This window comes from Candidatus Njordibacter sp. Uisw_039 (assembly GCF_047730075.1).
Taxonomy (GTDB): Bacteria; Pseudomonadota; Gammaproteobacteria; order Pseudomonadales; family Balneatricaceae; genus Njordibacter.
In genome coordinates this window covers 2,917,420-2,975,090 of record NZ_CP159831.1, presented here as the reverse complement: position 1 = coordinate 2,975,090, position 57,671 = coordinate 2,917,420, and the positions used below count along the sequence as shown (strand labels likewise).

Below are 57,671 nucleotides of genomic sequence, written 5' to 3'. Positions count from 1 at the left end.
AACTCCTAGCCGTGGCTTTGCAGCAGAGTTAGGCGCCTCTGCAACGGTTGTACTTGCCTCCGGTATTGGTTTACCAATCTCCACTACCCATACCCTAGTAGGCGCGGTATTAGGTGTAGGTTTAGCCCGTGGTTTAGCTGCAATTAACTTACGTACCGTGGCAACCATCTTTACTTCATGGATTATTACTCTGCCTGCCGGGGCAATCTTATCTATCCTTTTCTTCTATATATTTAAGGCTGTTTTTTCTTAATTTTAAGCAATAGTAATACTAACAAAAAGCCCAAGTTCATCTCCACGTCTTGGGCTTTTTTGTTACTTTATTAAGTTAATTAGGTCATAAAAGTGAAATCAATGCCGCTAATTTAGTATTTTTCCAAAAATATATAAAATTTCACAAACATACTTATGCCCAAGTTACCCATACCTTAAGTAAATTTTTAGTGTTATTTATCCACCTAAGTTGAAATACACAGAAGCAGTCTGTTAAGTAGTTTAATACACCTATCCACAAATAGTGTCACAATCACTTCTACATTAATCTAGAAGAATAAAACTATAGTTAATTATCTACTTAAAAGCTGTGAATAAATTGGGATCCTACACATCACTAAACTGTGTATAAATTAATCTTGTGGATAACCACCTAAGTTATACACAATTCAGCAGCAGCTTTTGTGACCTTTAGTCACACTAGATTAACAGGCTTATCCTTGTGTTATTTTATTGTATTTAAATGGTTTATTTAACTTATACATAAAAAACCTATTCCTTAATAATAACAACAATAACAATATAAAATATATATACTTCTTAAACACATATTACTAACTAACACTTAAAATAAATCAAATTTCTGAACATTTATTAACCACGATAAAAAAGTTATACTAGCCTGCTAATGGTAAGTTTTTAATTGGTAAGGAATAGCAAGTGGATTTTCCCTCACGTTTTGATGTCATTGTTATTGGTGGTGGTCACGCTGGTACAGAAGCAGCGCTAGCCAGTGCTCGTTTGGGGGCGCAAACCTTACTTTTGACCCATAACATGGACACCTTGGGACAAATGTCATGCAACCCTGCGATCGGTGGTATTGGTAAAAGCCACTTAGTACGAGAGATTGACGCTTTTGATGGCGCTATGGCTAGGGCCACAGATCTTGCTGGCATCCAATTTCGCGTATTAAATTCACGCAAGGGCCCAGCCGTAAGGGCAACAAGAGCTCAAGCAGACCGGGGCCTGTATCGCAATGCTATTCGCCAAACCCTAGAACAACAACAAAATCTTTACATTTTTCAACAATCTGTAGATGACTTAATCATCGAACAAGATCAGGTGGTTGGAGCTAAAACCAACATGGGTTTAAGTTTTCATGCCCAACAAGTTGTTATGACTACAGGCACTTTCCTTGGCGGAATTATTCATATAGGTATGCAGCAAAGCCAAGGTGGCCGCGCGGGTGATCCACCAGCTAATGCATTAGCACAACGACTTAGGGAAAGACCCTTTCGTATTGAGCGCCTAAAAACTGGAACACCGCCACGTATTGATCGTCGAACTGTAGATTTTAGTGTAATGCAAGAACAACCAGGGGACACCCCTACACCGGTAATGTCTATGCTTGGAAAGGTGAGTGATCATCCACAACAAGTGCCCTGTCATATTACCCATACCAACATTAATACCCATAATATGATCCGAAATAGTTTGGATCGCTCACCCTTGTATGCAGGTGTTATTGAAGGGGTTGGACCACGTTACTGTCCATCGATTGAAGATAAGATAATGCGCTTTGCTGATAAAGACAGCCACCAAATATTCGTTGAGCCTGAAGGCTTAAATAGCATTGAACTCTACCCTAATGGTATTTCTACTAGCTTGCCTTTTGATGTTCAGCTGGATTTTGTAAGGTCTATTGTAGGTTTTGAAAACGCCCATATTGTGCGTCCTGGTTACGCAATTGAATACGATTATTTTAATCCACAGGATCTAAGACCTACTTTAGAAACCAAATTAATTAACGGATTATATTTTGCTGGCCAAATCAATGGCACCACTGGGTACGAAGAAGCTGGAGCCCAGGGTTTACTGGCCGGAACCAATGCAGGCTTAAGAGCTTTAGACAAGGAGCCTTGGACAGCACGTCGTGATCAAGCATATCTAGGGGTAATGGTCGATGACCTAGTAACCAACGGTACTCAAGAACCTTACAGAATGTTCACCAGCCGCGCAGAATATCGTCTTTTATTACGAGAAGACAACGCCGACCAGCGGTTAACAGAAATTGGCTACAAACTTGGATTGGTAGGGGAACAACGTTGGCGAACTTTTAACGAAAAATGCGAAGCCATTGAACAGCGTAAAAAATTAATGAGAGAGACTAAAATAACTCTTCATAACGAGTTAGGCAGAACGTTAGAACCTTTGTTAGCTCAGCCTTTGAGTAAAGATACCAATTTGTTAGACATACTCAAACGCCCTGAACTCAATTACCCGAAGCTCCATCAAGCTGCTGAATTATCAGATGTAGACCCAATAGTAGGTGAACAAATAGAAATAGATATTAAGTACGCGGGATATATAGATCGTCAAAAAGAAGATGTTGAGCGTCTGAAACGCCACGAGTCTACCGTAATTCCTGCCGATTTTAACTACCAAAGTGTGCACGGTCTATCTAACGAAGCGACTGCTAAGCTAGAAGAAATTCGGCCAGATAATTTGGGTATGGCTAGCCGAATACAAGGTGTAACGCCAGCCGCTCTTTCTTTGTTGTTAATTTACCTCAAGAAACATAAGCTGAAATACAAAGTCGATTTGGCCGTATAGCAATGATTCTGTCGACTCCGGCATTAGATCTAATTCAGACCCACATACAGTGGCGCAATTTAATTAATAAAGGCAGCAAATCACTTTTAATACCTTTGTCTGAAAACCAGCTTAATGTTCTTGTTAGTTATATTGAGCAACTGGTTAAGTGGAACAAAGCCTATAACCTAACGGCCATTCGTGACCCGCTGGAAATGATCAAGTTACATTTATTTGACAGCCTTGCTATCTTAGACTCTTTGTCCAAGCTAGATGGTCAACGTTTTATTGATATCGGCACTGGTGCAGGATTACCGGGTATGGTTTTAGCTATCATCTGGCCACATAAAACTGTCCACTTACTCGACACCAACGGTAAAAAGGCACGCTTCCTTACCCACTTTAAGCACCTCCATCAACTCGACAACATTGAAGTAGTGAATCAACGATGTGAGACTTATTCGCCAGATCTCAACTACGATATTGTGTTATCAAGGGCCTTCGCATCAATTAAAGATATGCTAGAAGGTTGCCAGCATTTAGTCACAGAAGAGGGTGTGTTCGTGGCTATGAAAGGCACTTATCCTCAACAAGAAGTGGATGCTATACCCGCAAACTATAGCCTGCTAAACTGTCAAACCTTGCAGGTACCAGGCGTAGATGCAGAGCGCCACCTGTTAACCATTAAAAAGCAATTAGTATAGGTCAATTGTGAGCAAAGTCATTGCTATAACTAATCAAAAAGGTGGTGTGGGTAAAACCACCACCTGTGTTAACTTAGCGGCATCACTAGTAGCCACTAAACGACGGATACTAGTCATTGATTTAGATCCTCAGGGCAATACCACCATGGGTAGTGGCATTGAAAAGAACACCTTGCGCTACTCTGTGCTCGATGTCCTCACACAGAGGGTAGACATAAACCAAGTATTGCAGATCAATACCCCAGCAGGCTATGACTTGTTGCCCTCAAACAGTGACCTAACAGCAGCCGAAGTTGAACTGATTCAGGTGGACAAAAAAGAGGCTCGATTAAAAATCGCCTTAAGCCAGTTACAACACCGCTATGATTTTGTCTTGATCGACTGTCCGCCTTCTTTAAACATGCTCACTGTTAATGCCTTGGCCTGTGCCAACAGCGTATTAGTCCCTATGCAGTGTGAGTATTACGCATTGGAAGGAATTAGCGCTTTGCTAAACACCGTAAAGCTTATCAAAAACAACCTTAATCCAAATTTAGTGATTGAAGGTATACTACGCACCATGTATGACCCACGTAGTAGCCTAACCAACGATGTGTCACACCAATTGGTCAATCACTTTGGTGATTTAGTCTACCGCACCATCATCCCTCGCAATGTGCGTTTAGCAGAGGCCCCCAGCCACGGATTGCCAGCACTGATGTATGATAAGCATTCTCGTGGCGCTGTAGCTTATTTGGCATTAGCTAGCGAATTTATTCGTCAACAAGAAAAAAAATAGAGCAGTATTATGGTTAAAAAACGTGGCCTCAATCGTGGTTTAGAAGCCTTACTTCAAGGAGCGGGTAGCCTTGATGTTGATTTAACACAAAATCAACCGAAGGAAAAAGATGGTTTACAACAACTACCTGTGGAGTGGATTCAGCGTGGTGTTTATCAGCCGCGAAGAGATATGGATCCAGAAGCCCTAGAGGAATTGGCGGCATCAATTCGCGTACATGGCATTATGCAACCTATTGTTGTCCGTACTGTGGGTATAGATCGGTATGAAATTATTGCTGGCGAGCGCCGCTGGCGCGCTGCCCAACTGGCAGAACTAGACAGCATCCCTGCCCTTATTAAAGAAGTGCCGGACGAAGATGCCATTGCCATGGCTTTAATTGAGAATATTCAACGTGAAGATCTTAATGCCATGGAAGAAGCCTTTGCATTACAACGTTTACAGAATGAGTTTGAACTCACGCAGCAGCAAGTAGCCGACGCAGTGGGTAAATCCCGCAGTGCCATCGCTAATTTATTGCGTTTATTACAGCTAAGTGAACCTGTACGACTGATGCTAGAGCGGGGCGACTTAGAAATGGGTCATGCGCGTTCTTTGTTGGCACTGGAAGAAGACCAACAATTACAATCAGCCCGTGAAGTTGTGGCTAAAGGTCTGTCGGTACGTCAAACCGAAGAGTTAGTACGTAAAGCGCAGCAAGAGCCAAAAGTTGTTACAAAACAAGCACCCGATGCAGATATACACAGTCTGCAAGATCGTTTATCCGATGCTATAGGTGCTGCCGTCAGCATCACACAATCGGCCAAAGGCAAAGGCAAGCTAACCATTAGCTATGCAACCTTAGACCAACTCGATGGCATCATAGCAAGGCTTGAGCCCTAGTAAGACGGGACTATTGTCTCACTTATGTATAATCGCAATACAACTTTAAAAAAGGAAAATTGTTGAGGTTTTAAAACAAACACCCTATAATTCCGTGCGCTGTGATTGTAGAAGCTCTCACAGCTAATATTTAGACTGGCAACCAACGGATTTTTTAAGCACTTATGGCGCTAAATAAAGCCCCCAATTGGTTGCAAAAAACATTAACCTATCAGGCCCTTGTAGTGGCACTGATTGGAGTGGGTTTATCTATAACAGACTGGGTTACGGGAATGTCCGTGATTCTTGGTGGTGCCATTTACAGCCTACCTGCTTATTGGGCCTTGAGGCGAGAGTTTGCGCGCGGTAACAAACGCAACTCAACTCCAAAAGCTACAGCAGACGCAAAGCTAACCTTGGTGCAAATGTACGGCAACGAAATGCTTAAACTAACCTTAACTGTAGTTTTGTTCGGTTTAGCATTCGGTTTAGTTAGCCCACTAAACCCTTTAGCCTTGCTATTAGCCTTTATTGGCTCCCATTTACTTGCAGCAATGTTGCCAGTGGTTATAGATAAACAAACTTCTACGAAATCAAAGTGAGATAAAGCATGGCTAGTGGCATGACGTCCTCTGAGTATATCGCTCATCACCTGACTAACTTAACCTATGGCAACCATCCGGATAACGGATGGAGTTTTGCACATTCTGCTCAAGAGGCCTCAGAAATGGGCTTTATGGCCATTAATGTGGATTCTATGGCTTGGTCAATTGGTCTTGGCACATTTTTCATCTGGTTATTTAGCCGCGTAGCTAGAACAGCCACTACAGGTGTACCTTCTGGTACCCAAAACTTCGTTGAGATGATTATCGAATTTGTGGATGAAAACGTGAAAAACGTATTCCACCACAAAAACGCCCTCATTGCCCCCATGGCTCTGACCATTTTTGTGTGGGTGTTCTTGATGAACTTGATGGACTTGATCCCAGTTGATTGGATTCCATCCATCGCTGGCATGATGGGCATTCACTTCATGAAGATTGTACCTTCTACAGACTTAAACGTGACCCTAGGCATGTCCTTGGCGGTGTTTATTTTGATCATATTTTACTCTATTCAGCAAAAAGGCATTGGCGGATTTTTAGCCGAGCTTAGCTTACAGCCTTTAGGCAAGTGGGCCCTACCTTTCAACTTGTTCCTAGAGTTGGTAGGTTTAATTGCTAAACCTATTTCATTAGCTTTGCGCTTGTTCGGTAACATGTACGCTGGAGAAATGATCTTTATTCTGATTGCACTACTACCCTTCTGGGCACAGTGGTTGTTATCGGTGCCGTGGGCCCTGTTCCACATCCTAATCATCACTTTGCAGGCATTCATCTTTATGGTGCTAACCATTGTGTATTTGGCGATGGCTCACGACCATCATTAATCAGTACCCTTTTACTTTTAACTACTAATCTCACTTAAACTGGAGAAACAAAATGGAAATGGCATTATTGTATATTGCTGGTGCATTGATCTTGGGCATGTCTGCCGTTGGCGCAGCTGTTGGTATCGGCGTTTTAGGAGGTAAGTTTTTGGAAGGCGCAGCGCGTCAACCAGAATTGATCCCTTTACTACGTACACAGTTTTTCATCATGATGGGTCTTACCGACGCGGTTCCTATGATCGGTGTAGGTATTAGCCTTTACATCATGTTTGCGGTTGCCTAAAGGTCATCTTTAACCAACCCATACGTATGGAGGTCTTGCCATGAATATGAACATGACAATTATCGGGCAGATCATTTCTTTTATTATCTTCGTGTACTTGTGCATGAAGTACGTTTGGCCACCGCTTACTGCGGCTTTGGCAGAACGTCAAAAGAAGATCGCTGAAGGTTTAGATGCAGCTGATAAGGCTGCACGCGAACTTGAAGAAGCTCAGCAGTCTGTGGAAGCAGTGCTGCAAGAAAGCAAAGCGCAAGCAGCTACTCTTATTGAGCAAGCTAACAAACGCGCTAGTCAGATCGTTGATGAAGCTAAAGAAACAGCTCAAGCCGAAGCCGACCGCATTAAAACGGCAGCTGCAGCCGACGTTGAACAGGAAGTAAACCGTGCCAAAGAAGTGCTTCGCGCTCAAGTCGCAACACTTGTTGTTGCTGGTGCAGAAAAAATCCTGGGCGCATCAATTGATGTAAACAACCACCAAGAGCTTGTCGATAAGTTGGCAGCCGAACTGTAAGAAAAGAGAGGTTAACGATGGCTGAATCCATTACTGTTGCCCGTCCTTACACCAAGGCCGCTTTCGAGACGGCATTGGCCCAAGGCGACTTGGGTAGCTGGTCGGAATTTTTGAACATGGCTGCAGCGGTAGTTGCGGATCCAAGTTTAGCCCAAGTTTTGGATAATCCAGAACTGACGGCAGCAGAAAAAGCCCAGCTAGTGACAGACGTAGTAAACGGCAGTCACCCTGTATCTCAACAAGCACAGAATTTTCTGAACTTGTTGGCCGAAAACAAGCGCTTGTCATTGCTACCCGAGGTTTCTAATTTATATGAAACCTTAAAGGCAAATCAGGAACAGTCGATAGACGTATCTATCGTCAGTGCCTTTGATTTAGGCAATGAGCAACAAGATAAATTGGCTCAAGCATTAAACGCCATGTTGTCTCGCGAAATTAACATAACTAGTACTACCGACGCGTCATTGCTCGGTGGTGTCATAGTCCACGCGGGCGACCTAGTGATTGATGGTTCCGTTAAAGGCAAACTAGGCAAATTGGCTGAGGCCATGAATGCCTGAGTGTGAGGAATAAAGCATGCAACAACTGAATCCTTCAGAGATCAGTGAAATCATCAAGAAGCGTATAGAGCAACTTGATGTTTCATCTGAAGCCCAAAATGAGGGCACAATCGTTAGCGTAGCCGATGGTATCGTATTGATCCACGGCTTAGCTGACGCAATGTACGGGGAAATGATTGAATTCCCTGGTGGTGTATACGGTATGGCCATGAACTTGGAGCGCGACTCTGTTGGCGCTGTAGTTCTAGGTGATTACGAAGATTTGGTCGAAGGCCAAACCGCTCGTTGTACTGGCCGTATCCTAGAAGTCCCTGTAGGCCCTGAATTACTGGGTCGTGTAGTAGACGGTCTAGGTATCGCTATTGATGGCAAAGGTCCGATTAACACTGATCTAACTGATGCTGTTGAGAAAGTAGCCCCAGGTGTAATCGAACGTAAATCTGTAGACCAGCCAGTACAGACAGGCCTTAAGGCGATTGACGCCATGGTTCCTGTAGGGCGTGGCCAGCGCGAATTAATTATTGGAGACCGCCAGACTGGTAAGTCTGCCATCGCTATCGATGCCATTATCAACCAAAAGGACACTGGTGTTAAGTGTGTCTACGTGGCCATTGGCCAGAAGCAATCTACCATTGCTAACGTAGTGCGTAAGCTAGAAGAACACGGCGCCATGGCTCATACCATCGTTGTAAACGCAGGTGCTGCTGACTCAGCGGCCATGCAGTTCTTATCGCCTTACGCTGGTTGTACTATGGGTGAATACTTCCGTGATCGCGGTGAAGACGCATTGATCGTATTTGATGACCTGACCAAGCAAGCTTGGGCTTACCGTCAAATCTCTTTGCTACTTCGTCGTCCTCCAGGACGTGAAGCATATCCTGGTGATGTATTCTATTTGCACTCTCGCTTACTTGAGCGTGCATCTCGTGTAAACGCAGAATACGTAGAAGCATTCACTAATGGTGAAGTAAAAGGTAAGACCGGTTCTTTAACTGCACTACCTATTATCGAAACCCAAGGTGGTGACGTATCGGCCTTCGTACCGACTAACGTAATCTCTATCACCGACGGCCAGATTTTCTTGGAAACTGACTTGTTTAACGCCGGTATCCGCCCAGCCATTAATGCTGGTTTGTCTGTATCCCGTGTAGGTGGTGCAGCACAAACTAAAGTCATCAAGAAATTGGGTGGCGGTATTCGTTTGGCTTTGGCTCAATACCGTGAATTGGCAGCCTTCTCTCAGTTTGCTTCTGACTTGGATGACGCGACTCGCGCCCAGTTAGAGCACGGTCAAAGTGTGACCGAGCTGATGAAGCAGCACCAGTACTCGCCAATGAGCGTTGCCGAAATGGCAGTCAGCCTATTTGCAGCTAACGAAGGTTTCCTTACAGACATAGCTCTTAACAAGGTTGGTGACTTCGAAGCCGCTCTAATTTCTTACATGAACAGCGAGCATAGCGCCGTAATGAGCCAGGTGAATGAATCTGGTAACTTTAACGACGACATCGCCGCTTCTTTTAAGTCTGCATTAGAGCAGTTTAAGGCAACTCAAACTTGGTAGTGGCTTACGGCTTCAAGTGACCTTGAAGCCGTGCTATTCACCAAGTTAGTTACTTAACAGAAAGGTAAGCATATGGCAGTCGGAAAAGAAATAAAGACCCAGATTGCGAGTATTAAGGGTACGCAAAAGATCACTAGCGCCATGGAAATGGTAGCGGCGTCTAAAATGCGTAAAGCACAGGAACGTATGAATCATAGCCGTCCTTACGCAAATAAAATGCGTGAAGTGATTGCTCACCTCGCACGCTCCAACCCTGAGTACAAGCATTTGTATCTGCAACAGCGCGAGCTTAAGCGGGTGGGTTACATTGTGGTTTCTTCCGATCGTGGTCTGTGTGGTGGTTTAAACATTAACGTGTTTAAGAAAACCGTACAGAGCATGGCTGAACATGATCAAAACGGCATCGAAATAGACATCTGTGCCCTTGGTTCTAAATCAGCAACCTTCTTTAATAACTACGGCGGCAACGTTGTATCAAGCAAGACTCAACTGGGTGACAAGGCAGAAGCTGCTGAACTCATCGGTGCAGTTAAGATCATGTTAGACAGTTATGATGAAGGACGGTTGGACGCTTTGTACGTGGTTTACAATAATTTTGTAAATACCATGACCCAACAACCCAGCGTAGTGCAACTTGTGCCCTTGCAGGCAGACCCGAATGAAGACGGTATGAGCCACCATTGGGACTACCTCTACGAGCCAGACGCCCGTGAATTACTCACAGGCCTTTTGAGCCGTTACGTAGAATCTTTAGTGTATCAAGCCGTGGTAGAAAATAACGCTTGTGAACAGGCCGCACGGATGATCGCTATGAAAAGCGCCACCGATAATGCGGGTGATCTGATCGATGACCTTCAGATGATTTACAACAAGGCCCGTCAATCTGCGATTACTCAGGAAATTTCTGAGATCGTGAGTGGCGCGGCAGCCGTTTAACCTGAGCTATAAGAACTAGTTTTCGATAGAGGATAAAATTATGAGTAGCGGACGTATCGTACAGATTATCGGTGCTGTAATCGACGTGGAATTCCCACGTGATTCTGTGCCAAAAGTATATGACGCACTAACTGTAGATGCTAAGGGCACAACCCTAGAAGTTCAACAGCAGTTGGGTGACGGCGTAGTACGCACTATCGCCATGGGCCAGACCGAAGGTCTAAGCCGTGGTCTAGACGTATCTAACACTGGTGGCGCCATCAAAGTGCCAGTTGGCACAGCCACCCTTGGCCGCATCATGGACGTATTGGGTAACCCAATCGACCAGTGTGGCCCTATTGGCGAAGAAGTTCGTATGCCAATTCACCGTAAGGCACCTACCTACGCAGAGCAGTCAGCTAGTAATGAATTGCTAGAGACTGGCATCAAAGTTATTGACTTGATGTGTCCTTTCGCTAAAGGCGGTAAGGTTGGGCTATTCGGCGGCGCCGGCGTAGGCAAAACCGTAAACATGATGGAGCTTATCCGTAACATCGCCATCGAGCACAGTGGTTACTCTGTGTTTGCAGGTGTAGGTGAGCGTACTCGTGAAGGTAACGATTTCTACTACGAGATGAAAGAGTCCAACGTATTGGACAAAGTATCTCTCGTATACGGCCAGATGAATGAGCCTCCAGGAAACCGTCTACGTGTGGCACTAACCGGCCTTACCATGGCTGAGCAGTTCCGTGACGAAGGTAATGACGTATTGTTGTTCGTTGATAACATCTACCGTTACACCTTGGCGGGAACCGAAGTATCAGCACTATTGGGCCGTATGCCTTCTGCAGTAGGTTACCAGCCAACACTAGCTTCAGAAATGGGTGTGTTGCAGGAGCGTATTACCTCCACTAAGACCGGCTCTATCACTTCTATACAAGCGGTATACGTACCTGCGGATGACTTGACTGACCCGTCTCCAGCAACGACCTTCTCTCACTTGGACGCTACTGTGGTATTGTCTCGTCAGATCGCAGAATTGGGTATCTACCCAGCTATCGATCCACTCGATTCAAGCTCACGTCAGCTAGATCCATTGGTGATTGGCCAAGAGCACTACGACATTGCTCGTGGCGTTCAGGGTATACTTCAGCGTTACAAAGAGCTGAAAGACATCATTGCCATCTTGGGTATGGACGAACTGTCTGATGAAGACAAGCAATCTGTAACGCGTGCTCGTAAGATTCAGCGTTTCTTGTCTCAGCCTTTCTTCGTAGCTGAAGTATTTACCGGATCATCAGGTAAGTACGTATCACTTAAGGACACTATTGCTGCCTTTAAGGGAATTTTGGCTGGCGAATACGACGATCTTCCAGAGCAAGCCTTCTACATGGTTGGCGGTATTGAAGAAGTAGTCGAGAAAGCCAAGAGCATGTAATTGCAAGGGCTTAGCTCTATTGGCTGCTGCCAATAGGTTAAGCCCTGCTTAAGAGGATAATCATATGGCTACCAGTGTAGATTGTGACATCGTTAGTGCAGAAGAATCCGTCTTTGCAGGTAAGGTAGAATTTATTTCACTTACAGGTACGTTGGGTGAACTGGGCATCACTCCAGGCCACACTCCACTACTTAGTGAAGTTAAACCTGGCCCTGTGCACATGCGCATGGAATCCGGTGAAGAAGACATACTTTACGTGTCAGGTGGTTTTTTAGAAGTTCAGCCTCACAAGATTACCTTGTTGGTTGATACGGCAATTCGTGCAGCAGACTTAGATGAAGCTGCTGCAGAAGAAGCTAGTCGCAAAGCTGAACAGGCTATGGCAGATAAAACTTCAGAGTTTGAATACTCACGTGCGGCTGGCCAATTGGCCGAAGCCGTCGCCCAGCTGCGTACTTTGCGTCAGATTCGTCAGAAGCTTGGCAAATAAGTAGTTCAAAGGGAACCACCAAAAAAGGCAGCCTCGGCTGCTTTTTTTGTGCCCTAAAAAACTGTTTTATAACCTAGTTTTCTATGACGTAACGCAAACGTGAAGCAACAGCGTTATAATGCCATGATGTCGTGGCCACATTGATACTTGAGAGAGTGCCTATGGCAAAATATAACATTGTGTTTTGGTGTAACTAAGGCTGACTATTGATCAAATATTTATTGACCACAATAAAACAAACTTTGATGAACTTTAGTAACATAAAGCGTCTAAACTAAAGACTAGAATTTAATACAGTTTCACAAGGATCGTTCATGTCGTTAGAAGTGATCATTCTCGCTGCAGGCAAAGGTTCACGCATGCGCTCAGATCTGCCTAAAGTGCTTCACGAACTGGCAGGCAAGCCAATGTTGGTGCATGCCATTGAGCAGGCCCAAAGGCTCCAGCCTACCCGTACACACATAATAGTAGGCCACGGTGCACACCTAGTAGAGTCAGTGGTCCGGCCACTGGGTGCTGAATGCGTGACGCAAGATCAACAATTGGGCACTGGCCATGCGGTGGCTCAAGCTATGCCTAAGGTTGATAATAATGCCATAGTGTTAGTATTATATGGTGATGTACCGTTAGTCCCTGCAGTACTAATGCAACAGCTAGCCGAGCAAGCAGCGCAGGGCGACTTGGCTATCCTTACTGTGACATTAGATGACTCAAGTGGATACGGTCGCATTGTGCGTGATGATGGGGGAAACATCCAGGCCATCGTCGAACACAAAGATGCTAATACAGACCAGTTACAAATCAAAGAAACTAACACTGGTATTTTGGCGGTTAAGGCAAGTTTATTGAATGGCTGGTTACCACGCATTAAAAGTAACAATGCTCAAGGTGAAATATACCTCACGGATATCGTCGCCATGGCTGTTGCCGATGGCGTTGGCATCAGGCACCTCCAGCCAGACTTCCCACAACAAACCCAAGGCGTAAACGATCGTGTGCAATTGGCCAGCCTTGAGCGCTGGCATCAACTCCAGCAAGCCAATCAACTATTGCGTGACGGTGTACAGTTGGCAGACCCTACACGTTTTGATTTACGTGGTGAACTCATCGCAGGTAAAGATATTTACATCGACATCAATGCCATCATCGAGGGTCACGTGCAGTTAGGGGATGGCGTTCACATTGGCCCCAACTGTCACATCAAAAATGCCCACATTGGAGCAGGCACACAGATTTTAGCAAATAGTGTAATTGACCAGGCCCAAGTTGCAGCAAACTGTAATATTGGACCCTTTGCGCGCCTGCGACCCGGCACTATACTTCATGATAATGCCAAAGTAGGCAATTTTGTCGAAACCAAAAAGACCACCTTGGGCAAAGGCTCTAAGGCCAATCACTTTACCTACCTAGGTGATACGGTGGTTGGTGAAAAAGTAAATATTGGTGCTGGAACCATTACCTGTAACTACGATGGTGTTAACAAGTACAAAACTGTGATTGCAGATGGTGCTTTTATCGGCTCAAACAGCTCCATTGTTGCTCCTGTCACCATTGGCGCAGATGCAACCATTGGTGCTGGTTCTACCATTACTAGAGACGTGGCCGATGGTAACCTAGCTATCGCTCGTGGCAAACAGCGCAACTTAGCCACTTGGGCTAAACCAGTAAAAATTTAACCAAGGAAGACAACACATGTGCGGAATAGTTGGCGCCATTGCTCAGCGTAATATCAGCGGCATATTAGTAGAAGGCCTAAAGCGTCTAGAGTACCGCGGTTACGATTCCTCTGGTGTAGCGATTTTAAGTGATCAAGGTTTACAGCGTACCCGCCGCGTAGGCAAAGTGGCTAGTTTAGATGCCGCCTTAACTGCTAAGCCATTACAAGGCAGCTTAGGTATTGCTCATACACGTTGGGCTACCCACGGAATTCCTAATGAAACTAATGCCCACCCTCACTGGTCTCACAGTAGTTTAGCGGTGGTTCACAATGGCATCATTGACAATTTTGAATCTATAAAAGAAGATCTTGTTGCTACAGGATACGGCTTTGAAAGCGACACAGACACAGAAGTAATTGCCCATTTAATTCACCGCAACCGTAAGCAGGGTATGTCTTTAACGGCAGCAGTGCGTGATGCAGCGGGTCGTTGTGAGGGTGCTTATGCGTTAGGTGTGGTGGATGAAACCCAGCCAGATTTGTTGTTAGCTGCACGTAAGGGCAGCCCATTAGTGATTGGCCTAGGCAGTGATGAAAATTACATCGCCTCCGACCAACTGGCGCTGTTGCAAGTCACCGACAACTTTATGTTTTTAGAAGACGGTGATATTGCAGCAATCAGCCGTACCCAAGTAACAGTTACTGACGCTAGTGGCGTAGTTGTTGAGCGCCCAAGCCACCGCTATGAACACAGCGAAGAAAGCAGTGATAAAGGGGCCTATAAGCACTACATGTTAAAAGAGATTAACGAACAGCCCAAGGTTGTGGCCAATCTCATTGAGCAGCAAATTATTGCTGGAAAGCTCCAAAACATTCTCGATGACAACGCTATTGAAGCCTTGTCCAAGGCTAAGAACGTACAGATTATTGCTTGTGGTACTAGCTACCTGGCAGGCATGGTAGCAAAGTATTGGATAGAAAGTTTGGCAGGCCTTGCTTGTCAAATAGAGGTGGCCAGTGAATACCGCTACCGCCAGGCTGTAGTACCCGAAGACACGCTGCTTATCACCTTGTCTCAGTCTGGCGAAACGGCGGACAGCTTGGCTGCGTTGCGCCACATTGATAAAAACAAATTAGCTGCCAGTCTAGCCATTTGCAATGTGGCATCAAGCAGCCTGGTACGTGAATCTGACATGGTACTATTAACACAGGCAGGACCTGAGATCAGTGTGGCGTCAACTAAGGCCTTCACCGCCCAGCTAATCACATTGCTTCACGTCACCTTATTACTGGCTAAACAACGTTCAGATATCGATGTTCAGCCCATTATTCATGCCATGCAGACGCTACCCGGTGTATTGCAGCAATGTTTGCAAATGGAGCCTAAGATTGAAGCAGTAGCTCAGCGGTTTGCTGACAAACATCACACCTTATTCCTTGGCCGAGGTAGCATGTACCCAATCGCCTCGGAAGGCGCTCTAAAGCTAAAAGAAATTTCCTATATTCATGCTGAGGCCTACCCTGCAGGAGAGCTCAAGCATGGCCCATTGGCCCTAGTTGATGCATATATGCCTGTCGTTGTGGTTGCACCTAAAGATGATATGCTTGATAAACTCAAAGCCAACATGCAGGAAGTACGCGCCCGTGGCGGTGAACTGTTTGTTTTTGCTGATGTCCACGCCAAAATGGCAGAAGATGATGCCACCCATGTCATTGTCGTACCAGAAGTGCATGAACTGTTAGCGCCAATAGCTTATGCTATACCTATGCAGCTATTGTCTTACCATGTGGCTATCATCAAAGGTACTGACGTGGATCAGCCTCGTAATTTAGCCAAGTCGGTGACCGTGGAATAAATTTAACAAGTTGAGACTAAAATGTGAATTAGGGGTAATTTCATGACTAGTAGAGTAGTTGCAAAAATAATAATAGCGCTATTGTTTATATATTGTGTCAGTGTCGTTGTTGGGTATTTCTACAATGTTTCTATTACGTTCCCTTTCTTTATGTCAGACGGTCATGATGTTCCAGAACATCGCCTGCATGCGATCCGGTTATCATTATTTACTGCGTTTATTTACTTTAGTATTCGTTATTTTTTTGTAGGTTCAGTGAAACTCTATCCCGTACAAGTCATGGGAGTCATATTATTCAACTTAAACATATTGGGCCTATTGGTTTTTTATGTTGAAGGAGCTGATCCAACTGAATACTTACTATTTCTATTTTTGCTGCCTGCGTCTCTTATTTTGTATTATGCAGGAAAATCTGAATTTAAATACTTTTAAAAAAATTGATAGATAAAACTATGATCAAGACATTTAAATACTTCAATAATCACAGAAATCTATATTGTGCTTTAGGATTAACTTTAGTATTTATCTTGTACATCTCACTAGTTTTAGTGCCTCTAAGTGGCTGTTTCAGGTTAGATATTGGGTCAAATTCACTAGGTCTTTCTATTTACAATATAGAGATAGTTCAAGAGTTTTTTCACGCAAGGGATCAGGCTCAGCTTCTTTGCTATAGCCAATTCCTTCAATTATGGGACATAATTTTTGCGGTTGTTTCTACTGTGATGAATGGCTCTTGGATTATATATCTCTTTAAAAACAAGCGTCTATTATTGTTAGCTCCTACTGTCTTGGGTATGATAGCCGATTGGTCTGAGAATTTCGTTGAATTATTGATGTTAGAAACCTATTTAAATTCAGGCGCAATATCTGAAACATTGGTTTCATTGGGCTCCGGACTCAACTTATTTAAATTGATAATGATAGGTCTGACTTATTTGATAATCCTTACTGGAATAATACTTATATTAAAAGCATTTATAACAAAACCTAAAAAGTATTAAAAAACCAATTTAGCCTAACAATGCCTTTATTACTTATTAGATCGCTACTGCGACCAGTAAAACAATAGCGCCAGCAGCAGAGGCAGACGCAAGGATTTTCACCGTGGAAAAAGGTAGTCATCTAGATTATTTAAGACGCCCTTCAACTCTGTTGAGTTTTTTGTTGTGGTCCTTTAGTGTGGCAGTGGTGCTATCCCTAGTTGGCGCTGTGGCTATCAACAGCCAACGAATAAGTTTTGATCACGACGCAAACGACGCGATCAATCAAATTCATGAACAGCTTGTAATCAATGATGCGGCTTTAGCTGGCTTTGGTAGTTTACTTACGAGTATTGGCACCAATAAGCTTCAACAAACACGCGACTTCACTAGGCGCATGCGTGATGCGTACCCACATATTTATATGTTTGAGGCACTGGTTAGCATTGACCCGGCTAACAAAGCTGAACACGAAGAGCGCATGCGTAATATGGGTTACCGAGATTATAAGGTCACACGCTATGTGCCTAAGAACAGCTCCACGGTCAAGCCCTTCGATACCATTGATGGGGTGCCCATGCACTTCCCTATTTTTTTTATAGACCCCTATCTTGAATCAGTTAAAGGCCTTATGGGATTTGACATGATGTCTGTAGCCAGTATGCGGGACCCTCTTCTGGCCTCCTTGGTCACGGGCGAACCTGTAGCCTCTCAACCTTACAAACTAAAAGAAGGTGGGCGTGGTTATGCACTAATCAAGGTGTTGGATACGCGAGATACAGCGACTGCGATGGAGCGGCGTTATTCGCAAGGTGGCCTTGGAGCATTACCAAATAATGCGCAAGGCGGCCTGGCGGTATTGCTGATAATAAAAACAGATACTATGCTGGCATCTGTGGTTAATACTGTACCTTTGGCAAGTGTCCGGCTACTTCACGGCAAAGAGCGTAAGTTAGCTGCAGAAGAAATTCTTCCTCAAACAGCCTCATTGCCAATCATTGAAATAGATACCTTGTTAGAGGAACGTGAACTAGATGACTTGGGTCAGCCCTTTACCCTGTCTATAGCGCAGCCTGCAGGACTCTATTCCCAACACCTTCAAATTATGGGGCTGCTACTCTTCGCCATGTATATTGCCTATGGTATCCATTACCATAACTCATTCGCCAAGTATAGACTCGAACTACAGCGGGATAATGTACTCACAGAGCTAAGTCAGCAGCATGCAAATTTAGAAGTGATGGTTACACATCGCACCAAAGAACTGCAGCGAAAGAATGACGAAAATACCCACTTGGCACAACAGCTAATAAGGGTGCAAGAGGACCAAATTCACCACATTGCTAGAGAGCTACATGATGAGTTTGGCCAAACCCTCACGGCCATAAAGATTAATGCCCACATACTTGAATCTGTAGAAACCATGCAAGAGGTAGCAACTTACGCTCAAGATATCACCTCTCAAGCAGATGCGCTGTATGAGACCATGCGTGATATGATTCAACGCTTAAGGCCTGAGGCACTAGACATGTTTGGTTTAAAGGTGGCCGTTGAGCAGTGTATTCTTGCTTTTCATTTAGATGAGCAAAATATTGACTTAGATCTTAATATTGATGACTCGGTGAATAATGTAGAAGAAATATATAGCATTGCAAGCTATCGTATAGTGCAAGAGCTGGTAAATAATGCGGTCAAATACGCTAAGCTAACTAAACTGAAGGTGGTTTTAGATGTTTCTGACCGACACATGAACATTTGTGTTGAAGATAACGGCATTGGTTTTGATCCACTAGACAGCAAGGTGGGTTTTGGTTTGTCTGGAGTGGATGAACGTGCGCGATCTCTAGGTGGAATTGTTGATATTAATACTGTGGTTGATGAAGGTGTAAAGGTTCGTGTCCGCATCCCGTTACAGGAATGCTAAACCACACTAACATAGGGAGGAAGTGCCTTGGACTTAGGTGCCAGATTAAAAACGATTCGTAAACGCCTAGGACTTTCACAACGAGAGTTGGCCAAACGTGCGGGGGTGACTAATAGCACCATCTCCATGATTGAAAAAAACACCGTAAGCCCTTCATTTAGCTCTCTGCTTAAAGTGCTGAAAGGGTTTCCTATGGGTGTGGAAGAGTTTTTTACCACCGATCTAGTAATGAGCAATCAAGTGGTTTTTAAGGCCAACGAACAGGCAGATATGAGTGCTCAGGGCGTAGCTATAAAACTCATTGGCCACAGTGTTGCAGACCGCAATATCTCGATGCTTAGCGAAACCTACCCCCCTGGAGCTGACACTGGTGAGGATATGATTAAGTACGATGGTGAAGAAGCTGGCATCGTTGTGCAAGGTGAAATTGAGTTAACTGTGGATCAGCAGGTTTACCAGTTGGTCACAGGAGACGGTTATTTTTTCCATACCCACCTGCCCCATCGTTTTCGTAACTTAGGTGATGTTACTGCCAAAGTCGTGAGTGCCAACAATGGCAATGTATCTCACTAATTCAACCCTGCCGTTACTACAACATATCCCGTAAACGATACCAAGCCATGGCCAACATAAGTGCTGGTGTTTTAAATAGGGTGCCGCCAGGAAAAGGTAAGTGGCTAATTTCATTGAATAGATCAAATCGTTCAGCTTGTCCTGCCACCGCTTCAGCGAGTAGCTTCCCAGCCAAACCTGTTGCAGCAATACCGTGGCCAGAAAAACCTTGAGCAAAATATAAGTCTTTGCCAACGCGACCAAAGTGAGGCCCACGGTTCATGGTGATGGCAACATTACCACCCCAAGAATAGTCCATATTAACGTCTGCCAATTGTGGGAACACGCCTAACATACGTTGGCGCATAGAATGTGTCAGGTTTGGGGGTGCTAAGGTGGAGTAGCTAACTCGGCCACCAAATAACATACGATAATCTGCAGACATGCGGAAATAATCCAATACAAAATTAATGTCAGCAACGGCCATGTTGTTATTGATCAGAGCCTCAGCTCGGGCTTTCCCTAGTGGTTCCGTAGCGCCAATGTAAGTGCCAACAGGCATTATTTTGTTACTAATTTCAGGTACCAGTTTACCCATATAGGCGTTGCCACAGAAAAGCACCTGTTGAGTGGTAATTTGCCCCTGTGTAGTATGACAAATATTGGCCTGAGATTTTCTGGTCACCTTAGTTACTGCAGAATCTGTGTAAATGGTGACGCCTGCGTCCAAAGCCGCTTTTGCTAAACCTAACGTGTAATTGAGAGGGTGAATATGGCCAGAGTTGGCATCATAAAGCCCACCTATATAACGCTCACTAGCCATTTTTGATTGCACTTGCTGCTGGCTCCAAAGGCTTAAGCTGGCATAACCATACTGTTTTTCTAACGAGGCCTGCCATTCTTCCAGTTCCCGCATCTGCCTCGGTTTTATCGCGGCATGAAGGTGACCTTGCTGCAAGTCACATTGAATTTGGTGTTTGTCTACACGCTGTCGCAGGATATCAATGGCCTCTAAAGACATGCCCCACATGGCTTTAGCTGCTAGTTTGCCAGCAGATTTTTCGATCACGGACATATCGCAGCCAAAACCAAAAATCATTTGCCCACCACTGCGCCCAGAGGCGCCCCAGCCCACTAAGTTAGCTTCAACAACTGTGACTTTATAACCTCGTTCTGCCAAATTTAAGGCGGCGCTAAGTCCAGTAATTCCAGCACCTACAACGCATACATCGGCACTGTGGCTGCCTTGTAATGTGGGGCACTGAATATGTTTGTTAGCACTCGCAGCGTAGTAAGAGTGGGTGTGTGCTTGGCTCATAAAAATCCTGCAATTTAAAGTGTGCGCCGGTACCAGTCTATTTCTAAGCTGCTTACATGGCGGTTAAACTCGGTATATTCTTGTTGCTGCACCTGGACATATACCCACAGAAAATCAGCTCCAAAGGCGTTTGCAGCAAATTTGCTTTTGGCTAAAATACCGTAGGCATCCACCCAATTCAATGGCAAACTCGAGGTTGTTTTTTCTGCACCATTGCCGGTGGTTTGAGGGCCCAAATCTAAATCATTATTAATGCCATGAAGCGCACCCGAAAGCAATGCGGCCATGGCCAAATAAGGGTTGGCATCAGCCCCTGCTACACGGTGTTCAATGCGTGTTGCAGCACCGGAGCCATTAGGAATGCGCAAGGCAACGGTACGGTTATCTACTCCCCATGTTGGGGCCATGGCAACAAAGAAGCCGGGTTGAAAGCGACGGTATGAATTAACCTTGGGGCAGAGCAGGGCCATGGTATCAGCCATAGTGGCCTGTAAGCCAGCTAAGGCTTTGCCTAACATAGCATTGGGTTGGTTCTTCTGATCACAAGCGAATACGTTAGTTGCAGAATCATCCAGCAAGCTCATATGGATGTGCATGCCACTGCCAGCTTGATCGGCATAGGGCTTAGCCATAAAGGTGGCGCCAAAACCATGTTTTCGGCTCACACTTTTGATGATGCGCTTTAGCAATATGGCTTGGTCGCAAGCCAATACAGGATCTGCAACATGCTGCAGGTTTATTTCAAACTGCCCAGGGGCATACTCTGCTACTGCTGTAGATGCCGGTATGTTTTGCCCCTGGGCAGCAAGCACGATGTCATCTAGAAGCGCACTATAGTCATCTAAATTGTCTACTGCATAAACCTGAGTGTCTGACTCGCGAAGGCCTGTTATTGGTGCTATTGGGGGCTGTAACAGGCCTGATTTAAGGCGCTTGGCATCGGTGAGGTAAAATTCCAACTCAACGGCTACCATCGGGGTTAGGCCTTGGCTCTGATATTGGTCGCAGATCTGATCTAAAACGTGGCGTGGGTTAGCAAAGTAAGCTTCGCCAGGGGTTTGTTCCATAGTGATTAAACATTGAGCCACAGGTTTGTTTTGCCATGGCACCATAGTTAAGGTGTGGGGTATTACTCTACAGGGCTGGTCACAGTCACCCGTATCAAACCCAATACCGGTGCTCTCTACGGTGTTGCCATTGATATCAAGGGCGAACACTGAACCAGGCAAATAAAGGCCCTGCTCATAAACTTTGAGCAACTCCTGCGCAGGAATGCGTTTGCCTCGTAAAACACCATGCTGATCGGGCAGTAATAAATCTACGCTCACAAGGTCTGGGTTAGCTGCGAGAAATGCTTCGGCTTCGCTGCTTGGAGCGATGGCATGGGGCATGGTTTAAAATCTCTTTTAATAGGGTTTTCTGAGATGGTATCAGAAAGGTGGCGATAGACAAGCTTCTAAAACGATATGTTTGAAATAATACAATTAATTTGTATAAAAAGAACATTAAATTTATTCATTAATGAACATAAATATTAAATTAACTGCTATAAAACAATAACTTGAATATAATTCATAAAAGCATTGTTGGCTTCATCAAAGTGTTCATAATAATATACATATAACTTGAAGATTAAAACCGGTTTATGCTATTGTCGAGGACTTGAGTCAATCGTTATTTAGCGCTACCTATATGTCTAAACCTCTCATCGGCCTTGTGTGTGAAGTAAACCAAGATGGCCTACATCCTTACCACCGCGTGAGCGAGAAATACGCCCGTGCCGTGGTTGATGCAATGGGAGCGGTGCCGGTCTTAATTCCAGCCTTAACTAATGCAGATAACCAATTAGATATGGACATAGACGCCTTATTAACCCACCTTCACGGTGTGCTTTTACCTGGTGGATACAGCAACGTTGAGCCACATCATTATGGCGCAGTCAGTCGTGCAGGAACCCAGCATGATAAGGCTAGAGATAGCCTAGCATTAGCGCTCATTCCAGCGGCTATAAAGCAGGGAGTGCCCTTACTGGCCATTTGTCGAGGTTTTCAAGAAATGAACGTGGCCTATGGTGGAAGTTTACATCAGCATGTGCAAGAACTGGATTGCTATAATGACCATCGGGAAAACAAAGCTGATGCAATAGAAATTCAATATGGCCACAGCCACAGTGTCACCTTAGCTAACGACGGTTTACTCCAGCAGTTGTTCGGTATGTCAGAGGTTCGGGTAAACTCGTTACATGGGCAGGGTGTCCATCAGGTGGGTAAAGGCCTAAGGGTTGAAGCGATGTCTGAGGATGGTTTAGTTGAAGCCATCACCGACCCCAATAGCCAAACCTTTAACCTAGCAGTGCAATGGCATCCAGAGTACCAAGCAACTAACGACGACCTCTATCAATCTATTTTTTCTGCCTTTGCTAGCGCCTGTAATGGTCGTTTGCAAAGCCAAGGCAGTCGGTGATCTATGACCAATTTTAATGGCCTAAAAGCATGGCTAAAAGAACATAAAATAACGGAAGTTGAATGCATTGTTAGCGACCTTACGGGTATTGCGCGGGGTAAAATTATGCCTGCATCTAAGTTTTGCGATGATGCGGGCATCCGCTTGCCAGAAGGTGTATTGGTAGCCACAGTTACGGGGGACTATTTAGACGATTACAGCATGATTGACCCCGCAGAAATTGATGTCTACCTAAAGCCAGACCCTAATGCAGCCCATCTATTGCCCTGGGCGAGTGAGCCTACGGCACAAATTATTCATGATTGTTATGATATCCATGGCGAATTGGTTGATCTGGCACCACGAACGATATTGCGAAAGGTACTTAAATTATATTCAGACTTGGGACTCACACCTATTGTGGCGCCAGAAGCTGAGTTTTACCTTACCCAAAAAAGTATGAACCCAGACTCTCCTCTGCAACCACCGATAGGGCGAACTGGCCGTGCTGAAACCGGCCGTCAGTCTTATAGTATAGATGCTGTGAATGAATTTGACCCATTATTTGAAGACGTTTACGACTACTGCGAAGCGCAGAATCTCGATCTAGAAACTCTGATCCATGAAGAAGGTTTAGGGCAGATGGAAATTAACTTCCGCCATGGTGAAGCCTTATCTCTTGCTGATCAGGTGTTCTTGTTTAAGCGTACCTTGCGAGAAGCCGCTTTCAAACACGATTTATCGGCTACCTTTATGGCTAAGCCATTACAAAACCAAGCTGGCAGCTCCATGCATATACATCAAAGTGTATTGGATGCGCAGGGCAACAATATCTTTGTAGGTGCAGATGGCGGCATCAGTGATGTCCTCAAACACTATATTGGTGGCTTACAAAAATACACCAAAGCGGCCACCGCTTTATTTGCTCCTAACGTAAACTCTTACCGACGCTTTTTGAAGGACGAATCGGCACCAGTGAACATGCACTGGGGCTTCGATAATCGTACTGTCGGTTTACGAGTGCCAGAAAAAACAGGCCCTAATATTCGTGTTGAGAACAGAGTAGGAGGCGCCGACGCAAACCCTTATTTGGCTATGGCAGCAACCTTAGCTTGTGGTTATTTAGGCATGCAAGAAAAGTTGGAGCCTAGCGCCCCTGTTGAAGGTAGCGCCTACGATAAAGGTACAAGAGAATTACCCCGCAGCCTAACTGAGGCCCTTATTCAGTTAGATCGATGTGAGCCATTACGAGAAATATTTGGTGATCGATTTGTGAAAGCGTATTTATCTGTGAAAGAAAAAGAAAATGATAATTTTATGCAGGTCATCAGTTCTTGGGAACGTGAATATCTGCTATTAAGTGTTTAAGAGGAAATTAATAAAATGAACGCAAAACAACACGACACTAAAGCACTACAAGAACTCGACAAGCAGCATTACATGCACCCGTTCACTGATTCGAAAGCCATGCACGAAAAAGGCACGCGCATCATCACTGGCGCAGACGGCTGTTATATATACGATTCTGAAGGCGGTAAAGTGCTAGATGGTATGGCAGGTCTTTGGTGTGTAAACATTGGATATGGGCGTCATGAGTTAGCCGATGTAGCTGCCAAGCAAATGCGCGAACTACCTTACTATAATAGCTTTTTTGGTACGGCACACCCACCAGTCATTAAATTAGCTGCACAGCTTAAAAAACTAGCGCCTGATCATATCAGTCACGTATTTTTCACTGGTTCTGGCTCTGAGTCTAACGACACTAACGTGCGCATGGTTCGTCACTATTGGCAGGCCAAAGGCCAACCAAATAAGCGTATTATCATATCTCGTGACAATGCATATCACGGCAGCACCATGGCCTCCATGAGCTTAGGGGGCATGAAAGGCATGCACGACCAGGGTGGTATCATTGATGGCATTGAGCACATCATGCAGCCTCATTGGTATCACGAAGCCTTGGCTGGTGAAACTGAAGAGCAGCTAGGGTTACGAGCGGCACAAGCCCTAGAAACCAAAATTATTGAGTGTGGTGCAGAAAACGTGGGCGCCTTTATTGGTGAACCAGTACAGGGTGCAGGTGCCGTTATTGTGCCACCAGCGAGCTACTGGCCAGAAATCCAGCGCATCTGTAAAAAATACGACATATTACTCATTGCTGACGAAGTGATTACTGGTTTTGGCCGCACAGGTAACTGGTTTGCATGTGAAACCCTTGGTATTGAGGCAGACCTTATGACTATTGCTAAGGGCCTATCTTCAGGTTATATGCCTATTGGTGGTGTATTGATTAGTGACCGAGTGGCTAAGGTAGTGATAGAAAGTGGTGAGTTTGCCCACGGTTATACCTATTCTGGCCACCCAGTTGCGGCAGCAGTAGCTTCGGCTAACGTCAGTATTATTGAAAATGAAGGTATGATAGCGCTGGTTCGAGATGAAACTGGACCATACCTGCAGCAACGGTTAGCCGAATTGCGGGATCATCCCCTAGTTGGCCAAATTCGTGGCATTGGTTTAATGGCGGCGATAGAGCTAGTAAAGGATAAAGAGAGCCATGCCAATTACCCTAAAGAGGTAGGTATTGGTGGTATTTGTCGTGATTATGCCTTGGCTAACGGCTTGGTTATGCGGGCTGTGGGGGACAGTATGATCATGTGTCCGCCTTTGATTATTAGTAAACTAGAAATTGATGAATTGATCGAGAAGACGAGGAAGTCTCTTGACCAGACCCTAACCCAAGTAGAGGGTTAGGCCTTTAAGTTGGTTAATGGCGTATCAACATTAATAAGTGTGAGAAATGATCGAAAATGAGGTTAATGCCAAAATTTTTATCTGTTAAAGAAGTGCCATCACTTTTTTGGAGTTCGCCGAAGGCATTGACCATAACCCCACCTATAGTCTCTGTTACTTTTCTTATCATAGGCCTTACGCTTTTTGGCTTAGGGGAAGCTTTACTCATTGCCGCAGGTGTTGGCGTGAGTCCTTGGACAGTTTTAGCCCAAGGTATTACCCATGTTACTGGGTGGAGTATTGGGTTTGCTACGTTTATCACTAGTTTTGTAGTTTTATTTTGTTGGATACCACTCAGACAGGTACCAGGTATTGGAACCATTCTAAATGCAGTGATTATCGCTTTGGTTCTTGAATTCCTACTGCCATTTTTACCAACCTTTGATAACTTTATGTTACAGCTTGGAGAAGCAGTGCTTGGTGTGTTAGTTACTGGATTTGGTGGAGGCTTATATCTAATTGCTAATTTGGGCCCCGGACCAAGAGATGGTCTAATGACTGGGTTGCAAAAAGTGACAGACCTGCCAATTGCTTGGGTCCGGAGTGGACTTGAACTAACAGTTATAGCTGCTGGGTGGGCCTTAGGCGGCAGTGTTGGACTTGGAACTGTACTATTCGCCTTAGGAATTGGTCCATCTGTTGCCGCTAGCATGTACTTCTTTAAAAGTGTTTTTAGTAAGTATACAGTCACTGATTAAGTGTTGGGAGTGTTACCAATACAGCATCAATAAACCTATTTCTTGGCCACCAAGTAGGCCGTAAGAGGCACAAACCCAATGAGCAGGGCCAGCAACCAAAAGGCTATGGACAAGCTCGTTATATCAGCAGTAAAACCGATCATAGCGGGCCCTATCAAAACGCCAGCATAGCCAGTTGTTGTTACAGATGCGATGGCTAGGCTAGCTGGCATTACTTTTTGCCTTCCTGCAGCACTGAAAAATATAGGCACCAAATTTGCGGCCCCCAAACCAATCAATACGAACCCAACCAGAGCAACTAACGGCAAGCTTGAAAGCAGAATCACAGAAATACCTAAGATCGTTACAATACCACCAGCAATCAGAATCCAGAACTCGCCAAAAACACTAATAATGCGATCTCCAGTTAAACGTGCAATCACCATCGCAGCTGAAAATAGAATATACCCTACACCAGCATTTTGTGGGGCTGCCAATTGGCGATCAATAACCAAAAGAGCACCCCAATCAAGGACAGCCCCTTCTACTAAAAACATAATTGCTGCCAGCAACGCTAGCAAAAGAACAATGCCACGGGGAAATACAAACAGGTGCTGTTCCACAGCACTGACAAATAAGAGACGCCGAATGGTTAACAACATCGCCATAAGCACTACGGTGGCTCCTATAAATGCAGCAATGATGAGCGACACACCCATTGATAAAAGCAGGGTCATCAATCCTGCTCCAAACAATCCGCCAATGCTAAATTGAGCGTGAAAGCTCGACATCAGTGAACGTTTTTCTTGGGATTCCACTTCAACTCCATGGACATTCATTGCTACGTCAATGGTGCCAAGAGAAGCACCAAAAAGAAATAGAGCGGTACCAAGTATAAAAGGTGTTTCAGCAATAGCTAAAGCAGGTAGAAAAACGATAAGTCCAAAGCCACCTAACATGACCATAGATCTAGGGCCACGTCGTGCAGCTACGAGCCCAGTCACAGGCATTGCGATAATAGAACCCAGTCCAAAACAAAGTAAAAGAACACCAAATTGGCGTTCATCGGCCCCAACATTTGCCTTTATAAATGGGAAAAGTGGAGCACAACAGGCCATTGAAAACCCAGCAGTAAAAAATGCCAGCCGAGTTGCAAGTCGGGCTGGCGCTGTGGAAGGAAACTTGGCCATTAAATATCCTTTTTTTAATCAAATTTAGGTAGGTAAGAATGTCGACCAACGGCACATTAACAAAGCAGGCCTCAGAACCAGACCTAAATGTTCTAAGTGTGAAATAAGCACTATATATTCCCATTACGCCTTATTAAGATCTTGTGGGCCAATTTTAGCACTGGTTCATCCACCATTTGACCACGAAATTGAAAACTACTATTACGCGTAACCGCTGCTTGTACCACCGCCGAAGCCCATTCTATTTGAGCATCACTGGGAGTGAATATATCCTCAATTATAGCAATCTGGTTTGGGTGTATGCACATCATACCGCCCATGCCGGCGGCATAAGAGTATTGGGCTGTACGGCGCAGTTGGTCATGATCGTTTATGGCAGTACAAACGCCATCTAAAGGGGCTGGCAGTCCCGCCATTAGGGACTGGCTTAGGAGCAAAAAACGGCCTTGATTGAGCATCGACTGACCGCCTTCATGGCTGGAGTCTAAGCCCAACTCCAAAGCCAAGTCTAGAGTTCCATAAAGTAGACGAGCGACTCCTGGCACCTGCACCGTAGCAGGAAGTTCGATGAGCCCTCGCACGCTTTCAATAATGGGCCACAAAGGGCAACTTAAGGTTGCCGCTGTGGATCTTGTGTTTTCTGCTTCTGCCTTAGGCAAAACTACACCCGCCAGTTTGGGGTGTTGGGTCAACGGCAGATCCAAGTTATAGTGATTGGTGTCAGCCGCATTAATTCTGAGAAGGACTTGAGCATCAGTCACTTCATCTAAAAACGCTACAACATGGTCACGAGCGGCAGCCTTGTCTGCGTCACCCACAGAATCTTCTAAATCTAGAATAACAGCCCCTGGGCCCGCGGCTATGGCCTTAGAAAAACGCTCTGGGCGATCACCTGGCACGAACAATAAGCTGCATATGTCGTCTAAACTGGGCATCAGATCACCTGTTTGTACTGCAGGGCCGCTACTTGCTCTTGGCTATAATCCAACTCTGTCAGAATGGCTATATTGTGTTCACCCAAAGCGGGCACTGGATCCATTCTCGGCTCTGGACCGACACCTCCTGGAGGAATAAGGGCAGGTATTAATCCAGTGCTGGTACTTACTTGTCGCCAGCGCTCGCGGTATTTTAACTGTGGGTGCTTCCAAACGCCGGCCATATCCCGCATCTGTGAATTGGCAATGCCGGCCCCTTCAAGGCGTTCGATCACTTGCTGGGCCGACAATTGGGAAAAGCCAGAGGTAATGCAATCTGTTAACTCTTTTTTGTTTTTCACGCGCAAGCTGTTGGTTATAAAACGGGAGTCTGTGACTAGATCGAGGTCTTGCAACACCAGTTTACAAAAGGCCTGCCACTCGCGCTCATTTTGGAGGCCAAACAGCACTGTGTTGCCATCCCCCGCAACAAATGGACCATATGGGAAGATTGTGGCGTGGCTTGCGCCTGCCCGGTCGGGTGGCACTGCCCCGCCATAGGCGTAGTAGAGCGGGAATCCCATCCACTCCGCCATTGCCTCGAGCATGGATACATCGATATTGCACCCCTGGCCACTTTGACCGCGCTGAATTAGGGCAGCGAGTATGTTGGTGTAGGCGTACATGCCCGCGGCAATGTCGGCGATAGAGATGCCCGCTTTGCTAGGAGTGTCGGTCGTACCTGTGGTGCTAATAAAGCCAGCTTCGGCTTGGATTAAAAGGTCGTAAGCCTTGCGGTCTTGATAAGGCCCCCCATCTCCGTAGCCAGATATATTACATACAATCAGCCTAGGGTTTGCTGCTTTAAGGTCGGCATAACTTAGGCCCATTCGAGAGGCTGCCCCTGGCGCCAGATTTTGTACTAGTACATCAGCTTTGGCCAATAGCTGATGCAGTATGCCAGCGCCTTCAGCCTGTTTAAGGTCTAAAGTGAGGCTCTCCTTAGAACGGTTGACCCATACAAAGTGCGACGCTAGACCGTTCACTCGCTGATCGTAGCTGCGAGCAAAATCGCCAACCTCAGGTCGTTCCACCTTAATAACTCGAGCCCCAAGGTCGGCCAATTGGCGCGTAGCAAAAGGAGCAGCAATTGCATGCTCTAAGCTAATAACAGTGATCCCTTCCAATGGTCGCATTAAAACGACCTCGGCAGGCCTAACATATGCTCGGCAACATACGATAAAATTAGATTAGTAGAGATTGGCGCTACTTGGTATAGACGTGTTTCGCGAAACTTGCGTTCTACATCATATTCGGTGGCAAAGCCAAAACCGCCGTGAAACTGCAAACAGGCATTGGCGGCTTCCCAGCTAGCTTTGGCAGCCAGATATTTGGCCATATTCGCTTCACCTCCACAGGCCTTGCCTGTGTCATGCAACTCGCAGGCTTGGAAGCGCATTAAATCCGCTGCTTCGATTTCAATTTTAGCTTCAGCGATGGGGAACTGGACGCCTTGGTTCTGACCAATAGGGCGGCCAAAGACCTGCCGCTCTTTGGTATAGTCAACGACCTTGTCTAAAAACCAGCGGCCGTCACCAATACATTCAGCAGCGATTAGTATGCGCTCCGCATTGAGCCCTTCGAGGATATAACGAAAGCCATAGCCCTCTTCGCCAATAAGATTTTGCGCGGGTATTTCTAGCTGGTCAAAGAACAGCTCATTAGTTTCATGATTGACCATGTTGCGAATGGGATTCACCGTCATTCCATTGGTCATAGCATCTGCAATGTCAACAATAAAAAGGGACAGGCCTAAAGACTTTTTTTGCACTTGGTCTAGGGGCGTTGTTCGGGCTAGCAGTATCATCAAGTCAGAATGTAACACACGGCTAATCCATACTTTTTGACCGTTGATCACATACTTGTCACCTTTGCGCACGGCGGTGGTTCGAAGTTTGGTGGTGTCGGTTCCAGTGGTGGGTTCAGTGACCGCCATAGATTGGAGCCGTAACTCCCCCTTGGCGATAGCTGGCAGGTAACGTTCTTTCTGCGCTTCAGAGCCGTGTTTCAATAGCGTGCTCATGTTGTACATCTGGCCGTGGCAGGCAGCAGCATTACCACCAGATCGATTAATTTCCTCCATGATCACACTCGCCTCAGCTAGACCTAGGCCGGAACCACCGTATTTTTCAGGTATCAGCGCAGCCAACCAACCAGCTTGGGTTAAGGCTTTGACAAAGTCTTGAGGATAACCACGCACTTCGTCTATTTGGCGGTGATACTCGGCTGGAAATGTGGCGCACAGGGCTTGTACTGCGTCACGAATATCTTGATATTTATTGGTCATGGTTTTCTCACTTTAGTGTCGCTTGTGCGTTAATTACAAGTGCTCCATCATCTCGGCGTACCCAAAGTTTGATGATTTTTCCGTCGTCATCAGGCTCACCATGTATGGAAAATGTGTTGGTTTCAAAAACGGGTGCAAGGACTCGGAATTCAAATTCACATACCACTGCTTGTGGTAGTTCACAGCGGACCAAGTCTAATAACATAGTCGCCATCAAGGGCCCATGCACTACTAATCCTTTATAGCCCTCCTCGTTGGTACAAAACGGCTGGTCATAATGAATTCTGTGGCCATTAAAAGTTAGTGCTGAATATCTAAATAACATCACTGGGTCAGGCTCGATATTCCTACTGAAGGTCGAGTCACGAGGAGCTTGCGCTGCTAGCGCTTCAGGGGCGTCTGAGTTAGGCTTTTCACGATAAACGATGTCATGCTCTTCTTCTAAGCATAGCGTATCTCCATCATGGATTTGATGGAGAACTGTCACAAATGCAAGCGCACCTGAGCGGCCAGATTTTTGTGTTACAGCCTTAATGGTAGATTTTTTGTTGAGCTGAGCGCCGATGTTCATCGGCGCTAGGAACTTCAGTCTACTTCCAGCCCACATTCGCCTGGGCAGTTCCAGCGGTGGCAGAAAACCACCCAACTTTGAGTGCCCGTCATACCCCTTGTCCTTCAAGTTGAACACTTGCAAAAAATAAAGCCAGTGCCACAACGGGGGTAATGGGTCACCGTCTTTATATAGGAGGCCCCTATGATTGAGCGTGGCAGCCATGGCGTTAGCCGGGAATGGCGCTATCCGCTCTTTGCTGCTCTCTGCCTTACCTACCCATTGGTCTACATGCATATTGTTAACTTTATAGATGCTTTAAGAGCATAATATTGCCATTCATTTTGAATTCTGTATATTTGTACGTTAAGAACGTCACGTAAACCGTGGATTAATGCAAATGAAAATAGATACCACTGACATTAAGCTGTTTATCAACATTGCCGCATGCAGTAATTTGACTCATGGTGCACGTGCTACCTACTTATCGCCTCCTGCTGCTAGCGCGCGTATTAAAGCCATGGAGTATGAAGCGGGTGCGCAACTTTTATATCGCAGTAACAAAGGTATAAGTCTTACTGCCGCTGGAAAAGTCATGCTGCATCGAGCTCAACTTATTCTGCGTCAAATGGATTATTTGGAAGAGGAGCTAACAGACACAGCGACAACGCATTTGAGAATTTTTGCAAACACCACCGCGGTGACCGAATTTCTGCCGGAAATTGTGGCGCAACTCCTGGCTATGCATCCTGGAGTGACGGTGGATCTTCAGGAGCGCCTCACAGACGATATTGTTAACTCTGTGGCAAATGATACTGCCGACATCGGCATTATTTCGGGTGAAATCCACAAACAGGGCCTACGAGCAATTCGGTTTTCCACTGATCGGCTGATGCTTGCTGTTTCCCCAGATCACCCACTAGCGCAACGACAAACCAGTATCACATTAAATCAAACTTTAGAGTTTGAGCATATCGCATTACATGAAGGAAGCACCATGTTGGAATTTTTGCGGCATCAATTCAGTCGTAGCGGCTATGACCGCACCATACGATTCCAAGTGCGTAGCTTTGAGGCGATGTGCAGGGTAATTGAAGCTGGAGTGGGTATAGGCGTAGTGCCTGAGTCGGCTGCAAAAAGGCACTCAAAAACCATGAACCTAAAGCTTCTGGAGCTAGCCGACAGTTGGGCATTGAGGGATCGAAGTGTGCTGGTACGAGATGGTGAGGCCCTGTCCAGCTCTGTGCAGGCTTTAATTGACATGCTCATATCAGCAGGTGCAGGAGGCAAGCTCTTGCATTAGAAAAATCAATATTAAGCCTATAAGCGCTGCCTTTCCCCGTGAGTAGTTGTGACATGGCACCTGCTAAGTCAGGTGATGTACTGCTTCTTAAGCACATCCAGAAGGCAAAAAGTGACAATTAACTTTACATTTCTTTGCAATTAACTGATTTATTGTCATTGATGTCGTTTTTGTCTGTTATGGAAAAACTCTTTATAAGTCAGTTAACACGGGCTATGCAGCTGGTTTTTACTGCCTTTTATAAGAAAAAGTATGACGGATTTGTGTTTGACGAGTGCATGGCTTCATGGTTATTATCATTGATGCGAGCTATGAGTATATCTTTTGTATGAATATATCCACCGCTCTCATCGCATAGTTGATGCGCCACTACCTTAAATTAAAAAATAACAACAAAATGGAGGGAGACTAATGACTCCTGAAGAAATGCAAGCAGCAATAGAGGCGTTGCAGGGTTTAAGCAACACTAACCTCGAAATATTTTATTATTGGTGTACCGCCATAATGGTCTTAATTCACGCAGGCTTCCTCATGTATGAAATGGGCGCCTCGCGAGTTAAACATTCACTGGCCTCTGGTACCAAAAACGTTCTAGCGTTCGCGTTCATGATCCCCACCTTTTATATGTTCGGTTGGTTGATCTACTTGTCCTTTTGGCAGGGCTTTACCTACGACCCAGTTTGGGGCGAGTTTGGTTTGCCTATGTCAGCCATTATGGGACCTAACATGGCAGACCAAGCCACAGGTGTATTCTGGGGTGCCTTCACTCTGTTTGCCTGTACTACGGCTTCGATCTTGTCAGGTGCGGTTATCGAACGTATCCGTATGGCATCCTTCGTTGTGCTAGCGGTAATTTTAGGTTCTGTAGTGTGGAACTTAGCAGCGTCTTGGGGCTGGCATCCAGCAGGTTGGTTGGTAACTGAGTATGGTTATCACGATGCTGTGGCTTCTGGTGTGGTACATACTATCTCAGGCTTCTTTGCTTTAGGTGTATTGATCAACCTTGGCCCACGAATTGGCAAGTTCAATGCAGATGGCAGTGCTAACCAGATCCGTGGCCATAGTTTACCTATGACCATTACTGGTTTGATGTTGATCGTTGTAGGTTTCTTCGGTTTCATCGGCGCATGTGTTCTGTATAACTACGGTGTAGGTGGCGGTTGGACCAACATTTACGGCGGCCCAACCACTCTTTCTGCATACCTCTTTAACACCTTGATGGCTGTTGCTGGTGGTATCATCGGTTGTTACGCCTGTACCCGTGATCCGTTCTGGATGATGTCTGGTGCATTGTGTGGTGTTATCTCCGCTGCAGCCGGTCTTGACTTGTGGTACCCACCATTGGCATTTGCTATTGCCTTTGCTGGTGGTTACTTAGGTCCTTGGGCTGCTGGGCAACTTGAGAAGATGGGCATCGACGACGCTGTTGGCGCAGTCTCAGTGCATGGCATTTGTGGTGTTTGGGGCTTATTGGCTGTTGGTATCTTCCTAGGCGGTTACCCAGGCTTTAGCTCTTGGGACGGCTTTGAGATTCCACCTATCAACATGACAGGCCAAGTGATTGGTGCAATAGTGATGATGCTAACCGGCTTTATTCCTGGTTATGTCTTGTCTTGGATCTTCAATAAGTTAGGTGTCCTTCGCGCTGGTGACGGCGTACAACGTGACGGCATGGATCACGAGTTGGAAGGCATTGCCTACCCAGAAGAGATTCGCTCTCAGTAACTTGAGCTGCACAAGCTAAACCTAAACAGGTTTAGCTTGTATCCATTAAGAATAAGAGGATTTACCTATGTTTAATTCATCACCAATTACTAGCTGGGAAGGTGCAGAAGCCATCTTCAGCTATGCTGACAGCCCTATGGGTATGGCGGTATGCTTTTGGGTTATGGCAGTAATGCTTGTAGTGCCACTTGTCGTGTCCTATAACGCAGAAGAAAGGGCTGAGATTGCTCATCAGTAAATGATGCTCAACTCTGAGGTCTAAAGTTGAGACCTAAAAAAACCGCCTTTTGGCGGTTTTTTTGTTTTAGCTCAATGATAACGATTACACTAAATGAGCAATAGCGTCGCGCTCTTCTTCTAGCTCTTGGCGAGTCTTATCGATGTAAGCTTGGCTTGCTGCATCAATTGATAAGCCTTGAACAATGCAGTACTCGCCGTTTTGGCAAGTCACGGGGAAAGAGAACATTAAGTCCTTAGGGATACCGTAACTACCATCACTAGCAATACCCATGCTGGTCCAATCACCGTTTTCTGTGCCCGCAGCCCAGATACGCATGTGGTCGATTGCTGCGTTGGCCGCAGAGGCTGCAGAAGATGCGCCACGGGCTTTAATGATGGATGCACCTCGCTGGGCGATGACTGGGATAAAGTCCGTGTCGATCCAATTTTGGTCTACTAGGTCCGTTGCTGTCTTGCCCTTCACTGTGGCATTGGTCACGTCGGCGTACATAGTGGCTGAGTGGTTGCCCCAGATGCACAACATCTTCACGTCACTTACACCGGCATTGGTTTTATTTGCCAGCTGGGTAAGGGCACGGTTGTGGTCTAAACGAGTCATGGCCGTAAACTGCAGCGGGCTTAGATCTGGTGCACTCTTCATAGCGATATAAGCATTGGTGTTGGCAGGGTTGCCCACGACTAGCACTTTAACATTGCCATTGGCATTGTCGTTGATCGCCTTACCCTGAGCGGTAAAGATGTTTGCGTTAGCTTCTAGCAAGTCTTTACGTTCCATGCCTGGTCCACGTGGACGAGCACCAACAAGTAAACAATAGTGAGCATCATCAAAGGCCACTGCCGCGTTATCTGTAGGCGTGATAGAGTTCACTAACGGGAACGCACAGTCTTCAATTTCCATAACCACGCCATTGAGTGCTCCAAGGGCTGGGGTGATTTCCAATAACTTTAGGTTTATTGGCTGATCACTGCCTAACATTTCGCCTTTGGCGATACGAAAGATTAGGGAATAAGAAATCTGGCCGGCGGCACCGGTGATAACAACGTTAACTGGGCTCTTCATTAGATACTCCGAAGCGTGGACCTTTTGAATGACTGCTTAGTGACAGGTAAAAGGTATAGAAATAGACCAGAATGTCGCGTTGATGTGGCATTGGGTCTTAAATGAAGCGTTATTATACCTAACATTGGTTAACTTCGGTATGCGACCAAGGCCTATTAAGCTAATACAGAATATTCAGGAGCAATTAACATGCATTATGTCACCATGAAGAACGGGCGTTTAGGTGCCGTTATAGAGAACTACTTAATTGATCTTGATGTGGCGAGTGTCGCTTTAGGCTTAGCCGTTCCATGTACTGATATGTGGTCTTTGTTAGATGGCCCCCAAAGTGTACAGGATAACCTTGAGGCCCTCGTCAAGATGGCTCATGAAAACAATATCGCATGTGTTAGCTACGGGCCAGAATTGGTGGGTCCACCGCTACCCCAGTTGCGCCGCAACGTGTTTTGCATTGGTAAAAACTACGCCGATCATGCAGCAGAAATTGCGGATAAAATGGGCATCAGCGCCGATCTCCCAAAATATCCTATCGTATTCAGTAAGGCGACTAATACCCTTATTGGCCCACTAGACTCCATTCCCCTACACGCTGGGGTAACCCGTAAGATAGATTACGAGGGAGAACTGGCTCTGGTGATAGGCAAGTCAGGGGTAAATATTTCGAAACAAGACGCATGGAGTCACGTCTTTGGTTTTGCTTGCTATAACGATGTGTCTGCTAGAGATTTACAAAAACGCCATAACCAATGGCACCTTGGTAAATGTTTAGATGGTTTTGGTCCCATGGGTCCGGCCATTACACCCACTTACGGCAAGCCATTAAGTGATGACCTGCGCCTCACCTGTAAAGTCAACGGCGAACTAAGACAAGATGCCACCTTGGCACAAATGATTTTTGATATTCCCACCCTAATAGCAACATTATCGGCGGGTATTACCCTAGAAGTGGGTGACGTGATTGCCACTGGAACGCCTGCAGGGGTTGGCATGGGATTTAACCCCATGCGTTTTTTAGTACCAGGCGATGAGGTGGAAGTGGCCATTGAAGGCACCCTTCCCCTCACCAACAGACTGGCTTTAGCCTAGCTCTAACCCTTACCTTCACCCTTGCCTAAATAGCATTCTAGGGAGTCGTCGAGTGCATCCTGCCATGGAGTGTGGTGGGCTGGCGCTATTTTACCGGTCAATGCAGACTTATAACCGTGGTCACGGAAGGCCATGATGTCTAGTTTTTTGTGCTTCTTCCACTGATAGAAGGCTTGGTTACAGTCTTCTAAGTCGATAGCGGGATAGTCGGTTTTTGCCATTAACTCCATGGTGTAACGGCCTTGAAAAGCAATGGCCTCATAGTCATCGGCACCAGCGTCTTCTTGGGCCCGCCAGTCATCAATGTCTTGCTGCATTTCTGGTTGTGTTGGCAAAGCCACACGACCCATAACGACATCCCTTGCATACCAAGCTTGAGCATCGAACATGTTAAAGGTGTACCACTGGTCCTGCATGCCAAGATAAAGCAGTTTAGGGTTATGCTGCCATACCACGCCGTTGTACAAATCTACGGGATAAAGTCGATTATTGGTCTTAAGCTTGAGAGACTCTTCCATAAACGGGAAGTGGTGAATGTAACCCGTGCACAGGATGATGGCATCAATTTGTTTTTGTGTACCATCAATAAAGTAAGCTGTATTTTCGTCTACCCGCTCCAATGCGGGAACTTCTTGCCAGTTGTCTGGCCAGTTATAACCCATTGGTGCGGTGCGGTGGGCCACGGTAATGGTTTTGGCGCCATACTTCCAACATTGAGAGCCGATGTCTTCTGCCGAATAAGAGGTGCCCAAAATTAACACGTCCTTGTCTTTGAATTCTAATGCGTCCCGGAAGTCGTGAGCGTGCATGATGCGGCCACCAAAATGATTGAAACCAGGATACTCAGGTACGTTGGGGGTAGAAAAGTGGCCACTGGATACAATAACGTAGTCAAATTCTTCTTGATACTGTTTGTTGTTCGGTAAGTCTTCCGCCGTAACGGTGAAGGTGTCTGAGCTGTCGTTGTAAGCAACGTTACGTATAACATTAGAAAAACGAATGTACTTGCGTACGTCAGCCTTTTTAACACGGCCTTCTATATAGTCGAACAATACCGCACGAGGAGGGTATGAGGCGATTTCACGGCCAAAGTGTTCGTCGAAAGAGTAGTCGGCAAACTCCAAGCCTTCCTTAGGGCCGTTAGACCAAAGGTAGCGGTACATACTGCCATGAACAGGTTCACCATATTGGTCTACACCCGTGCGCCAGGTGTAATTCCACAATCCGCCCCAGTTTTCCTGCTTTTCAAAACACACGATTTCTGGAATTTCTGCACCCTTGGCTTGGGCAGATTGGAATGCTCGTAATTGGGCCAAGCCGCTTGGCCCTGCGCCGATAATGGCAACACGTTTTTTACTCATGGAACACCTCGTTAATTGATCTATGGCAAGTTTTTATTTGAGTACTGACAGACTAGCTTAAACAGGGGCGATTAAATATTGTGGAAAACCCGTAGTCTTGCCCATCGCCAACAGCGAGCCACCTTTGCAGTTGTCACCAACGCTGAAAAGAGGCTTACAGGCCCCTACTTGGAGATCTTAAAGTAACTTTTAACAAGCTGTGCCAATGTTTTAACCCCGAGTTTAAGCATCACACTAGCACGATGTACCTCAACAGTTCTCTCACTAATACCAAGATCAGAGGCAATCACTTTGTTGGCGAGGCCGTCCACAACTAGAGCTACAACCTGTTGTTCTCTGCTAGTGAGACTATTAAACTGGGTTTGATGTTCAAGCGCTAGCTGGCGCCTCTGACTATTAGCTTGATCAGCGGCAAAAGCTTCGGCTACCTTATGTAATAACTGTCGCTCATTCACCGGCTTACGCAGGTAGTCTAGTGCGCCATTACGCATGGCTTCAACGGCCATAGGCACGGTGCCATGGCCAGTAATGAATATCAATGGTAGTTGGCAACCCATGTCATTGAGATGGGCCTGCAGTTCCAAGCCATCCATGCCTGGCATACGAATATCCGCAATAATGCAGCCGTTCAAGTCGGTGGTGAATTGTTGTATAAACTGCACAGCGTCTGCAAAACAAAGGGTGTGATAGCTATGGCAGGACAGCCACAAGCTTATGGAGTCACGCACGGCAGGGTCATCATCTACAATGAACACCGATTGGCTCATGCTTGTACCTGTGGAGCGATGGCTAAGTTGAAGAAAAATTCTGCGCCAGCTGGCGTTAAATTGCGGTAATTCAATCGGCCACCATGCGCTTCAATGATGGCTTTGCCGATGGTTAGGCCCAAGCCCATGCCCACAGCTTTGCCCGTGTGCTTATTCGAAGCAAAGGCTAAAAATAATTTATCAGCCATGCTGTCTTCGATGCCGGTGCCTTGATCGGTTACCTTTATCCACAGCTGCTGTTGATCGATTACTGCTCGCAGTTCAATGGCGCTGCCAGACGAACATTGGTTGGTTTGCATAGCCTGCATGCCATTACGTAATAGATTAAGAATAACCTGTTGAATTTGAATCGGATCACAGGAAATTAGTGGCAAGTGCTGGGGGATTTTTAAGTCAATGGTGAAGTGCCTAACCTGTGCTTCAATTTCTGCCAAATCTTTAATTTCTTTTAATAAATCCGTTGGATTCACCTGATCCTGTTGATGGCTAGATTGGTAGCTCATGGCTTGCATGCGCTCAATCACTGCCCCAGCGCGGTGGGATTGTTGAGCCATTTTGTCCATTACGTCCAATAACTTTTCTTGCTGGCCTTGCTGGGCTAACAGCTTTGCTGACTTGCTGTATATGGCGATGGCTGTTAATGGTTGGTTGAGTTCATGGGCAATAGCAGCAGTCATTTCCCCAAGGGTGTTAAGGCGTTCTACGTGCGCCAGTTGCTCGCGTTGTTCATTGACCATGCGCTCTGCATGGCGCAGGCTGGTAATATCAGTGATAAAGCCTTCAATAATCGCCGTGCCATCATCGAGCCTGCCCACTACTCGCCCCCTTTCCCATACCCACTTATGGGGACCAGTGCGCGGCACTATGCGGTATTCCACCTCAAAAGGCTGGTCAAAATCAGCAGCTGCACGCACCTGTCTGTCAACTTCTGCTACATCATGGCGGTGGGTAAAGTCACCCCACAAAATAGATTGCATTTCTAATTCTTGGCTTCGATAACCACACAAGGCTTCACAACCTTCGCTGACAAAGCTCATGGGCCAATGGGGCAGGTTAAGACAGCGGTAGGCCATGCCGGGCAAGTTCTTAAATAACGTTTGTAAACCGTCATTGGCGTTATCGTGGGTATCTGTAAGTTGGGTCATGGTGGTGAATTAGCTATGGGCTGCTATGCTTTAGCTTTAACCTAATGGATTAGGAGCATGGATGCAATGGCGATTTCACAATGGCCCATGTCAGAAAGGCCAAGGGAGCGGCTGCTAGACCTAGGGCCCAAACACTTGACTGATGCAGAACTGGTGGCCATCTTTTTACGTACTGGCAGTGTGGGATTATCGGCAGTGGATGTGGCGCGCCAACTGCTGTCTCGCTTTGGAAGCTTACATCAGCTATTAGCTGCAAGTGCAGAAGATTTTTGTTTGCAAAAAGGTATTGGGCCCGCTAAATATGTGCAGTTACAAGCGGTATTGGAGTTGGGTTTAAGGCTTCAAAAAGCGCAGCTCAAAGAATGCATAGATCTAAACACAAGTAAAAAAGTGGGTACTTACTTACAATGTCAGATAGGGCAGTATGCAAGGGAAGTCTTTTGCTTGTTATTGCTCGACAAGCAACACCGATTGTTAGAGTTTGTAGAGTTGTTTCAAGGCACCATAGATAGCGCCAATGTGTACCCCCGTGAAGTGGTTAAACTGGCTTTAACCAAAAATGCAGCGGCAGTAATATTGGCTCACAATCACCCGTCTGGGGTGGCAGAGCCCAGTGCCAGTGATAGACTCATTACACAGGCCTTGGCGGATGCTCTCGCACTTGTTGATATCCGCATCTTGGATCATTTTGTAGTGGGACGCAGTGAGTGGGTGTCGTTTGCCGACAGGGGCTTAATGTGAGCCCTCATTCTCCTTGCCAATACCCATCTAATCTGCTAAAGTCCCGCCTCCATATTTCCACCTCCAGAATTCAGGTGGTTATACGGCTGGTACGGATAATGGCCCTCTGGAGGGCTGCTCCGCCTGAGAACTAAACACTATGTTAAGTTCAATACTAAATTTGAGGAAGCTAAAATGTCCAGAGTATGTATGATTACCGGAAAGCGCCCTGTCGCTGGTAATAATGTGTCTCACGCACACAACAGAACACGTCGTCGTTTTTTACCAAACTTGCATTGGCATCGTTTTTGGGTGGAAAGCGAGAACAAATTCGTTCGCCTTCGGGTATCTTCCAAGGGCATGCGTATTGTCGACAAGAAAGGCATTGATTCCGTTCTAGTTGATGTACGTGCCAATGGCACAAAGGTTTAAGGAGAAGACTCATGCGCGATAAGATTAAGCTGGTTTCCAGCGCCGGTACTGGTCACTTCTACACCACTACTAAGAACAAACGTACCATGCCTGACAAAATGGAATTAAAGAAGTACGATCCAAAAGTCCGCAAGCACGTAATGTACAAAGAAGCCAAGATCAAGTAATTGGTTCTGCTTTATAAAACCGGCCTCTAGCAATAGACGCCGGTTTTTTTATGTACAGGATGTACGGTATGCCGCGGTGACATGGATGTCATAGAGCGGCGATGTACAGGATGTACGGTATGCCGCGGTGACATGGATGTCATAGAGCGGCGATGTCCAGGATGTACGGTATGCCGCGGTGACATGGATGTCATAGGGCAGCGGTTAATGACTTGGGTTCACTAAAGCCGTGAGTATATGGTCTTCCCAAGTGCCTGCAATGTTCAAGTATGATTTAGCGTAGCCTTCCTTTTCAAACCCAAGTCGCTCTAGCAAAACCGCACTGCGTTGGTTGGACATCATATAGGTGGCCATAACGCGGTGGATGTTACATTGGTTGAACATATATCCTAGGCAAGGTGGCATGAATTCTTGCATCAAACCTTGGCCTTGGTATTGGGCATCAATGGAATAACCTACAAAACAGGCTTGCAAAGGGCCACGAACAATTTGTGAGAAATCGACACTGGCGATCATGCGCTGATCCTGCGGGCAAAAGACGCCTAACTTAACCTGTTTATCGGCGTGAAAAGCCCCTTCGGCTTCCAGGATGCGGTTAAGCATAGTTTCGTGCCTATAGAAATCTCTGCCACGAACAGGCTCCCATGGCGAGAAATGAGTGCGATTACGCAAATAGTAATCGGCTAGCTCGGCAACGTCTCCAGTATTGATGAGGCGGACGTGGCCGTTGGTGGTGATGATATCTGGCTTAGCAGGCATGAAATAGGCCCTTTTTTATTATTATTGCTATGCTATAGCGCAGGATTTTAAGAGCTATAATGCCTCTAAAGCTTCCTGCAGTGTTCTAACACCAATGACTTCCATACCATCTAGGCTGCTGCCACCTTTTGCTTTAGACAGATTAGCTTTTGGAACGTTGGCAATGGGCACTATGGCCCGCTTAAACCCGTGTTTAGCTGCTTCTCGAATACGTTCCTGGCCACTAGGAACAGGACGAATCTCACCAGAAAGCCCTACCTCACCAAACACAACTAAGTTTTGATCCAGCGCCTGATCTCTTAAACTGGAAACGATGGCTAATAACATGGCTAAATCAGCGCCAGTTTCAGACACCCTTACACCACCTACAACGTTAACAAAAACATCTTGATCACCGGTGTGTAAGCCACCATGACGATGTAATACGGCGAGCAACATGGTCAGGCGATTCTGATCTAAACCTACGGCTACACGGCGGGGGTTGTTCATGTGGCTGTCATCGACTAGGGCTTGTAATTCAACCAGCAGTGGCCGTGTCCCTTCCCATATCACCATCACCAAACTACCTGCGGCACTGGTGTCACTGCGGGAAAGGAAGATGGAGCTGGGGTTCTTAACTTCTTTAAGGCCATTTTCCATCATCGCAAACACACCCAGTTCATTTACTGCACCAAAACGGTTCTTATGGCTCCTTAGGGTGCGATAACGGCTGTCGTTGTCTCCCTCTAGTTGCAACGAGCAATCGATCATGTGCTCGAGCACCTTGGGGCCAGCAATGCTGCCATCCTTTGTAACGTGGCCTACCAATAGCAGGATTGCGTCAGATTGTTTTGCATAACGAGTTAGGGCCGCAGCGCACTCTCTTACTTGGGACACACTGCCGGGAGCGGAACTAATATCTGCTAATTGCATAACTTGTATGGAATCAACCACAATGACCCTGGGCTGTAATTGAGCACAGGTGGCTAAGATAGTCTCGACGTCGGTCTCAGTGAGCATTTTTAAATTGCTGGTGGGCAATTCCAAGCGCTGCGCCCTTAAGGCAACCTGCTGTAAGGATTCTTCGCCTGTTATGTATAAGGCTGGCATGTGTTGGGCCAATCTGCACATGAGCTGTAACAACAAGGTGCTTTTACCAGCACCAGGATACCCGCCAAAGAGGATGGCAGAACCTGTGACCAAACCACCACCTAGTACTCGGTCCAGTTCACCGATACCAGTACTGAGGCGAGGCATGCTAGCCACATCAACGTCACTTAGATCCTGCAGTTGAGAAGCAACACCCGCGTACCCCTTAGCAGCGCTTACCCGAGTGCTTGCGTTTACATGGCCCCCAGCAGGGGCTAAACGAATTTCCTGTAGACTGTTCCAAGCGCCACAATCAGTGCATTGGCCCTGCCATTTGCTGTAGTCAGAGCCACATTCATTACAAACATAGGCTGTCTTGGCTTTGGCCATGTTGCTGTCTCGAATTTATGAACGTGAATTAGATTGCAGCAGTATAGCCGCATCTTTGGCAAAGTAGGTGAGAATGCCATCCGCACCAGCACGCTTAAAGCCCAACAAGGATTCCATCATAACACTGTCCTTATCCAACCAGCCGTTTTGGAAGGCCGCCATATGCATGGCGTATTCACCGCTGACTTGATAGGCAAAAGTAGGCACTTGTAGCTCACGCTTAACGCGGCTGACGATATCTAAATAAGGCATGCCGGGTTTTACCATTACCATGTCAGCACCTTCAACAAGGTCCATAGCGACTTCGTGCAAAGCTTCGTCACTATTAGCAGGATCCATCTGGTAGCCAAATTTATTGCCCTTACCTAAGTTGCCAGCGGAGCCAACAGCATCACGGAACGGGCCATAATAAGCAGAGGCATACTTAGCTGCATAAGCCATAATACCGGTATTGTGGTAGTTTTCTGCCTCTAAAGCACTACGAATAGAGCCTATGCGACCGTCCATCATATCAGACGGTGCCACTACATCTGCACCGGCTTCGGCATGGGACAGGGCTTGCTGAATAAGGATGTCTACAGTAATGTCGTTAAGCACGTAGCCATCATCGTTAATGATGCCATCTTGACCGTGGGTGGTGAACGGGTCTAACGCGACATCGGTAATGACACCGAGTTCTGGGCAGGCGTCCTTTACCGCCCTTACTGCACGTTGAGCTAAGCCATCTGGGCTATAAGCCTGTTCTGCCATTAAAGATTTAACCGAGTCTGGGGTCACTGGAAACAGTGCAATGGCGGGAATACCCAAGGCCACCAGCTGCTTTGCCTCAGCTACTAACAAATCGATACTCAGGCGCTCAACACCAGGCATAGAGGCAATAGGTTGATGCTGGTTGTGGCCTTCAATGACGAACATGGGATAAATCAAGTCATCGGCAGTGAGTTGGTTTTCGCGCATTAAGCGGCGGGAAAAATCATTGTATCGCATACGTCGCATACGGCTATTGGGGAACTGACGTTGGCTTGGTTGAAAGCTCATAGTTGCGCCTTTAGTATTAAGTTGTCTAGATCTCATGTTTCGTCATTGCGTCACTTCGCTCGCAAAGAGTCAGTTTCTGTTATTACATTACCATGGACTCAAGTTGGTCGTTTTTTTCAAGCCAAAGCTCTTCGTTATATTCATGCTGTTCGCTGGCATGGGCTTGCTGGGCTAATAAGTCTTTTAGTTTGGCCTTATTTTCCGCATCGTACAAGCTAGGTTGAGCAAGCTCCGCTTCTAGCAGGTCTAGTTTGGCTTGCCACAAGTCAATGTCTTTTTCGTGCTTGGCAATGGCCTTCTTTAACGGGCTTAGTTGTTTACGTTTTTCTGCTTGCTGACGTTTTTGTTCTTTCCGCTCTGCAGGCGTTAAGGCCTCAGCTTCAGAGTGATTAGTTTTGCTTGGATCTGAGCGTATTATCTCTTGTCTTTCTTTCATTTTAGCCTGGGCTTGAGCTTGAGCCAATGCCTGAACCTGCATTTGATAATCTTGCAAGTCACCCTCAAATTCTTTAACTTTTCCATCGGCCACTATCCAATAGTTATCCACTACTTGGCGTAACAAGTGGCGGTCGTGAGAAATGACCACGATGGCACCTTGATAGGCTTGGAGTGCCATGGTTAGGGCATGACGTGCTTCTAGATCTAAGTGGTTAGTGGGTTCATCTAACAGCAGTAAGTTAGGTTTTTGAAGGGCAATCATAGCCAAGGCTAAACGTACTTTTTCACCACCAGAAAAGTGTTTTACTGGCTCAAATACGCGCTCACCTTGCCATCCAAAACTACCTAAAAAATTGCGCAGTTCTTGTTCACTCGCTTTAGGCTTTAAACGTTGTAGGTGCAATAGACCACTGGCCCCTATATCTAACGCCTCAAGCTGGTGTTGAGCAAAGTAACCAACTTTGAGGTGTTCACCGGGCACAATTTGGCCTGACAAAGGCGCAAGGTCGCCAACCAAGGTTTTGATCAAGCTCGATTTACCAGCACCGTTAGGGCCGAGTAAGGCGTAGCGTGAATCATGCAGTAAGGTAATATTGGCGCTGACAATGGGCTTGTCATAGCCAATGCTGACTCGATCAAGGTCAATTAAGGTAGAACTGGTCTTGTCAAATTCTGGAAAACGAAAGGTAAAGGGTGAATCAGCATAGGCGGGCGCAATTTTCTCCATACGCTCTAGGGCTTTTACGCGGCCTTGAGCTTGTTTGGCCTTACTAGCTTTAGCTTTAAAACGCCGGATAAAACTTTCGATGTGAGCAATTTCGGTTTGCTGTTTGGAATACATGACTTGGTGTTGGGCCATGCGCTCAGCCTTTTGTCGCTCAAAAGCAGCGTAGTTACCACGATAAGAGGTTAGTTTCTTGCGATCCAAATGCACAATAACCTGCACCACTTGGTCCAAAAAGTCGCGGTCGTGAGAGACCAAAAACAAAGTTCCAGGATATTTTTGTAACCATGATTCAAGCCACATGGTGGCATCAAGGTCTAAATGGTTAGTAGGTTCATCTAATAGTAACAAGTCTGACGGGCACATAAGGGCTTGAGCCAGATTCAAGCGCACACGCCAACCACCAGAAAAATTACCTACGGGCTGGCTCCAGTCTTGTTCTGGGAAGCCTAACCCTTGTAATAATTGTTGCGCGCGGTTAACCGCACTGTAACCACCTACGTGATCATAATCGGCATAAACGTGGCTTAGGGCCGCTTCATCATGCTTGGCCTCGGCGGCAGCAATGGCGGCCTCAGCAGCCCTTAGGGACAGATCCCCATCTAACACATGCTCTAGAGTAGAGCGATTAACATCGCCTATTTCTTGCGCCATATGGGCCATACGCATAGCAGGTGGCCATGTGAGTTGGCCTGCATCCAGTTGCAGTTGACCTAGCAATAACTTAAATAAGGTGGTTTTGCCAGCCCCATTACGCCCTACTAAACCATATCTCTGGCCAGAATCAAGAGTCAGGTTGGCCCCCTCAATAAGAGGCTGGCCACCGCGCTGGAGTGTGATGTCGTCAAATTTAATCATGGCCGCGGATGATACCACAGGCTTACCTAGCCATAAGCCTAAACATAAATAAACAAATGCAATCAAATGTAAACAAGTGGAAATACTTTTGCTTCGGGTTTGAGTCTTATATATCCTATGCAACGCGCTGAATGATAACGTTTAGCACTATCACTAAGGAATACTATGAAAACTTTAATTAGCCGTTTGGCCGTTACTAGTGCCATTGGCCTTGCCGCCACCTCTGCTGCTGCAGAAATTGATCTAAACAATGCAGAACAAAATGTAAGTTATAGCTTGGGCACACTGGTTGCTGGACAGCTCGCTAACGACTTTGACAACCTTAACTTAGAAGCATTTGTGGAAGGTTTTAATGCCGCTTATCTTGGCCAAAAGACCTTGGTAAACGAGCAGCAAGCGGTGACCGCAGTAAAGGACTATCAGCGTAAAGTGGCAACTTCAAAATTTGAAGGTGCGTTAAAAAATAGTGAAGCTTACTTGGCTGAAAATGCTAAAAAAGAAGGTGTTGTAGTGACTGACAGCGGCTTACAGTACCAAGTTTTGTCGGAAGGTGAAGGTGCAATGCCTGCTGCTAAAGACACGGTAACGGTGCATTACCATGGCACCACTATGGATGGAAGCGTATTTGACAGCTCTGTAGAGCGTGGTGAACCAACACAATTTCCATTGAATGGTGTCATAGCCGGTTGGACTGAAGGCGTTCAGTTAATGCGTATTGGATCTAAGTATAAATTCTTCATCCACCCAGATTTAGCTTACGGCACCCAAGGTGCTGGACAGTTGATTGGACCAAATGACGCGCTAATTTTTGAAGTAGAATTGATCAAGATAGGTCAATAAAGGTAATGCTTCTGGGTTTTGACCGAATAAAGCTAAAATAATACCAAAAAGGGGCAAAATTCAGAATTTTTCCTATATTTATCGAAACACCATTGGCGTATGTTAAGCCCTCAAGGAACGTTGTTAGTTTAATAGCTTGCTATTTAGGCCGACAAGGAAGGACATGGAGTCTACAGGATGTACTCGTGCCTAGGATGGGCACTTCAAATTTGGTGGTATCACCATTAAAAAACCCCAGCACGCTGGGGTTTTTTATGTCTGCTATTTAGCCAGCGTTTATACGAAGTTAAATACCAATACCATTACCGCAGTCAGTCCTAAAGAACCGTGTATTACGCCCTTAACAGTGGTCAGCGGACCCTGCTTACCAAACATGGCGTTAGCTTGCAGAGCAGCAATGATTATCAGCATAGCGATCATTGAAGTCGCACTCCAATTTACCGCTGCCCAGCCACCCATGCCACCGTGTCCAGACGCCAGCATACAGAATACCATTGGTGCAGAGAATAAAACGTTGTGGCGTGAAGCCAGCAATGCCTTAGCGCCAGCTGCAGGGCCATCGCCTTCAGCCATGCCTAGGGCAATTTTCTGGTTAGGCCAGATAATCATCCATACGTTTAAAAACATTAAAGTACCGAACAAAGAACCGATCCAGATGTAGTTGCTTACTGCAGAAGGTACAGTGAACAGCATGATGACGCCAGTTAGGAAAGTACCCATGGCGCCCCAACGGAACCACCACAAAGCACTTGGAGCTAGCTTAGCTTTAGCATCTGCTAAACCTTCAGCGCTGGCTTGCTTAAAGTAGCCGCCCTGAACAAAGTTGAAGTAGTACAGCATGCCGATCCAGGTAATGCCGAATAAAACGTGTGACCATCGGAATAGAAATCCTAATAAGTCCATAGTACGCCTCTCATTTAAGTTATTGTATTTAAGATTATGGCTCTAAAAAGGCTTTAGAGCCAAAGGGTGATGGCCGCCATTGTACAGTTAATGTAACGGCTAGTTCTAGTTTTTTTGTGACAAAAAACTACTGTTCGTCTAGGTAACGCTCAGCATCTAGGGCAGCCATACAGCCGGTACCTGCAGAAGTAATCGCCTGACGGTAAATATGGTCCATCACGTCACCAGCGGCAAACACGCCTTCAACGCTGGTTTGGGTGGCATTACCTTGGGTGCCACTTTGTACCTTAATGTAACCACCTGCCATGTCTAACTGGCCTTCAAACAGGCCGGTATTAGGTACGTGGCCAATGGCGATAAACACACCGTCCACGTCTAGGTCTTTAGTGCTGGCATTTTCACTGCTCTTAATGCGCATGCCTGTAACACCCATATCGTCACCTAATACTTCATCAAGATTGTAATGCCATTCCACATTCACGTTACCGTTTTCTACCTTATCCATTAGGCGGTCTGCTAGAATCTTTTCACTGCGGAATTTGTCACGGCGGTGAACAACGGTTACTTCAGAAGCAATATTGCTAAGATAAAGCGCTTCTTCAACGGCGGTATTACCACCACCGATGACAGCGACTTTTTTGTTGCGGTAAAAGAAACCATCACAGGTAGCGCAGGCTGATACGCCTCTGCCTTGGAACGCGGTCTCACTGTCTAAACCTAGATAGCGAGCACTTGCTCCAGTACAAATGATTAAGGCATCACACGTGTATTGTGTGCCTTGGCCCGATAGTTGGAATGGGCGTTGGTTCAAATTTACAGAATCAATATGGTCAAAAATTATTTCAGTTTCAAAACGTTCTGCATGGGCTTTCATACGCTCCATTAAGGCAGGCCCTTGCAAGCCTTCTACGTCTCCAGGCCAGTTATCCACGTCTGTGGTGGTAGTTAACTGACCACCCATTTCCATGCCTGTAATTAACACTGGGTTAAGGTTTGCGCGTGCGGCGTATACAGCGGCGGTGTAGCCAGCGGGGCCAGAACCTAAAATTAGTAGCTTACAGTGCTTTACTTCGCTCATGGGGAGTCCTATATAATGATATGAGACCTTTATACAATACGGCGACAAAAAAGAAAAATGGGATAAAATGAGTCTGATTGAGGCGAGAACCGCAGATAATAGCTAGCTATTGCCAAGGTTTTCAACGAAAAGCAGGGTTATTTTGGCCATTTAACTTGGCGCTCGTATTGTGCAAAGGTCTCAATTTGGTACAACAAAAAATATGCGCCTGACCTTAGCATAATTAAACCCATAGAGCAGGCAGTTTATGTCATGGGTTTGTAAATTAATAGGAATGTAACATGGGCAACAAAGGCGACAACACCACTGATGACAAGATTCGGCTCGACAAGTGGTTATGGGCTGCGCGATTTTACCGAACGCGAGCCCTTGCCAAACAAGCGATTGAGGGTGGCAAGGTGCATTATCAGGGCGCTAAAGCTAAGTGTAGCCGTGTGGTTGAAGTACAAGCAGAAATAGCCATACGCCAAGGCTTTGACGAAAAAACGATTGTGGTGCAAGCTATTTCTGGAAGCCGAGGAGGTGCGCCGGAGGCTGCTCTTTTGTACAGCGAAACGGCCACCAGTGAAAAAGCCCGTTCAGACCTAGCAGCGGGTCGTAAGGCTATGGGCCAAACATCCATTTCCGACGGCAAGCCCACTAAAAAACAGCGCAGAGACCAGCAGCGCTTTGAGCAGCAGCAGTTGTAGTTTACAATTAAAGGGTATCTATCATCCAAGACTTCTTCTTCCCATGACCAATGACACAATGCAAGGCTTCATGTTCACCGACATGGACATACGGGGCGTTCACTTGCGGCTCGATCAAGGTGTAAAGGCCTTATTAGAGCAGCAAGACTACCCTGCCCCTGTGGCTAGGTTGCTAGCTGAAATGCTTATTGTTGCGTGCTTGCTGAGCGCAAACCTTAAACTGCGAGGGCATCTAAGTGTACAAATCCGTGGTGCTGGACCACTTAAATGGGTGATGGCAGAGTGCCGGCAGCTCAGTGATGATCCTGAACAGCCGTTTAGGGTGAAAGGCATGGCACAAGTTGATGACACTATTGGTTCCCATGCCAGCTTAGCCGAGATGGTGGCTGATGGTCGTTTGATTATAACCATTGAGCCAGACCAAGGTCAGCGGTATCAGGGTATTGTGATGGTTGATCAGGCCACATTCTCCGAGTGCATCGAAAGCTATTTTTACCAATCAGAACAATTACCTACCCATATTCAACTGGTCAGTACTGATGATGGTGCTGCTGGATTTATGTTGCAACGGTTGCCCCAAACCATGTCCGATGAAAGTCAGGCTGACTTAGATTGGGAGCTTATCCATGCCTTGGCATCTACCCTTACGGAGCATGAGCTTGCTCAATTACCTGCGAACCAGGTTCTGCACCGGCTATTCCACGACCAACAAGTGAAAGTGTTTACCCCGCGACCAGTTTTGCAGCAGTGTGATTGCAGTCGAGAGCGCTGTGGAGCAGCTATTGTAGGGTTAGGCAGGCTAGCAGTTGACGAAATTTTGGAGGAGCAGGAAGCTATCATTATTGATTGCCATTTCTGTAACGGCCATTATGCTTTTGACAAGGTGGACTGTTATGTTCTGCTAGAGCAGGACGTTATGGCCGCTGAAACAATTACTGCCGTGCATTAAATGGTGGACGTTTTACCCCCATACAGCTACGTTGTGGTTCGCTGTAGCTGCTGCATTATTAGTTGAACTGATGGGCTATATTTTGGCTTTTGATGTGCTTTTCTGAGATAATTCATCCTCATTTTTCACGCCGATATGGCGTACGCCCGTTTAGGTATTTCCATATTTCCTAAAAACCTAAGCAATTCAAAGGTATTGATACATGACCGCAACTGTAGTTACTGATACTGGCACCACCTATACACAACTGTCTCCTGCCAGCTTGATCCAAAAGGCCATTGCTAACGGCGAAGGTACATTGGCCAACACCGGTGCACTAAACGTGATCACTGGAGCGCGCACTGGGCGCTCCCCGTTAGACCGTTTTGTAGTTCAAGAACCTAGTACATCAGACCAAATTGAATGGGGCGCTGTAAACCGCCCTGTAACACCAGATATATTCAGTGCTTTGTGGGATCGTGTAGCAGCCTCTTTGGTAGGCCAAGACAAATATGTTTCAAGTGTACACGTTGGTGCAGACCACGCTCATTACATCCCTATTCAGATGACTACTCAAACTGCGTGGCAGAACTTGTTTGGCCAAAACCTATTCATCGTGCCACAAGAATACAATGCTGCTGGTAAAGACGAATGGCAGATTCTTAACGTGGCTAACTTCGTGTGTCAGCCAGAGCGTGACCGTACTAATAGTGATGGCTGTGTGATGATTAACTTTGCTCAACGCAAGGTATTGTTAGCGGGCATGCGCTATGCAGGAGAAATGAAAAAGGCCATGTTCTCTGTGCAAAACTTTCTTTTACCAGCTAAAGACGTATTGCCAATGCACTGCTCTGCCAACGTAGGCGATGATGGCAAAACTACTTTATTCTTCGGTTTGTCTGGTACTGGCAAAACCACCCTATCGGCAGACCCAGATCGTTATTTAATTGGTGACGACGAGCATGGTTGGGGTGAGGGAGTAGTGTTTAACATTGAAGGCGGTTGTTACGCCAAAACCATCAACCTTAGTAAAAAGAATGAACCCATCATTTGGGACGCTATTCGTTTTGGGGCTATTGTTGAAAACGTTTGGTTAGACGACGACACTAAAGAAGCAGACTATGACAACACCGAGATCTCAGAAAACGGCCGTTGCGCATACCCTTTAGAGCATATTGAAAAACGCACTAAAAAGAATTTAGCTGGCGAGCCAGAAGCTATTATCTTCTTAACCTGTGACTTAACTGGCGTATTACCCCCTGTGTCTATCTTGTCTAAAGAAGCGGCTGCTTACCACTTCCTAAGTGGTTATACGGCTTTAGTTGGCTCTACTGAAATGGGTTCTAGTGCAGCTATTCGCTCTACATTTTCTACCTGTTTTGGCGCCCCTTTTTTCCCACGGCCAGCTGGCGTCTATGCTGAGCTGTTGATGAAACGTGTCGAAGCGTTTGGTAGCAAGGTATATCTAGTCAATACAGGCTGGACTGGTGGTTCATACGGCACCGGCAAGCGTTTCAGCATACCCACTACACGAGCCATTATTGCAGCCATTCAAAGTGGTAATATTGCAGAAGCGGCAACACAGCACTTAGAAGGGCTAAACGTAGACGTGCCTACTACCCTAGAAGGCGTTGACAGCTACTTGTTAAACCCACGTAATACTTGGCAAGACCAAGCTGCATACGATGTGGAAGAAGCTACTCTGATTGGTAAATTTAAGGAAAACTTTAAACGTTTTAGCGTTTCAGACGACATCGTTAAAGCTGGCCCTCAGTAGGTCTAAACCGGTTTAGGTATGGCTCACTGCTAATCAAAGGCTCCTTTTTTGGGGCTTTTTTTTGCTTTAACAAAAAGCCACTTTAAAAATCGCCCCATGACCCCATTGTGTAAGCCTATGCTTTTGTAATTAGAAGGATTCTAGGTTCGTGATAAATCAACAAATCGCCACCGAGCTTGCGGTACAAACCTGGCAAGTGGATGCCGCCGTTAAATTGTTAGACGAAGGTTCAACGGTACCCTTTATCTCCCGCTATCGTAAAGAAGTTACTGGTGTGTTGGACGATACCCAGTTACGTACACTGGAAGAGCGGCTAAGTTACTTGCGAGACCTTAATGCCCGCAGAAAAACTATTTTAGACAGCATTGAGAAACAAGAGAAGCTGACGCCAGAGCTGGCTAATCGCATTAACGTTGCAGACAGCAAAACGCGACTAGAAGACTTATACCTGCCCTATAAAACCAAGCGTCGTACTAAGGCTCAAATTGCCATAGAGGCAGGGCTGCAACCTTTGGCAGATGCCATATTGAAAGACCCTACACTTGACCCAGAGCAAACAGCCTTGGGTTATGTCAATGCAGAGCTACAAATTAGTCATTCAAAAGATGCCCTAGACGGCGCCAAACAAATACTAATGGAGCGTTTTAGTTTAGCAGCAGACTTGCTTGCAGAATTGCGCAACATAGGTTGGCAAGATGCCCAGTGGCAAACCCAAGTAGTAGAAGGTAAGCAGCAAGAGGGTGCTAAATTCCAAGACTATTTTGAGTTTCAAGAAGCCCTAAAGACTATTCCCTCCCACCGCGCCTTGGCCATATTAAGAGCTCGGAACGAAGGTATCTTGCAGGCCACCATTATATGGTCTGCTAATGAGCACTTACCCTATGAATCCAGAGTAGCTTCCTATTGGCGCATCAAAGATCAGGGCCGAGCGGCCGATAAATGGCTCAACGAAGTGGTGCGTTGGACTTGGCGTGTAAAGCTAGCCAGCCAGTTAGAAACGGCCCTCATTACCCGTGTTAGAGAAGCCTCGGAAGACAGTGCTATAGGTGTGTTTGCTAACAACCTAAAAGACTTATTGCTGGCAGCTCCGGCCGGGGACAAGGTGACCCTTGGATTAGATCCGGGTTTGCGTACAGGCGTGAAAGCCGTGGTAGTAGACCCTACGGGAAAGCTTCTTAAGAGCGAAACCATCTTCCCCCATGTGCCCCATAATAAATGGCAAGTGGCTTTAGAGCTGGTGGTGCATTGGTGCCAAACCTATCAAGTTCAGCTGGTGGCGATTGGTAATGGCACCGGCTCACGAGAGACTGATAAGCTGGTTAAAGAAGCTCAAGCAAGACTAGGGGCACAGGCTCCTCAACGTATTATTGTGAGTGAAGCGGGCGCCTCAATTTATTCTGCATCGGCCCTTGCTGCTGCAGAGTTCCCAGATCTAGATGTGAGTTATCGTGGTGCTGTTTCTATTGCCCGCCGACTCCAAGACCCATTGGCAGAATTGGTTAAGATAGAACCCAAGGCCATTGGCGTAGGGCAATATCAGCATGATGTAAGCCAAGTGCAGTTGACCCGTAAATTAGATAACGTGGTGGAAGATTGTGTTAATAATGTGGGCGTAGACCTAAATACTGCGTCGGCTCCGTTATTGCAGCGAGTAGCTGGGCTGAACAAAACCATGGCAGAGAACATCGTACTGTATCGTGATATCAATGGCGCCTTTAATAACCGTAAGCAGCTGCTTAAGGTGGCTCGTTTGGGTGACAAAGCGTTTGAGCAATCTGCGGGTTTCTTGCGTATCCGTGGTGGTGATAACCCCTTAGATGGCACTTCGGTGCACCCCGAAGCTTATGGCTTAGTTGATCAGCTGGCTGGGCAGCTAAAACTCACTGTTGCAGACCTCATAGGCAGCGATCAGCTTAAACAGATTAGGGTTAAGCAATTACACGACCAAGGGTTTGGGGAACATACCCTACAAGATTTATTGAGCGAGTTACAAAAGCCTGGGCGTGACCCAAGGCCAGAATTTCGCATGGCCAAGCTCACAGATGGTGTAGAAAGCATTAAAGACTTAACCCTAGGTGCCGTAATGGAAGGCACCATTAGTAATGTCACTAATTTTGGTGCTTTTGTAGACCTTGGAGTTCATCAAGATGGCTTGGTACACATTTCGGCACTATCGCACCAGTATGTGAAAGACCCCCATGACCTTGTGAAGGCTGGAGACATTGTTAAAGTGAAGGTGATGCAAATAGATGTGGCCCGCAAGCGTATTGGTTTAACCATGCGTTTAAGTGATGAACTGCCTACACCAGATGATTCATCAAACTCTCGCAAGCCATTCTCTGCTAAGGCGCAACAGAATCTCCCACGCAAAGCTCAAAGCCATACTCAGCAACGGCCACAGCAAGCGCTGGGCAGTATGGCGCAAAAACTAAAAGATGCGCAGGCAGGGGTAAAAAAGTAATACCTACACAGAATTTGAATTCAAACTAGACTACACTTCGTATCTGTCTAGTCATTAGCCATTAAAGACAATTTGGAACTATAGATGCCCACATACTTACAGCAACGTTTACAGCAGGTGAAAAACTCCCCCGTAGCCAAGACCTTGGTGAGCCTACAATGTGGCATCGAAAAAGAAGGTTTGAGAGTGGGTGTAAGTGGTCGTGTCAGTCATAAAGACCATCCAAAATCTTTAGGGTCTAGCCTAACCCATGGCAGTATCACCACTGACTACTCCGAAGCGCTTTTGGAGTACATTACGCCGGTTTTCCAAAGCCCTGTTGCGGCTCTAGACTTCATGCAGGAATTACATAGCTTTAGCGCCAGCCAGCTACACGATATCGGCGAATATGTTTGGCCTGCCAGCATGCCCTGTTACCTTGATGGTGAAGAAGACATTCGTATAGCCAATTTTGGTAGCTCAAATACTGGCAAACTCAAGCATACCTACCGTGTGGGTTTGGCTTGGCGTTATGGTAAAATTATGCAGTCTATTGCTGGGCTACATTTCAACTTCTCGCCGCAAGATAATTTTTGGCCAGCGTATCAACAATTGCTGAGTGACGAGCAGTCCTTATGTGATTTCCAATCTAGCCAATACTTTGGTTTGATCCGTAATTTTAGACGCCATTCATGGGTGCTGTTATACCTCTTTGGTGCCTCACCTGCCCTAGATGCAAGCTTTGTTAATGGGCGTGACATTGACTTAGAGCAAGGCCCAGACGGCTGCCTAGTTGGCCCCTATGCCACTTCTTTACGTATGAGTGACTTGGGTTACAACAACAAAGTTCAGTCGGTATTGAATTTGTGTTTTAACGACCTGGATAACTACGCCAAGTCTTTAGAGCATGCCATTTCTACGCCCTTATCTAAGTATGAGAACTTAGGGGTAAAAGTAGATGGGGAATATCGTCAACTCAATGCCAACTTGTTGCAAATTGAGAACGAATACTACAGTGATATCCGACCTAAACGTGTGACCCGCCCTGGGCAAAAGCCCGTGCACGCCCTTAAAGAAGGCGGTGTAGAGTACGTGGAAGTTCGAAACATCGACCTCAATCCCTTTTTGCCTTTGGGTATCGATGCACAGCAAAGCCAGTTTATTAACGCCTTTTTAACTTGGTGTTTATTCTCACAAAGCCCAGTTATTAGTGATCAAGAGTGTGAGGTGATTGGTATCAACCAAGCTGTTGTTGTGCGCCAAGGCCGTAAGCCTGGTCTTATGCTTCAAACCTGCGGTGGGGAAAAGAGTTTACAGAGTCTGGGCCTTGATATTATTACAAACCTACGCCTAGTAGCCGATGTAATGCCAGAAAAACAGCACGTATTAGCCGCTATAAGCACCATGGAGGCTCGCCTCAAAGATGCCTCCTTAACACCATCTGCTCAAGTGCTGGCTGCTATGGAGCAGGGGAACTTGTCGCATCATCAGTTGTCTTTTGAGCTAGCGCAAAAGCATCAAGCGTATCACTTGCAACAAAGCCTGAGCTTACAGCGCCGACAAGAACTAAGTAAGCAAGTGAGCGAATCCATTGCTAACCAAGAGCGTATTGAAGCCGAGCAAACAGAACCTTTTGACGACTTCCTAGCGGCCTATCTGGCCCAGTAACCGGGTTCCATAATAGTGGCTTAGTGGTTTAAAAAAATCACACCACTGCCGATGACCACTAATGCAGCACCTAGCCATGCACCTCGGCTAGGACGCTGCCCAGTAATGAACCAAATGACAGGTAATATAAGTACTGGCGTGATGGCAGATAAGGTCATTACAATACCCACCTCACCCGCCCCCAGGGCATAAACCACCAATGTCATACCTAACACTAGGCCTAAGGTTGCGCTAGAAATGGTGCGCCATACAAATGCTGGTGTGGGTGCCGCATTGGCCTTGGCCCAAGCAAAAGGCATGGCACGTAAAAACAATAACACTAGGGCAGCAAAACCCACTCGAATCGCCGATGCCGCAATAGGGTCTGCACCAGCTAATAACACGGGTTTAGCCATTACCGCCCCGGCTGCTTGGCCACACGCGGCAGTTAGTCCGAGTATAATACCAAAACCCAAATGGCCGCTCACTTTTTCTAAGCGATGCTGGCCGCCAGCTTTACGGCCCCACCAAACAGCATTCACCACACCCAGCAGAA

General features: G+C 46.2%; 55 protein-coding genes (2 of these 55 only partly in view). 37 read left to right on the top strand and 18 right to left on the bottom strand.

What is annotated here, in order from left to right; genetic code table 11:
* From ABXT70_RS14220 to ABXT70_RS14125, 20 genes are all read left to right on the top strand, one after another.
* Nucleotides 1-253, top strand: partial view of an inorganic phosphate transporter gene (locus tag ABXT70_RS14220; protein WP_443641124.1) — the end only. The gene continues 1,022 nt to the left of window position 1, outside the view; 253 of the gene's 1,275 nt are visible here — the last part of the coding sequence; its start codon lies off the left edge, out of view; it ends in the stop codon at nt 251-253.
* A 680-nt stretch (nt 254-933) separates the two neighbouring features.
* A complete protein-coding gene (mnmG, locus tag ABXT70_RS14215; protein ID WP_443641123.1) occupies nt 934-2,826 on the top strand; it encodes a tRNA uridine-5-carboxymethylaminomethyl(34) synthesis enzyme MnmG in 1,893 nt (630 codons plus the stop codon).
* A 2-nt stretch (nt 2,827-2,828) separates the two neighbouring features.
* Nucleotides 2,829-3,509 (top strand): 16S rRNA (guanine(527)-N(7))-methyltransferase RsmG, encoded by a 681-nt coding sequence (rsmG, locus tag ABXT70_RS14210; protein WP_443641122.1) that lies wholly within the window; start codon nt 2,829-2,831, stop codon nt 3,507-3,509.
* 7 nt (nt 3,510-3,516) lie between these two features.
* Nucleotides 3,517-4,287, top strand: coding sequence for a ParA family protein (locus ABXT70_RS14205; protein WP_443641121.1), 771 nt, complete (start codon nt 3,517-3,519; stop codon nt 4,285-4,287).
* Between the two features lie 9 nt (nt 4,288-4,296).
* Nucleotides 4,297-5,169, top strand: coding sequence for a ParB/RepB/Spo0J family partition protein (locus ABXT70_RS14200; RefSeq protein ID WP_443641120.1), 873 nt, complete (start codon nt 4,297-4,299; stop codon nt 5,167-5,169).
* A gap of 164 nt (nt 5,170-5,333) precedes the next feature.
* The gene (locus tag ABXT70_RS14195) at nt 5,334-5,750 is read left to right on the top strand and encodes an ATP synthase subunit I (protein ID WP_443641119.1); all 417 of its coding nucleotides are present in this window, start codon (nt 5,334-5,336) and stop codon (nt 5,748-5,750) included.
* Nucleotides 5,751-5,758: 8 nt separating this feature from the next.
* Entirely contained in the window at nt 5,759-6,577 is an 819-nt protein-coding gene (atpB, locus tag ABXT70_RS14190) for a F0F1 ATP synthase subunit A (RefSeq protein WP_443641118.1), read from the top strand.
* A 52-nt stretch (nt 6,578-6,629) separates the two neighbouring features.
* Nucleotides 6,630-6,860 (top strand): F0F1 ATP synthase subunit C, encoded by a 231-nt coding sequence (gene atpE / locus ABXT70_RS14185; RefSeq protein ID WP_443641117.1) that lies wholly within the window; start codon nt 6,630-6,632, stop codon nt 6,858-6,860.
* 40 nt (nt 6,861-6,900) lie between these two features.
* On the top strand, nt 6,901-7,371 hold the full coding sequence (locus ABXT70_RS14180) for a F0F1 ATP synthase subunit B (protein WP_443641116.1): 471 nt from the start codon (nt 6,901-6,903) through the stop codon (nt 7,369-7,371).
* Nucleotides 7,372-7,388: 17 nt separating this feature from the next.
* The gene (locus tag ABXT70_RS14175; protein ID WP_443641115.1) at nt 7,389-7,931 is read left to right on the top strand and encodes a F0F1 ATP synthase subunit delta; all 543 of its coding nucleotides are present in this window, start codon (nt 7,389-7,391) and stop codon (nt 7,929-7,931) included.
* A gap of 16 nt (nt 7,932-7,947) precedes the next feature.
* Nucleotides 7,948-9,492 (top strand): F0F1 ATP synthase subunit alpha, encoded by a 1,545-nt coding sequence (gene atpA, locus ABXT70_RS14170; protein ID WP_443641114.1) that lies wholly within the window; start codon nt 7,948-7,950, stop codon nt 9,490-9,492.
* A gap of 72 nt (nt 9,493-9,564) precedes the next feature.
* The gene (gene atpG / locus ABXT70_RS14165) at nt 9,565-10,428 is read left to right on the top strand and encodes a F0F1 ATP synthase subunit gamma (RefSeq protein ID WP_443641113.1); all 864 of its coding nucleotides are present in this window, start codon (nt 9,565-9,567) and stop codon (nt 10,426-10,428) included.
* A gap of 40 nt (nt 10,429-10,468) precedes the next feature.
* Nucleotides 10,469-11,845 (top strand): F0F1 ATP synthase subunit beta, encoded by a 1,377-nt coding sequence (atpD, locus tag ABXT70_RS14160; RefSeq protein WP_443641112.1) that lies wholly within the window; start codon nt 10,469-10,471, stop codon nt 11,843-11,845.
* Between the two features lie 64 nt (nt 11,846-11,909).
* Nucleotides 11,910-12,335, top strand: a complete 426-nt coding sequence (locus ABXT70_RS14155) for a F0F1 ATP synthase subunit epsilon (RefSeq protein WP_443641111.1) — start codon at nt 11,910-11,912, stop codon at nt 12,333-12,335.
* A 314-nt stretch (nt 12,336-12,649) separates the two neighbouring features.
* A complete protein-coding gene (gene glmU, locus ABXT70_RS14150; RefSeq protein ID WP_443641110.1) occupies nt 12,650-14,011 on the top strand; it encodes a bifunctional UDP-N-acetylglucosamine diphosphorylase/glucosamine-1-phosphate N-acetyltransferase GlmU in 1,362 nt (453 codons plus the stop codon).
* Between the two features lie 16 nt (nt 14,012-14,027).
* On the top strand, nt 14,028-15,848 hold the full coding sequence (gene glmS / locus ABXT70_RS14145) for a glutamine--fructose-6-phosphate transaminase (isomerizing) (RefSeq protein ID WP_443641109.1): 1,821 nt from the start codon (nt 14,028-14,030) through the stop codon (nt 15,846-15,848).
* 42 nt (nt 15,849-15,890) lie between these two features.
* Nucleotides 15,891-16,280 carry a hypothetical protein gene (locus ABXT70_RS14140; RefSeq protein WP_443641108.1) on the top strand — a complete coding sequence of 130 codons (390 nt, stop codon included), beginning with the start codon at nt 15,891-15,893 and terminating at the stop codon, nt 16,278-16,280.
* A 20-nt stretch (nt 16,281-16,300) separates the two neighbouring features.
* On the top strand, nt 16,301-16,849 hold the full coding sequence (locus ABXT70_RS14135; RefSeq protein WP_443641107.1) for a hypothetical protein: 549 nt from the start codon (nt 16,301-16,303) through the stop codon (nt 16,847-16,849).
* A gap of 103 nt (nt 16,850-16,952) precedes the next feature.
* Nucleotides 16,953-18,752 (top strand): CHASE domain-containing protein, encoded by a 1,800-nt coding sequence (locus ABXT70_RS14130; protein ID WP_443641106.1) that lies wholly within the window; start codon nt 16,953-16,955, stop codon nt 18,750-18,752.
* Between the two features lie 27 nt (nt 18,753-18,779).
* Nucleotides 18,780-19,325, top strand: a complete 546-nt coding sequence (locus tag ABXT70_RS14125) for a helix-turn-helix domain-containing protein (protein ID WP_443641105.1) — start codon at nt 18,780-18,782, stop codon at nt 19,323-19,325.
* A 16-nt stretch (nt 19,326-19,341) separates the two neighbouring features.
* Here ABXT70_RS14125 and ABXT70_RS14120 read toward each other — a convergent pair whose 3' ends face one another.
* Nucleotides 19,342-20,622, bottom strand: a complete 1,281-nt coding sequence (locus ABXT70_RS14120) for an NAD(P)/FAD-dependent oxidoreductase (RefSeq protein ID WP_443641104.1) — start codon at nt 20,620-20,622, stop codon at nt 19,342-19,344.
* A gap of 14 nt (nt 20,623-20,636) precedes the next feature.
* Nucleotides 20,637-22,013, bottom strand: coding sequence for a glutamine synthetase family protein (locus ABXT70_RS14115; protein ID WP_443641103.1), 1,377 nt, complete (start codon nt 22,011-22,013; stop codon nt 20,637-20,639).
* 301 nt (nt 22,014-22,314) lie between these two features.
* On the opposite strand from ABXT70_RS14115, the gene ABXT70_RS14110 reads away from it, so the two are divergent.
* The 4 genes from ABXT70_RS14110 to yczE all read left to right on the top strand — a co-directional run bounded on the left by ABXT70_RS14110 (nt 22,315) and on the right by yczE (nt 26,552).
* Nucleotides 22,315-23,085, top strand: a complete 771-nt coding sequence (locus ABXT70_RS14110) for a gamma-glutamyl-gamma-aminobutyrate hydrolase family protein (RefSeq protein ID WP_443641102.1) — start codon at nt 22,315-22,317, stop codon at nt 23,083-23,085.
* A gap of 3 nt (nt 23,086-23,088) precedes the next feature.
* Nucleotides 23,089-24,432 (top strand): glutamine synthetase family protein, encoded by a 1,344-nt coding sequence (locus ABXT70_RS14105; protein WP_443641101.1) that lies wholly within the window; start codon nt 23,089-23,091, stop codon nt 24,430-24,432.
* Between the two features lie 15 nt (nt 24,433-24,447).
* The gene (locus tag ABXT70_RS14100; protein WP_443641100.1) at nt 24,448-25,815 is read left to right on the top strand and encodes an aspartate aminotransferase family protein; all 1,368 of its coding nucleotides are present in this window, start codon (nt 24,448-24,450) and stop codon (nt 25,813-25,815) included.
* Between the two features lie 65 nt (nt 25,816-25,880).
* On the top strand, nt 25,881-26,552 hold the full coding sequence (yczE, locus tag ABXT70_RS14095; RefSeq protein ID WP_443641099.1) for a membrane protein YczE: 672 nt from the start codon (nt 25,881-25,883) through the stop codon (nt 26,550-26,552).
* Between the two features lie 35 nt (nt 26,553-26,587).
* On the opposite strand, the gene ABXT70_RS14090 is transcribed toward yczE, so the two are convergent.
* The 5 genes from ABXT70_RS14090 to ABXT70_RS14070 form a co-directional block, all read right to left on the bottom strand.
* Entirely contained in the window at nt 26,588-27,721 is a 1,134-nt protein-coding gene (locus ABXT70_RS14090) for an MFS transporter (RefSeq protein WP_443641098.1), read from the bottom strand.
* Nucleotides 27,722-27,831: 110 nt separating this feature from the next.
* Complete coding sequence (locus ABXT70_RS14085) at nt 27,832-28,656, bottom strand: HpcH/HpaI aldolase/citrate lyase family protein (RefSeq protein ID WP_443641097.1); 825 nt, start codon at nt 28,654-28,656, stop codon at nt 27,832-27,834.
* Entirely contained in the window at nt 28,656-29,831 is a 1,176-nt protein-coding gene (locus ABXT70_RS14080) for a CaiB/BaiF CoA transferase family protein (protein WP_443641096.1), read from the bottom strand. The genes ABXT70_RS14085 and ABXT70_RS14080 overlap by 1 nt, the downstream gene beginning before the upstream one ends.
* Nucleotides 29,831-30,982 carry an acyl-CoA dehydrogenase family protein gene (locus ABXT70_RS14075; protein WP_443641095.1) on the bottom strand — a complete coding sequence of 384 codons (1,152 nt, stop codon included), beginning with the start codon at nt 30,980-30,982 and terminating at the stop codon, nt 29,831-29,833. The genes ABXT70_RS14080 and ABXT70_RS14075 overlap by 1 nt, the downstream gene beginning before the upstream one ends.
* A gap of 7 nt (nt 30,983-30,989) precedes the next feature.
* Nucleotides 30,990-31,829: an FAS1-like dehydratase domain-containing protein gene (locus ABXT70_RS14070; protein WP_443641094.1), complete on the bottom strand. Its 840-nt coding sequence runs from the start codon at nt 31,827-31,829 to the stop codon at nt 30,990-30,992.
* Between the two features lie 103 nt (nt 31,830-31,932).
* Between ABXT70_RS14070 and ABXT70_RS14065 the strand changes: the two genes are divergently transcribed.
* The 3 genes from ABXT70_RS14065 to ABXT70_RS14055 all read left to right on the top strand — a co-directional run bounded on the left by ABXT70_RS14065 (nt 31,933) and on the right by ABXT70_RS14055 (nt 34,798).
* Nucleotides 31,933-32,835 (top strand): LysR substrate-binding domain-containing protein, encoded by a 903-nt coding sequence (locus ABXT70_RS14065; protein WP_443641093.1) that lies wholly within the window; start codon nt 31,933-31,935, stop codon nt 32,833-32,835.
* 411 nt (nt 32,836-33,246) lie between these two features.
* Nucleotides 33,247-34,560, top strand: coding sequence for an ammonium transporter (locus ABXT70_RS14060; protein ID WP_443641092.1), 1,314 nt, complete (start codon nt 33,247-33,249; stop codon nt 34,558-34,560).
* A 67-nt stretch (nt 34,561-34,627) separates the two neighbouring features.
* A complete protein-coding gene (locus tag ABXT70_RS14055) occupies nt 34,628-34,798 on the top strand; it encodes a hypothetical protein (protein ID WP_443641091.1) in 171 nt (56 codons plus the stop codon).
* A gap of 84 nt (nt 34,799-34,882) precedes the next feature.
* On the opposite strand, the gene ABXT70_RS14050 is transcribed toward ABXT70_RS14055, so the two are convergent.
* On the bottom strand, nt 34,883-35,860 hold the full coding sequence (locus ABXT70_RS14050; protein WP_443641090.1) for a malate dehydrogenase: 978 nt from the start codon (nt 35,858-35,860) through the stop codon (nt 34,883-34,885).
* A 189-nt stretch (nt 35,861-36,049) separates the two neighbouring features.
* Between ABXT70_RS14050 and ABXT70_RS14045 the strand changes: the two genes are divergently transcribed.
* Nucleotides 36,050-36,946: a fumarylacetoacetate hydrolase family protein gene (locus tag ABXT70_RS14045; RefSeq protein WP_443641089.1), complete on the top strand. Its 897-nt coding sequence runs from the start codon at nt 36,050-36,052 to the stop codon at nt 36,944-36,946.
* Nucleotides 36,947-36,948: 2 nt separating this feature from the next.
* Here ABXT70_RS14045 and ABXT70_RS14040 read toward each other — a convergent pair whose 3' ends face one another.
* From ABXT70_RS14040 to ABXT70_RS14030, 3 genes are all read right to left on the bottom strand, one after another.
* Nucleotides 36,949-38,307, bottom strand: a complete 1,359-nt coding sequence (locus ABXT70_RS14040) for an NAD(P)-binding domain-containing protein (protein WP_443641088.1) — start codon at nt 38,305-38,307, stop codon at nt 36,949-36,951.
* Between the two features lie 164 nt (nt 38,308-38,471).
* On the bottom strand, nt 38,472-39,074 hold the full coding sequence (locus ABXT70_RS14035) for a response regulator transcription factor (protein WP_443641087.1): 603 nt from the start codon (nt 39,072-39,074) through the stop codon (nt 38,472-38,474).
* Entirely contained in the window at nt 39,071-40,219 is a 1,149-nt protein-coding gene (locus tag ABXT70_RS14030; RefSeq protein WP_443641086.1) for an ATP-binding protein, read from the bottom strand. Before ABXT70_RS14030 ends, ABXT70_RS14035 begins: the two co-directional genes overlap by 4 nt.
* Nucleotides 40,220-40,285: 66 nt before the next feature.
* Between ABXT70_RS14030 and radC the strand changes: the two genes are divergently transcribed.
* The 3 genes from radC (at nt 40,286) to rpmG (ending at nt 41,538) form a co-directional block, all read left to right on the top strand.
* Nucleotides 40,286-40,960: a RadC family protein gene (gene radC / locus ABXT70_RS14025; protein WP_443641085.1), complete on the top strand. Its 675-nt coding sequence runs from the start codon at nt 40,286-40,288 to the stop codon at nt 40,958-40,960.
* Between the two features lie 174 nt (nt 40,961-41,134).
* Nucleotides 41,135-41,371, top strand: coding sequence for a 50S ribosomal protein L28 (gene rpmB / locus ABXT70_RS14020; protein WP_443641084.1), 237 nt, complete (start codon nt 41,135-41,137; stop codon nt 41,369-41,371).
* An 11-nt stretch (nt 41,372-41,382) separates the two neighbouring features.
* The gene (rpmG, locus tag ABXT70_RS14015) at nt 41,383-41,538 is read left to right on the top strand and encodes a 50S ribosomal protein L33 (RefSeq protein WP_443636801.1); all 156 of its coding nucleotides are present in this window, start codon (nt 41,383-41,385) and stop codon (nt 41,536-41,538) included.
* A 204-nt stretch (nt 41,539-41,742) separates the two neighbouring features.
* Here the strand turns inward: rpmG and ABXT70_RS14010 are convergent, their stop codons facing one another.
* From ABXT70_RS14010 to ABXT70_RS13995, 4 genes are all read right to left on the bottom strand, one after another.
* Nucleotides 41,743-42,297 carry a GNAT family N-acetyltransferase gene (locus tag ABXT70_RS14010; protein WP_443641083.1) on the bottom strand — a complete coding sequence of 185 codons (555 nt, stop codon included), beginning with the start codon at nt 42,295-42,297 and terminating at the stop codon, nt 41,743-41,745.
* Between the two features lie 54 nt (nt 42,298-42,351).
* The gene (gene radA / locus ABXT70_RS14005; protein ID WP_443641082.1) at nt 42,352-43,755 is read right to left on the bottom strand and encodes a DNA repair protein RadA; all 1,404 of its coding nucleotides are present in this window, start codon (nt 43,753-43,755) and stop codon (nt 42,352-42,354) included.
* 15 nt (nt 43,756-43,770) lie between these two features.
* A complete protein-coding gene (hemB, locus tag ABXT70_RS14000) occupies nt 43,771-44,793 on the bottom strand; it encodes a porphobilinogen synthase (RefSeq protein ID WP_443641081.1) in 1,023 nt (340 codons plus the stop codon).
* A gap of 82 nt (nt 44,794-44,875) precedes the next feature.
* Nucleotides 44,876-46,831 (bottom strand): ABC-F family ATP-binding cassette domain-containing protein, encoded by a 1,956-nt coding sequence (locus ABXT70_RS13995; protein ID WP_443641080.1) that lies wholly within the window; start codon nt 46,829-46,831, stop codon nt 44,876-44,878.
* 147 nt (nt 46,832-46,978) lie between these two features.
* Here ABXT70_RS13995 and ABXT70_RS13990 point away from each other — a divergent pair, with 147 nt between their 5' ends.
* The gene (locus ABXT70_RS13990; protein WP_443641079.1) at nt 46,979-47,653 is read left to right on the top strand and encodes an FKBP-type peptidyl-prolyl cis-trans isomerase; all 675 of its coding nucleotides are present in this window, start codon (nt 46,979-46,981) and stop codon (nt 47,651-47,653) included.
* 276 nt (nt 47,654-47,929) lie between these two features.
* On the opposite strand, the gene ABXT70_RS13985 is transcribed toward ABXT70_RS13990, so the two are convergent.
* Nucleotides 47,930-48,556, bottom strand: a complete 627-nt coding sequence (locus ABXT70_RS13985) for a urate hydroxylase PuuD (protein WP_443641078.1) — start codon at nt 48,554-48,556, stop codon at nt 47,930-47,932.
* A gap of 127 nt (nt 48,557-48,683) precedes the next feature.
* A complete protein-coding gene (gene trxB, locus ABXT70_RS13980) occupies nt 48,684-49,634 on the bottom strand; it encodes a thioredoxin-disulfide reductase (protein ID WP_443641077.1) in 951 nt (316 codons plus the stop codon).
* Nucleotides 49,635-49,915: 281 nt separating this feature from the next.
* Here trxB and ABXT70_RS13975 point away from each other — a divergent pair, with 281 nt between their 5' ends.
* The 5 genes from ABXT70_RS13975 to gshA all read left to right on the top strand — a co-directional run bounded on the left by ABXT70_RS13975 (nt 49,916) and on the right by gshA (nt 57,136).
* Entirely contained in the window at nt 49,916-50,323 is a 408-nt protein-coding gene (locus tag ABXT70_RS13975; protein ID WP_443641076.1) for an RNA-binding S4 domain-containing protein, read from the top strand.
* A 43-nt stretch (nt 50,324-50,366) separates the two neighbouring features.
* Nucleotides 50,367-51,272, top strand: a complete 906-nt coding sequence (hslO, locus tag ABXT70_RS13970) for an Hsp33 family molecular chaperone HslO (protein ID WP_443641075.1) — start codon at nt 50,367-50,369, stop codon at nt 51,270-51,272.
* Between the two features lie 202 nt (nt 51,273-51,474).
* The gene (locus ABXT70_RS13965; RefSeq protein ID WP_443641074.1) at nt 51,475-53,028 is read left to right on the top strand and encodes a phosphoenolpyruvate carboxykinase; all 1,554 of its coding nucleotides are present in this window, start codon (nt 51,475-51,477) and stop codon (nt 53,026-53,028) included.
* Nucleotides 53,029-53,176: 148 nt separating this feature from the next.
* Nucleotides 53,177-55,489: a Tex family protein gene (locus ABXT70_RS13960; protein WP_443641073.1), complete on the top strand. Its 2,313-nt coding sequence runs from the start codon at nt 53,177-53,179 to the stop codon at nt 55,487-55,489.
* An 84-nt stretch (nt 55,490-55,573) separates the two neighbouring features.
* Entirely contained in the window at nt 55,574-57,136 is a 1,563-nt protein-coding gene (gshA, locus tag ABXT70_RS13955; RefSeq protein WP_443641072.1) for a glutamate--cysteine ligase, read from the top strand.
* 20 nt (nt 57,137-57,156) lie between these two features.
* Here the strand turns inward: gshA and ABXT70_RS13950 are convergent, their stop codons facing one another.
* Nucleotides 57,157-57,671: the 3' portion of a DMT family transporter gene (locus tag ABXT70_RS13950; RefSeq protein ID WP_443641071.1), read on the bottom strand. Its footprint extends 391 nt past the window's final position; 515 of the gene's 906 nt are visible here — the last part of the coding sequence; the start codon falls outside the window, past its right edge; its stop codon occupies nt 57,157-57,159.

Excerpts from the sequence above, each read along its gene's own strand:
- rsmG (WP_443641122.1), top strand. The coding sequence starts at position 2,829 with ATGATTCTGTCGACTCCGGCATTAGATCTAATTCAGACCCACATACAG.
- ABXT70_RS14200 (WP_443641120.1), top strand. The coding sequence starts at position 4,297 with ATGGTTAAAAAACGTGGCCTCAATCGTGGTTTAGAAGCCTTACTTCAA.
- ABXT70_RS14195 (WP_443641119.1), top strand. The coding sequence starts at position 5,334 with ATGGCGCTAAATAAAGCCCCCAATTGGTTGCAAAAAACATTAACCTAT.
- atpB (WP_443641118.1), top strand. The coding sequence starts at position 5,759 with ATGGCTAGTGGCATGACGTCCTCTGAGTATATCGCTCATCACCTGACT.
- atpE (WP_443641117.1), top strand. The coding sequence starts at position 6,630 with ATGGAAATGGCATTATTGTATATTGCTGGTGCATTGATCTTGGGCATG.
- ABXT70_RS14180 (WP_443641116.1), top strand. The coding sequence starts at position 6,901 with ATGAATATGAACATGACAATTATCGGGCAGATCATTTCTTTTATTATC.
- ABXT70_RS14175 (WP_443641115.1), top strand. The coding sequence starts at position 7,389 with ATGGCTGAATCCATTACTGTTGCCCGTCCTTACACCAAGGCCGCTTTC.
- atpA (WP_443641114.1), top strand. The coding sequence starts at position 7,948 with ATGCAACAACTGAATCCTTCAGAGATCAGTGAAATCATCAAGAAGCGT.
- atpG (WP_443641113.1), top strand. The coding sequence starts at position 9,565 with ATGGCAGTCGGAAAAGAAATAAAGACCCAGATTGCGAGTATTAAGGGT.
- atpD (WP_443641112.1), top strand. The coding sequence starts at position 10,469 with ATGAGTAGCGGACGTATCGTACAGATTATCGGTGCTGTAATCGACGTG.
- ABXT70_RS14155 (WP_443641111.1), top strand. The coding sequence starts at position 11,910 with ATGGCTACCAGTGTAGATTGTGACATCGTTAGTGCAGAAGAATCCGTC.
- glmU (WP_443641110.1), top strand. The coding sequence starts at position 12,650 with ATGTCGTTAGAAGTGATCATTCTCGCTGCAGGCAAAGGTTCACGCATG.
- glmS (WP_443641109.1), top strand. The coding sequence starts at position 14,028 with ATGTGCGGAATAGTTGGCGCCATTGCTCAGCGTAATATCAGCGGCATA.
- ABXT70_RS14140 (WP_443641108.1), top strand. The coding sequence starts at position 15,891 with ATGACTAGTAGAGTAGTTGCAAAAATAATAATAGCGCTATTGTTTATA.
- ABXT70_RS14135 (WP_443641107.1), top strand. The coding sequence starts at position 16,301 with ATGATCAAGACATTTAAATACTTCAATAATCACAGAAATCTATATTGT.
- ABXT70_RS14120 (WP_443641104.1), bottom strand. The coding sequence starts at position 20,622 with ATGAGCCAAGCACACACCCACTCTTACTACGCTGCGAGTGCTAACAAA.
- ABXT70_RS14115 (WP_443641103.1), bottom strand. The coding sequence starts at position 22,013 with ATGCCCCATGCCATCGCTCCAAGCAGCGAAGCCGAAGCATTTCTCGCA.
- ABXT70_RS14110 (WP_443641102.1), top strand. The coding sequence starts at position 22,315 with ATGTCTAAACCTCTCATCGGCCTTGTGTGTGAAGTAAACCAAGATGGC.
- ABXT70_RS14105 (WP_443641101.1), top strand. The coding sequence starts at position 23,089 with ATGACCAATTTTAATGGCCTAAAAGCATGGCTAAAAGAACATAAAATA.
- ABXT70_RS14100 (WP_443641100.1), top strand. The coding sequence starts at position 24,448 with ATGAACGCAAAACAACACGACACTAAAGCACTACAAGAACTCGACAAG.
- yczE (WP_443641099.1), top strand. The coding sequence starts at position 25,881 with ATGCCAAAATTTTTATCTGTTAAAGAAGTGCCATCACTTTTTTGGAGT.
- ABXT70_RS14090 (WP_443641098.1), bottom strand. The coding sequence starts at position 27,721 with ATGGCCAAGTTTCCTTCCACAGCGCCAGCCCGACTTGCAACTCGGCTG.
- ABXT70_RS14085 (WP_443641097.1), bottom strand. The coding sequence starts at position 28,656 with ATGCCCAGTTTAGACGACATATGCAGCTTATTGTTCGTGCCAGGTGAT.
- ABXT70_RS14080 (WP_443641096.1), bottom strand. The coding sequence starts at position 29,831 with ATGCGACCATTGGAAGGGATCACTGTTATTAGCTTAGAGCATGCAATT.
- ABXT70_RS14075 (WP_443641095.1), bottom strand. The coding sequence starts at position 30,982 with ATGACCAATAAATATCAAGATATTCGTGACGCAGTACAAGCCCTGTGC.
- ABXT70_RS14070 (WP_443641094.1), bottom strand. The coding sequence starts at position 31,829 with ATGCATGTAGACCAATGGGTAGGTAAGGCAGAGAGCAGCAAAGAGCGG.
- ABXT70_RS14065 (WP_443641093.1), top strand. The coding sequence starts at position 31,933 with ATGAAAATAGATACCACTGACATTAAGCTGTTTATCAACATTGCCGCA.
- ABXT70_RS14060 (WP_443641092.1), top strand. The coding sequence starts at position 33,247 with ATGACTCCTGAAGAAATGCAAGCAGCAATAGAGGCGTTGCAGGGTTTA.
- ABXT70_RS14055 (WP_443641091.1), top strand. The coding sequence starts at position 34,628 with ATGTTTAATTCATCACCAATTACTAGCTGGGAAGGTGCAGAAGCCATC.
- ABXT70_RS14050 (WP_443641090.1), bottom strand. The coding sequence starts at position 35,860 with ATGAAGAGCCCAGTTAACGTTGTTATCACCGGTGCCGCCGGCCAGATT.
- ABXT70_RS14045 (WP_443641089.1), top strand. The coding sequence starts at position 36,050 with ATGCATTATGTCACCATGAAGAACGGGCGTTTAGGTGCCGTTATAGAG.
- ABXT70_RS14040 (WP_443641088.1), bottom strand. The coding sequence starts at position 38,307 with ATGAGTAAAAAACGTGTTGCCATTATCGGCGCAGGGCCAAGCGGCTTG.
- ABXT70_RS14035 (WP_443641087.1), bottom strand. The coding sequence starts at position 39,074 with ATGAGCCAATCGGTGTTCATTGTAGATGATGACCCTGCCGTGCGTGAC.
- ABXT70_RS14030 (WP_443641086.1), bottom strand. The coding sequence starts at position 40,219 with ATGACCCAACTTACAGATACCCACGATAACGCCAATGACGGTTTACAA.
- radC (WP_443641085.1), top strand. The coding sequence starts at position 40,286 with ATGGCGATTTCACAATGGCCCATGTCAGAAAGGCCAAGGGAGCGGCTG.
- rpmB (WP_443641084.1), top strand. The coding sequence starts at position 41,135 with ATGTCCAGAGTATGTATGATTACCGGAAAGCGCCCTGTCGCTGGTAAT.
- rpmG (WP_443636801.1), top strand. The coding sequence starts at position 41,383 with ATGCGCGATAAGATTAAGCTGGTTTCCAGCGCCGGTACTGGTCACTTC.
- ABXT70_RS14010 (WP_443641083.1), bottom strand. The coding sequence starts at position 42,297 with ATGCCTGCTAAGCCAGATATCATCACCACCAACGGCCACGTCCGCCTC.
- radA (WP_443641082.1), bottom strand. The coding sequence starts at position 43,755 with ATGGCCAAAGCCAAGACAGCCTATGTTTGTAATGAATGTGGCTCTGAC.
- hemB (WP_443641081.1), bottom strand. The coding sequence starts at position 44,793 with ATGAGCTTTCAACCAAGCCAACGTCAGTTCCCCAATAGCCGTATGCGA.
- ABXT70_RS13990 (WP_443641079.1), top strand. The coding sequence starts at position 46,979 with ATGAAAACTTTAATTAGCCGTTTGGCCGTTACTAGTGCCATTGGCCTT.
- ABXT70_RS13985 (WP_443641078.1), bottom strand. The coding sequence starts at position 48,556 with ATGGACTTATTAGGATTTCTATTCCGATGGTCACACGTTTTATTCGGC.
- trxB (WP_443641077.1), bottom strand. The coding sequence starts at position 49,634 with ATGAGCGAAGTAAAGCACTGTAAGCTACTAATTTTAGGTTCTGGCCCC.
- ABXT70_RS13975 (WP_443641076.1), top strand. The coding sequence starts at position 49,916 with ATGGGCAACAAAGGCGACAACACCACTGATGACAAGATTCGGCTCGAC.
- hslO (WP_443641075.1), top strand. The coding sequence starts at position 50,367 with ATGACCAATGACACAATGCAAGGCTTCATGTTCACCGACATGGACATA.
- ABXT70_RS13965 (WP_443641074.1), top strand. The coding sequence starts at position 51,475 with ATGACCGCAACTGTAGTTACTGATACTGGCACCACCTATACACAACTG.
- gshA (WP_443641072.1), top strand. The coding sequence starts at position 55,574 with ATGCCCACATACTTACAGCAACGTTTACAGCAGGTGAAAAACTCCCCC.